The 54,999-nt window shown below is 64.4% G+C and carries 55 protein-coding genes (2 of these 55 only partly in view); 38 read left to right on the forward strand and 17 right to left on the reverse strand.

The genetic code is table 11. The features are described from left to right. Both VOM14_RS01545 and VOM14_RS01550 read left to right on the forward strand, forming a co-directional pair. Positions 1-1,700 carry the 3' portion of a 2-oxoglutarate dehydrogenase E1 component gene (locus VOM14_RS01545; RefSeq protein WP_327626896.1) on the forward strand. 889 nt of this gene lie to the left of the window's left edge, so 1,700 of the gene's 2,589 nt are visible here — the last part of the coding sequence; its start codon lies off the left edge, out of view; it ends in the stop codon at positions 1,698-1,700. A 186-nt stretch (positions 1,701-1,886) separates the two neighbouring features. Then, the gene (locus VOM14_RS01550; RefSeq protein WP_327626897.1) at positions 1,887-2,276 is read left to right on the forward strand and encodes a response regulator; all 390 of its coding nucleotides are present in this window, start codon (positions 1,887-1,889) and stop codon (positions 2,274-2,276) included. A gap of 15 nt (positions 2,277-2,291) precedes the next feature. Here the strand turns inward: VOM14_RS01550 and VOM14_RS01555 are convergent, their stop codons facing one another. Then, complete coding sequence (locus tag VOM14_RS01555; protein WP_327626898.1) at positions 2,292-2,771, reverse strand: universal stress protein; 480 nt, start codon at positions 2,769-2,771, stop codon at positions 2,292-2,294. 27 nt (positions 2,772-2,798) lie between these two features. After that, entirely contained in the window at positions 2,799-2,990 is a 192-nt protein-coding gene (locus tag VOM14_RS01560) for a hypothetical protein (RefSeq protein WP_327626899.1), read from the reverse strand. 17 nt (positions 2,991-3,007) lie between these two features. Here VOM14_RS01560 and VOM14_RS01565 point away from each other — a divergent pair, with 17 nt between their 5' ends. Next, on the forward strand, positions 3,008-3,697 hold the full coding sequence (locus VOM14_RS01565) for a FadR/GntR family transcriptional regulator (protein WP_327626900.1): 690 nt from the start codon (positions 3,008-3,010) through the stop codon (positions 3,695-3,697). Between the two features lie 58 nt (positions 3,698-3,755). Here VOM14_RS01565 and VOM14_RS01570 read toward each other — a convergent pair whose 3' ends face one another. Continuing rightward, positions 3,756-4,349, reverse strand: coding sequence for an acyl-homoserine-lactone synthase (locus VOM14_RS01570; protein WP_327626901.1), 594 nt, complete (start codon positions 4,347-4,349; stop codon positions 3,756-3,758). Between the two features lie 153 nt (positions 4,350-4,502). On the opposite strand from VOM14_RS01570, the gene VOM14_RS01575 reads away from it, so the two are divergent. After that, a complete protein-coding gene (locus VOM14_RS01575) occupies positions 4,503-4,820 on the forward strand; it encodes an XRE family transcriptional regulator (RefSeq protein WP_327626902.1) in 318 nt (105 codons plus the stop codon). Here the strand turns inward: VOM14_RS01575 and VOM14_RS01580 are convergent. Continuing rightward, a complete protein-coding gene (locus tag VOM14_RS01580; RefSeq protein ID WP_327627401.1) occupies positions 4,804-5,508 on the reverse strand; it encodes a helix-turn-helix transcriptional regulator in 705 nt (234 codons plus the stop codon). The genes VOM14_RS01575 and VOM14_RS01580 overlap by 17 nt on opposite strands. A 413-nt stretch (positions 5,509-5,921) precedes the next feature. Between VOM14_RS01580 and VOM14_RS01585 the strand changes: the two genes are divergently transcribed. The 6 genes from VOM14_RS01585 (at position 5,922) to VOM14_RS01610 (ending at position 12,277) form a co-directional block, all read left to right on the forward strand. Then, entirely contained in the window at positions 5,922-6,884 is a 963-nt protein-coding gene (locus VOM14_RS01585; protein ID WP_327626903.1) for a dihydrodipicolinate synthase family protein, read from the forward strand. Positions 6,885-6,909: 25 nt separating this feature from the next. Further along, on the forward strand, positions 6,910-7,848 hold the full coding sequence (locus tag VOM14_RS01590; RefSeq protein WP_327626904.1) for an SMP-30/gluconolactonase/LRE family protein: 939 nt from the start codon (positions 6,910-6,912) through the stop codon (positions 7,846-7,848). Positions 7,849-8,127: 279 nt separating this feature from the next. After that, positions 8,128-9,297 (forward strand): ABC transporter substrate-binding protein, encoded by a 1,170-nt coding sequence (locus VOM14_RS01595; RefSeq protein ID WP_327626905.1) that lies wholly within the window; start codon positions 8,128-8,130, stop codon positions 9,295-9,297. Positions 9,298-9,378: 81 nt separating this feature from the next. Continuing rightward, positions 9,379-10,458 carry an ABC transporter ATP-binding protein gene (locus VOM14_RS01600; protein WP_327626906.1) on the forward strand — a complete coding sequence of 360 codons (1,080 nt, stop codon included), beginning with the start codon at positions 9,379-9,381 and terminating at the stop codon, positions 10,456-10,458. Next, entirely contained in the window at positions 10,455-11,351 is an 897-nt protein-coding gene (locus tag VOM14_RS01605) for an ABC transporter permease (RefSeq protein WP_327626907.1), read from the forward strand. The genes VOM14_RS01600 and VOM14_RS01605 overlap by 4 nt, the downstream gene beginning before the upstream one ends. Further along, entirely contained in the window at positions 11,351-12,277 is a 927-nt protein-coding gene (locus VOM14_RS01610) for an ABC transporter permease (RefSeq protein ID WP_327626908.1), read from the forward strand. The genes VOM14_RS01605 and VOM14_RS01610 overlap by 1 nt, the downstream gene beginning before the upstream one ends. 31 nt (positions 12,278-12,308) lie before the next feature. Here VOM14_RS01610 and VOM14_RS01615 read toward each other — a convergent pair whose 3' ends face one another. Further along, entirely contained in the window at positions 12,309-12,914 is a 606-nt protein-coding gene (locus VOM14_RS01615) for a short chain dehydrogenase (RefSeq protein WP_327626909.1), read from the reverse strand. Positions 12,915-13,126: 212 nt separating this feature from the next. Then, positions 13,127-13,579 (reverse strand): DUF3005 domain-containing protein, encoded by a 453-nt coding sequence (locus VOM14_RS01620; RefSeq protein ID WP_327626910.1) that lies wholly within the window; start codon positions 13,577-13,579, stop codon positions 13,127-13,129. A 259-nt stretch (positions 13,580-13,838) separates the two neighbouring features. On the opposite strand from VOM14_RS01620, the gene VOM14_RS01625 reads away from it, so the two are divergent. From VOM14_RS01625 to VOM14_RS01635, 3 genes are all read left to right on the forward strand, one after another. Then, positions 13,839-14,072 carry a hypothetical protein gene (locus VOM14_RS01625; protein ID WP_327626911.1) on the forward strand — a complete coding sequence of 78 codons (234 nt, stop codon included), beginning with the start codon at positions 13,839-13,841 and terminating at the stop codon, positions 14,070-14,072. A 105-nt stretch (positions 14,073-14,177) separates the two neighbouring features. Further along, positions 14,178-15,104: a serine O-acetyltransferase EpsC gene (epsC, locus tag VOM14_RS01630; protein WP_327626912.1), complete on the forward strand. Its 927-nt coding sequence runs from the start codon at positions 14,178-14,180 to the stop codon at positions 15,102-15,104. Continuing rightward, positions 15,104-15,925, forward strand: a complete 822-nt coding sequence (locus VOM14_RS01635; protein WP_327626913.1) for an AraC family transcriptional regulator — start codon at positions 15,104-15,106, stop codon at positions 15,923-15,925. Before epsC ends, VOM14_RS01635 begins: the two co-directional genes overlap by 1 nt. A gap of 33 nt (positions 15,926-15,958) precedes the next feature. On the opposite strand, the gene VOM14_RS01640 is transcribed toward VOM14_RS01635, so the two are convergent. Continuing rightward, positions 15,959-16,465: a metal-dependent hydrolase gene (locus VOM14_RS01640; protein ID WP_327626914.1), complete on the reverse strand. Its 507-nt coding sequence runs from the start codon at positions 16,463-16,465 to the stop codon at positions 15,959-15,961. A gap of 161 nt (positions 16,466-16,626) precedes the next feature. After that, on the reverse strand, positions 16,627-16,983 hold the full coding sequence (locus VOM14_RS01645) for a sugar ABC transporter ATPase (protein WP_327626915.1): 357 nt from the start codon (positions 16,981-16,983) through the stop codon (positions 16,627-16,629). Positions 16,984-17,547: 564 nt separating this feature from the next. On the opposite strand from VOM14_RS01645, the gene VOM14_RS01650 reads away from it, so the two are divergent. Beyond that, positions 17,548-18,108, forward strand: a complete 561-nt coding sequence (locus tag VOM14_RS01650) for a hypothetical protein (protein WP_327626916.1) — start codon at positions 17,548-17,550, stop codon at positions 18,106-18,108. 77 nt (positions 18,109-18,185) lie between these two features. Here VOM14_RS01650 and VOM14_RS01655 read toward each other — a convergent pair whose 3' ends face one another. Further along, positions 18,186-18,644 carry a hypothetical protein gene (locus tag VOM14_RS01655; protein ID WP_327626917.1) on the reverse strand — a complete coding sequence of 153 codons (459 nt, stop codon included), beginning with the start codon at positions 18,642-18,644 and terminating at the stop codon, positions 18,186-18,188. 455 nt (positions 18,645-19,099) lie between these two features. On the opposite strand from VOM14_RS01655, the gene VOM14_RS01660 reads away from it, so the two are divergent. Beyond that, positions 19,100-20,503: an MFS transporter gene (locus tag VOM14_RS01660; protein WP_327626918.1), complete on the forward strand. Its 1,404-nt coding sequence runs from the start codon at positions 19,100-19,102 to the stop codon at positions 20,501-20,503. A 168-nt stretch (positions 20,504-20,671) separates the two neighbouring features. Here VOM14_RS01660 and VOM14_RS01665 read toward each other — a convergent pair whose 3' ends face one another. After that, on the reverse strand, positions 20,672-21,715 hold the full coding sequence (locus VOM14_RS01665) for a S1C family serine protease (protein ID WP_327626919.1): 1,044 nt from the start codon (positions 21,713-21,715) through the stop codon (positions 20,672-20,674). A gap of 137 nt (positions 21,716-21,852) precedes the next feature. Here VOM14_RS01665 and VOM14_RS01670 point away from each other — a divergent pair, with 137 nt between their 5' ends. Together VOM14_RS01670 and ppk2 are read left to right on the forward strand one after the other, a co-directional pair. Continuing rightward, positions 21,853-22,251: a VOC family protein gene (locus tag VOM14_RS01670; RefSeq protein ID WP_327626920.1), complete on the forward strand. Its 399-nt coding sequence runs from the start codon at positions 21,853-21,855 to the stop codon at positions 22,249-22,251. Between the two features lie 143 nt (positions 22,252-22,394). Continuing rightward, positions 22,395-23,321: a polyphosphate kinase 2 gene (gene ppk2 / locus VOM14_RS01675; protein ID WP_327626921.1), complete on the forward strand. Its 927-nt coding sequence runs from the start codon at positions 22,395-22,397 to the stop codon at positions 23,319-23,321. Between the two features lie 95 nt (positions 23,322-23,416). On the opposite strand, the gene VOM14_RS01680 is transcribed toward ppk2, so the two are convergent. Beyond that, positions 23,417-25,003, reverse strand: coding sequence for an inorganic phosphate transporter (locus tag VOM14_RS01680; protein WP_327626922.1), 1,587 nt, complete (start codon positions 25,001-25,003; stop codon positions 23,417-23,419). A 216-nt stretch (positions 25,004-25,219) separates the two neighbouring features. Here VOM14_RS01680 and VOM14_RS01685 point away from each other — a divergent pair, with 216 nt between their 5' ends. Together VOM14_RS01685 and VOM14_RS01690 are read left to right on the forward strand one after the other, a co-directional pair. Beyond that, positions 25,220-26,122 (forward strand): CHAD domain-containing protein, encoded by a 903-nt coding sequence (locus VOM14_RS01685; RefSeq protein ID WP_327626923.1) that lies wholly within the window; start codon positions 25,220-25,222, stop codon positions 26,120-26,122. 197 nt (positions 26,123-26,319) lie between these two features. Further along, a complete protein-coding gene (locus tag VOM14_RS01690) occupies positions 26,320-27,816 on the forward strand; it encodes a GGDEF domain-containing protein (RefSeq protein WP_327626924.1) in 1,497 nt (498 codons plus the stop codon). Between the two features lie 53 nt (positions 27,817-27,869). On the opposite strand, the gene VOM14_RS01695 is transcribed toward VOM14_RS01690, so the two are convergent. Continuing rightward, complete coding sequence (locus VOM14_RS01695; RefSeq protein ID WP_327626925.1) at positions 27,870-28,925, reverse strand: VTT domain-containing protein; 1,056 nt, start codon at positions 28,923-28,925, stop codon at positions 27,870-27,872. Between the two features lie 251 nt (positions 28,926-29,176). Here VOM14_RS01695 and VOM14_RS01700 point away from each other — a divergent pair, with 251 nt between their 5' ends. Then, positions 29,177-30,082 (forward strand): DMT family transporter, encoded by a 906-nt coding sequence (locus tag VOM14_RS01700; protein WP_327626926.1) that lies wholly within the window; start codon positions 29,177-29,179, stop codon positions 30,080-30,082. A gap of 28 nt (positions 30,083-30,110) precedes the next feature. Here VOM14_RS01700 and folE read toward each other — a convergent pair whose 3' ends face one another. Further along, a complete protein-coding gene (folE, locus tag VOM14_RS01705; protein WP_327626927.1) occupies positions 30,111-30,749 on the reverse strand; it encodes a GTP cyclohydrolase I FolE in 639 nt (212 codons plus the stop codon). A gap of 125 nt (positions 30,750-30,874) precedes the next feature. After that, entirely contained in the window at positions 30,875-31,804 is a 930-nt protein-coding gene (locus VOM14_RS01710) for a LysR family transcriptional regulator (RefSeq protein WP_327626928.1), read from the reverse strand. 423 nt (positions 31,805-32,227) lie between these two features. Between VOM14_RS01710 and VOM14_RS01715 the strand changes: the two genes are divergently transcribed. The 5 genes from VOM14_RS01715 to pcaC all read left to right on the forward strand — a co-directional run bounded on the left by VOM14_RS01715 (position 32,228) and on the right by pcaC (position 36,298). Further along, on the forward strand, positions 32,228-32,935 hold the full coding sequence (locus VOM14_RS01715; protein ID WP_327626929.1) for a 3-oxoacid CoA-transferase subunit A: 708 nt from the start codon (positions 32,228-32,230) through the stop codon (positions 32,933-32,935). A 14-nt stretch (positions 32,936-32,949) separates the two neighbouring features. Then, positions 32,950-33,609: a 3-oxoacid CoA-transferase subunit B gene (locus VOM14_RS01720; RefSeq protein ID WP_327626930.1), complete on the forward strand. Its 660-nt coding sequence runs from the start codon at positions 32,950-32,952 to the stop codon at positions 33,607-33,609. A 123-nt stretch (positions 33,610-33,732) separates the two neighbouring features. Then, the gene (locus VOM14_RS01725; RefSeq protein ID WP_327627402.1) at positions 33,733-35,112 is read left to right on the forward strand and encodes a 3-carboxy-cis,cis-muconate cycloisomerase; all 1,380 of its coding nucleotides are present in this window, start codon (positions 33,733-33,735) and stop codon (positions 35,110-35,112) included. A gap of 5 nt (positions 35,113-35,117) precedes the next feature. Continuing rightward, positions 35,118-35,909, forward strand: coding sequence for a 3-oxoadipate enol-lactonase (pcaD, locus tag VOM14_RS01730; protein WP_327626931.1), 792 nt, complete (start codon positions 35,118-35,120; stop codon positions 35,907-35,909). After that, the gene (gene pcaC, locus VOM14_RS01735; RefSeq protein WP_327626932.1) at positions 35,906-36,298 is read left to right on the forward strand and encodes a 4-carboxymuconolactone decarboxylase; all 393 of its coding nucleotides are present in this window, start codon (positions 35,906-35,908) and stop codon (positions 36,296-36,298) included. The genes pcaD and pcaC overlap by 4 nt, the downstream gene beginning before the upstream one ends. A gap of 95 nt (positions 36,299-36,393) precedes the next feature. Here pcaC and VOM14_RS01740 read toward each other — a convergent pair whose 3' ends face one another. Then, positions 36,394-37,149 (reverse strand): TetR family transcriptional regulator, encoded by a 756-nt coding sequence (locus VOM14_RS01740; RefSeq protein WP_327626933.1) that lies wholly within the window; start codon positions 37,147-37,149, stop codon positions 36,394-36,396. Positions 37,150-37,512: 363 nt separating this feature from the next. Here VOM14_RS01740 and VOM14_RS01745 point away from each other — a divergent pair, with 363 nt between their 5' ends. From VOM14_RS01745 to VOM14_RS01795, 11 genes are all read left to right on the forward strand, one after another. Continuing rightward, on the forward strand, positions 37,513-39,096 hold the full coding sequence (locus VOM14_RS01745) for a 6-hydroxynicotinate reductase (RefSeq protein WP_327626934.1): 1,584 nt from the start codon (positions 37,513-37,515) through the stop codon (positions 39,094-39,096). A 28-nt stretch (positions 39,097-39,124) separates the two neighbouring features. Continuing rightward, positions 39,125-40,075: a UPF0280 family protein gene (locus VOM14_RS01750; RefSeq protein WP_327626935.1), complete on the forward strand. Its 951-nt coding sequence runs from the start codon at positions 39,125-39,127 to the stop codon at positions 40,073-40,075. Beyond that, positions 40,051-40,641, forward strand: a complete 591-nt coding sequence (locus VOM14_RS01755; RefSeq protein WP_327626936.1) for an amino acid synthesis family protein — start codon at positions 40,051-40,053, stop codon at positions 40,639-40,641. The genes VOM14_RS01750 and VOM14_RS01755 overlap by 25 nt, the downstream gene beginning before the upstream one ends. A 46-nt stretch (positions 40,642-40,687) precedes the next feature. Next, positions 40,688-41,272: an amino acid synthesis family protein gene (locus VOM14_RS01760; RefSeq protein ID WP_327626937.1), complete on the forward strand. Its 585-nt coding sequence runs from the start codon at positions 40,688-40,690 to the stop codon at positions 41,270-41,272. A gap of 162 nt (positions 41,273-41,434) precedes the next feature. Then, a complete protein-coding gene (locus VOM14_RS01765) occupies positions 41,435-43,375 on the forward strand; it encodes an ABC transporter permease (protein ID WP_327626938.1) in 1,941 nt (646 codons plus the stop codon). Continuing rightward, positions 43,372-44,181 (forward strand): ABC transporter ATP-binding protein, encoded by an 810-nt coding sequence (locus tag VOM14_RS01770; RefSeq protein ID WP_327626939.1) that lies wholly within the window; start codon positions 43,372-43,374, stop codon positions 44,179-44,181. The genes VOM14_RS01765 and VOM14_RS01770 overlap by 4 nt, the downstream gene beginning before the upstream one ends. After that, complete coding sequence (locus VOM14_RS01775) at positions 44,178-44,891, forward strand: ABC transporter ATP-binding protein (protein WP_327626940.1); 714 nt, start codon at positions 44,178-44,180, stop codon at positions 44,889-44,891. The genes VOM14_RS01770 and VOM14_RS01775 overlap by 4 nt, the downstream gene beginning before the upstream one ends. A 22-nt stretch (positions 44,892-44,913) precedes the next feature. Further along, positions 44,914-46,113: an amidohydrolase family protein gene (locus VOM14_RS01780; protein ID WP_327626941.1), complete on the forward strand. Its 1,200-nt coding sequence runs from the start codon at positions 44,914-44,916 to the stop codon at positions 46,111-46,113. Between the two features lie 31 nt (positions 46,114-46,144). After that, positions 46,145-46,675 (forward strand): (2Fe-2S)-binding protein, encoded by a 531-nt coding sequence (locus VOM14_RS01785; protein ID WP_327626942.1) that lies wholly within the window; start codon positions 46,145-46,147, stop codon positions 46,673-46,675. Beyond that, positions 46,672-50,310 (forward strand): molybdopterin cofactor-binding domain-containing protein, encoded by a 3,639-nt coding sequence (locus tag VOM14_RS01790; protein ID WP_327626943.1) that lies wholly within the window; start codon positions 46,672-46,674, stop codon positions 50,308-50,310. Before VOM14_RS01785 ends, VOM14_RS01790 begins: the two co-directional genes overlap by 4 nt. Before the next feature lie 77 nt (positions 50,311-50,387). Next, positions 50,388-51,596: an ABC transporter substrate-binding protein gene (locus VOM14_RS01795; RefSeq protein ID WP_327626944.1), complete on the forward strand. Its 1,209-nt coding sequence runs from the start codon at positions 50,388-50,390 to the stop codon at positions 51,594-51,596. Positions 51,597-51,662: 66 nt separating this feature from the next. On the opposite strand, the gene VOM14_RS01800 is transcribed toward VOM14_RS01795, so the two are convergent. Then, complete coding sequence (locus VOM14_RS01800) at positions 51,663-51,914, reverse strand: hypothetical protein (RefSeq protein WP_327626945.1); 252 nt, start codon at positions 51,912-51,914, stop codon at positions 51,663-51,665. Positions 51,915-52,063: 149 nt separating this feature from the next. On the opposite strand from VOM14_RS01800, the gene VOM14_RS01805 reads away from it, so the two are divergent. Continuing rightward, complete coding sequence (locus VOM14_RS01805; protein ID WP_327626946.1) at positions 52,064-52,633, forward strand: DUF6496 domain-containing protein; 570 nt, start codon at positions 52,064-52,066, stop codon at positions 52,631-52,633. A gap of 136 nt (positions 52,634-52,769) precedes the next feature. On the opposite strand, the gene VOM14_RS01810 is transcribed toward VOM14_RS01805, so the two are convergent. Continuing rightward, positions 52,770-54,098 (reverse strand): aspartate aminotransferase family protein, encoded by a 1,329-nt coding sequence (locus VOM14_RS01810; protein WP_327626947.1) that lies wholly within the window; start codon positions 54,096-54,098, stop codon positions 52,770-52,772. A 229-nt stretch (positions 54,099-54,327) separates the two neighbouring features. Here VOM14_RS01810 and VOM14_RS01815 point away from each other — a divergent pair, with 229 nt between their 5' ends. Beyond that, positions 54,328-54,999: the beginning of an aminotransferase-like domain-containing protein gene (locus VOM14_RS01815; protein ID WP_327626948.1), read on the forward strand. It continues 750 nt past the right edge of the window; only the first 672 of its 1,422 coding nucleotides appear in the window; it begins with the start codon at positions 54,328-54,330; its stop codon lies beyond the right edge, outside the window.

Raw genomic sequence — 54,999 nt, forward strand, 5'->3', positions numbered from 1 at the left:
CCTTCGCAGGCCAGGGCATCGTGATGGAAACGCTGAACCTGACGCGCAAGGACGGCTACGCACTGGGCGGCACGGTGCACGTGATCGTGAACAACCAGATTGGCTTCACGACGCCGAACCGTATGGATACCGAAGCAAATTCGTATTGCACCGACATCGCACGCATGATCGATGCGCCCGTGATTCGCGTGAATGCCGATCGTCCCGACGAAGTCGTTCGCGCCGCCCGGCTCGCGTTGCAATACCGCATGGAGCATGAGGCTGATGTCGTGATCGATCTGATCGGCTATCGGCGTCTCGGTCATTCGGAGCACGACATTCCCACGCTCACGCAGCCGTTTCAGCAAGCGGCGATCGCCCCGCATCCGACCGTCACGGAGCTGTATCACGCGGCCATCAATGAAGAAACGCCGCTCGCCGAATTGCGCGCGGAGGCATTGAAGAAACTTCAATCGCATTCGACGCAAACGTTGTCTTCACCGCGTGAGACTGCGGCGAAACATGCGGCGAAACACACGCGCCCGCTATCGCTTGCGCGCATGCAGTCGTTGGGCGCGGCGCTGACTCGCACGCCACCCACGCTGAAGCTGCACGATTTCGTGCGCAACGTCACGGCGAAGTGGGCGAAGAGCGTTGCGAACGAAGCCGCACTCGTCGACTGGTGCTTCGCCGAAAATCTCGCCTACGCAAGTCTGCTCGATGACGGGCATAACGTGCGGCTCTCCGGCATGGACGTGGGGCGCGGCACGTTCATGCACCGGCACGCGGTGTGGCACTCGCAAGGCGAGACATCGGGCGCGGTCGAGCCTTATGTGCCGCTGCAAAACCTCGGCGTGCATCAAGGCGAATTCGACATCGTCAACTCGCCGCTGACGGAAGAAGCCGTGCTGGGCTTCGAATACGGCTACAGCGTGCAGTCGAACTCGCGCCTGACGCTCTGGGAAGCGCAGTTCGGCGACTTCGTGAACGGCGCGCAGGTCATCGTCGATCAATACGTGGCGGCGGGCGAGTACAAGTGGGGTCAGCGGTCCGGTTTGGCGATGCTGCTGCCGCACGGTCACGAAGGTGTCGGCCCGGAGCATTCGAGCGGGTATCTGAGCCGCTTCCTGCAACTGTGCGCGGGCGAAAACATGAAGGTCGCGATGCCGTCGACGTCGTCGCAGTGGTTTCACATGCTGCGCGAGCAGGCCTTGAATCCGGATGCGAAGCCGCTCGTCGTCATGTCGCCGAAGGGGCAGTTGTACGGCAACGCACGCTCGCATTCGGCGCTCGGCGAACTGATCGGCGGCGCGTTTGCGCCGGTGTTGCAAGACAGCAGCGTGTGGTCGCCTGAAGATGTCACGCGCGTCGTGCTATGCAGCGGCAAGTTCTTCTACGACTTGCAGGCGGCGCGCGAGGCTTCCGGCGACACGCACATCGCGCTCATCCGCATCGAACAGTTGTATCCGTTCCCGACGAGCGAGTTGGCGATTGCGCTTGCCGCGTATCCGAATCTCGCGGACGTGGTGTGGGCGCAGGAAGAGGAAAAGAAACACGGCGCGTGGCATTTCGTGCGCGACGAAATCGGCGCGGCGGTGCCGGCGAACTGCCGCATTGCCGATGTATGCCGGCGCGAGAGTCCGTCGGGCGCGCATTCGTCGCTACGGATACATCGCGAAGAACAGCAACGCCTGGTCGCGGCTGCCTTGGCTCGCGCCTGACGTTGCGGCGTCAAGCAGTTCTGCGCCACGTTGCCGTCGAGTTGCTATTGTTAACTCAAGCGGGCGAAGTTCGCCGTTCATCGCTTCGCCTGTTACTCGCCGCGCATCTGTCTATCGGTGAATGCGAGCCGTCGTGTGGGCATGCGCGTTGCGAAGCGGGTTGTTAAAGCGCCAGGACAATTGCATATGGCAACCGTACTGCTTGTAGATGACGATGCAGAAGCGCTCGACGCGTGGAGCGCCGTGTGCGCGGCCGAAGGCTACGAAGTCAAAACGGCGCTGGACGGCAAGTCGGCGCTCGCCAAATTCATGGATTCGCCGGTCGATGTCGTGGTCGCCGACTGGCGTATGCCGACCATGTCGGGCAGCGAGCTGTGTCACCGCTTGCGCACGCTGCCCGGTCTCGCCGACGTCGCTTTCATACTCGTGTCGGGAGAGCCGAGTCCGCCCGCCTTCGTCAGCTTCGACGGATTTTTGCGCAAGCCCGTGGATGGCGCGGTGTTGCTGGCCACGATGCGTCGCCTGCTCGAAGACCATGTCACGCATCGGGCGTTGCAACGCGGCGGGCCGGGCTAGCGCGGATCGCGCGCGTCAGGTCTCGGCTTCCTCGTCGGCGGACGATTGCCCCGCCGCCGACGGGATCAGCAGCACAGGCAGGCGCGCCTGACGCACGCAGCGCTCGGCCACGCTGCCGAGAATCAGGCGTTGAAATCCGCGCCGGCCATGCGTGCCCATGACGAGCAGATCCGCATTGAAATCGGCGGCGGCCTTCAGGACCGCGGTCGATACATCGTCGAGCCCCGCCGCCTCGCTCACGACAACCTCTCCCTTCACGCCTTGCGCAGCCATGTCGCGCGCGAATGCCAGGCCGAGTTCCTTGCCCTGTTCGAGCAGCCCGTTGCGCAGCACCGAAGGGTCGTAGCCCGGCGCTTCGAAATACATCGGCATGCTTTCGACGACATAGAGCGGCTGCAAAACCGCGCCGTGCAATCTGGCCAGCGCAAGCGCCGCCTCGAAGGCGCGACGCGACGTCCGGCTGCCGTCCACCGCTACGAGAATGCGTGTGTACATAATCGACTCCATGTCAGGTTGTGAGATTCAATCATCGTTCGGAAATTCACGCTCCGACAGGATGTTAATCAAGGTCTTCACAAATTTTGACACTAGGCCGGTTTGCACCAGAAGGGCGCTGCCGGCCGCGCGCCGTTTGTCTTTTGCGTTGCCGGAGAAGCCAAAAGCGCGGGTCGCTGCGGTTCGGGTTTGCCTTACAATCGGAATCACCTCTGACAAGCTGCATCCGGCCGCCGATGAACGAGCGCAAAACAACGGGCTTGCCCGACAAGATTTACGGCGACATCCTGAATCGCATCCTGGAAGGCGAGTACAAGGAAGGTGAGCGGCTGCCTACCGAGCATGCGCTCGCCGACCGCTTTTCCACGTCGCGGCCCACGGTGCGCGAGGCATTGGCGCGGCTGCGCGCCGACGGCATCATCATGACGCGCCATGGCTCCGGCACGACGGTCGCGCGGCGGCCCGATCCGGACGTGCGGCGTTTCGCGCCGCTCGAAACGTTGTCCGACATTCGCCGCTGCTATGAATTTCGCATCGTCACCGAAGCGGGCGCGGCCGAGCATGCGGCGCTCAAAGCAGACGCAGACGACATCGCCGCGATCGAACACGCATGGGATCAACTGGAGCGCATCATCGAAACGCGCGGCATTGGCGCGTACGACGACTTCCTGTTTCATCTCGCCGTGGCGCGCGCGTCGAAGAACCCGTTTTTCATTACGGTGATGTCGTTTATCGAGGAACAGATACTGTTCAGCATGAATCTGTCGCGCAATCTCTCGCTCGTCAAAACCGTGGCGCGGCAGCGGCTCGTGCAGGCCGAACACAAAGCGGTGCTCGACGCGATTCGCCGCAAGGACCCGCAGGCGGCGGGACAGGCCATGCGAGCGCATCTGGAAAATGCGCTCGAACGGATGTTTGGTTCCTGAGGCCGCGCTTGAGCCGCCGTGACCGGAATGGCCGACATCGCGCTCCACGGCCACGAAGCTAGGCAGCCGCCGCAATCGGCCCGAACAAGGCGGTGCGCGTCTTCGGACTCACCGCGATATCCAGCGCCACCGCGCGTTCCACGCCGATCTGCAGCGGCGAGCCGAGCCGGCTGATGTCAATGCCGGTCTTGCGCAGCAGCCGCTCGATCGGCGTCGTGGTCACCGTCACGTAGCGCGTGATGCCCATCCGGTCCGCGAACGTCACGAGTTCGTGGATCGCCTGCATCGTCAGATCGGCAAAGCCGAACGATTTCTCTTCGCCGCTCGTGTCGATGGCGAAACGGCTCAGTTCCCAGATATGTCGCCCGACCGGCGCGGCCGCCCCGTGCAGCAGTTGCGGGAACGTGTCCTTCAGCATGTTCGGCCCTTCGGTCGGCATCAGACGCCAGCAGCCGCGCACGCGCTGGTCGCCGCCCTGGATCAGCATGTAATGCGGTCCGAGCGCATCGTAGCCGTCGATCTCCATGCCCGCTATGGTCGGAATATCCCATCCCAGCCGGCCGTGAAACACGCGGGCCCGCAGGCGGTACATCTCGTTGATGTCCTCGTTGTCGAATTCTTGACGCATTCCAATCCGGATCGCTGTTTGCATGACGTTCTCCTGAACGTGTTGGGGAAGCCAGTTACGCAGGAAAACTTATGCATTCTGAATCGTTCCGCCACCTATCTACCTGGATAGGTGTGCATGCGGATCGGATATCGCAGAATTTGAGACAGGAAAGCACTCAACCGACGGGACACGAAAATGGAACTTCTCAACAATCATTGGCAAGCGCAACCCGGCCTTCAGGCGCGTCCGGCGGAGCAGTCTCCGGCCGTGGACCGCGTTCTGATCATCGCCTATCGCAAGAAGAAGAAAGAGAGCCAGCGGCGCTTCTGGGCTCGCTTTGGCGTCACGCAGTCGCGCGGCAGCCGGTTCGAATCCGGCGCGGAAATCCCGGCGCCGGTCTCCATTCTGCTGGGCCTGTATTTCACCAAAACCGTGTCCGACGCCGACCTCGGCCGCGCCGAGCGCGTGCTGTACAGCCGCGACGCGACCGCGTTGCTCAACCCGGGTCAATAAGCCCAAGCTGGGTCGCAATCACGGCTGCCGCGCGCCGCGAATTCACGCCGAGTTTCGTCCTGATGTTCTTCATGTGGAAGTTCACCACGGCTTCCGAACAGTTCAGGATATGGGAGATTTCCCACGTGGATTTGCCGCGCGCGGTCCATTGAAGGCATTCGCGTTCGCGTGGCGTCAGCTTCGGCAATAAGCTCTGCGCGTGCGTATTCAAATGACGCTGACTGGTGTCGATCACCAGATCGCGCAATAACACCAGGTTGGGCAAAACCACGTCGATATGACGCCAGAAGGTGTCGGTCGGATTGGCGTCGTTCACGAAGCACATCATGCCGGCTTCCTGATTCGGTCCGTGAATCGGCAATGTCACGCCCGCGCGCAAGCCATGCGCGCGGGCTTCCTCGTACATGGACTGCTGCGGCGCGGTCGTGAAAATTTCCGGCGACCAGACGAGCGGCGAGGAGCGGGTCGCGCAATGCGCGACGGTCGGATCGATGTGCACGAGACCCTGCTCGTCGTAGGTGCGGCGCCACGCGGGCGCATACGTGCTGCGGACGTACGCGTCTTCCAGACGCATGGTGGGGCGCGGAAGCATGGCGACCAGCAGCCGGTCGAAGCCCCAGCTTTGGGCGAGCCCGGCGATGGTGTCGAACCATTGCGCTTCGTCGGCGGCGTCGTGTAGCGGGGCCATCTGCTCGATAAAATGTAGCGACAAGTTCCACTCTCTCAAACTCGCAAATATTCCGCGTGGTTATTTGCGTGGGGTTTAATTCATGACCGCCTTAATCCGCACAATTTATCACCAAAAATTATTTTTCAAAGCCGAAGCGCCCAGTTTATGCAGGCCAATGAAATTTCATTGGCTATCGGCAAAAATAAAATGCATGCCGCCCTTTAACTGTTTGCGCGATTAATTAGCGCGGTAATCCCCCCTCGAACGCGTTTTACTGCGTGCATTGTCATACAAGAAGCGTCGTATCGCGTCGGCGCTTTTCCGGTGTGATGACGACACTTTCGCGCGCCATCTGTGGCTCAAAGTTGTTTGACAACTTTTCGGCCTCGATGCTACTGTGGGCACCCATTCTTCTTTCCGGTGCCCGCGCGATGAACGAATCCCCCTTCAAGGACAGCGAACTCGCTGCTTCGGTCATGGCGGTGCCGCCGCTCGCGCGTCGCGCCGACTACTCACTCGACGCCGCCCAGAACGCCGCGCTCATTCGCCACATCGAAGCGGGCGGCGTGCGCACGCTGCTCTACGGCGGCAACGCCAACCTGTATCACACGGCCGTTAGCGAATATCGCGACCTGCTGGACATGCTGGCCGACACCGCGAGCGCCGACACGCGCGTGATTCCCGCCATCGGACCGGACTACGGAAAAATGCTCGACCAGGCGCGCATCCTCGCGCAAACCCGCTACCGCACGGCGATGGTGTTGCCGCTGGCCGGCTTCACCACGTCCGAGGGTGTCGAAGCGGGGCTCACGCGCATGGTCGACGTGGCCGGTGTTCCGCTCACGCTGTACATCAAGAGCGAAGACTATGTGGACGTGGGCACGCTCGCGCGTCTTGTCGAGCAAGGCACGCTGCTCGCGGTGAAATATGCGATCGTCCGCGAAAATCCCGCCGACGATCCGTATTTGCGCCGCCTGCTGCAACACGTGCCGGCGGCCAAGATCGTGTCCGGCATGGGCGAGCGCCCCGCGCTCACGCACGTCCGCGAGTTCGGCCTCGCGGCCTGGACAACGGGCTCGGGCTGCATCGCGCCTCGAATGGTCACGGCGTTGCTCAATGCCGCGAAATCCTCGGACAGCGGAGCCGCGCGGCGCCTGTACGACGCCTTCATGCCGCTCGAAACACTGCGCGACGACATCTCGCTGATTCGCGTGCTGCACGACGCCGTCACGTTCTCGGGGATCGCCGACATGGGGCCGATTCTGCCGCTGCTCAGTTCGACGCCGCCCGAGCATCATGCGAAGATCGCCGATGCGGCGCGCGCGCTGCTGGCGCTCGAAAGCGAATATGAGCGCGCAGGCGGATCGGACAAGCCATCCACGTCAGCCACCTAAGCCACGCAATCAACACAGAGACAGCATGACCGACAACAGCCGACGCTATCCCGATCCTTCCGTGCGCGTGTTCGATCCGCGCTTCAAGCCGTTGATTCTGGCGTCGGCGTCGGTCGAGTGTCTGTATCAAGGCGCGCGCTGGTCCGAGGGGCCGGTCTGGTTCGGCGACGGCCGCTATCTGCTGTGGAGCGACATCCCCAATGACCGCATCTTGCGCTGGGACGAAGCGAGCGGCGCGGTGAGCACCTTCCGCCAGTCGTCGAACAACGCGAACGGACATACGCGCGACGGGCAAGGGCGCCTCGTCAGTTGCGAGCACCTCACGCGCCGCGTCACGCGCACCGAATACGACGGCGCGATTACCGTGCTGGCCGACCGTTATCGCGGCAAGCGCTTCAATTCGCCGAACGACGTGGTCGTCAAATCGGACGGCTCGATCTGGTTCAGCGACCCGACGTTCGGCATCGACAGTTTCTATGAAGGCGAGCGGCAGGACTCGGAACTGCCGGCGTGCGTGTACCGCGTCGACGGCCAGACGGGCGAAGTGAGCGTGGTCGCCGACGACGTCCTGGGGCCGAACGGCCTCGCCTTTTCGCCGGACGAGTCGGTGCTGTATATCGTCGAATCGCGTGCCGAGCCGCGCAAGATTCGCGCTTTCGACGTTGCCGCCGACGGCGCATCGCTCTCGAACAACCGCGTGCTGATCGACGCGGGGCCGGGCACGCCGGACGGTTTTCGCATCGACATCCACGGCAACCTGTGGTGCGGTTGGGGCATGGGCACCGACGAACTCGACGGCGTGCGGGTCTTCACGCCGCAAGGCGAGCCGATCGGTCACATTGCATTGCCGGAGCGCTGCGCGAATGTGTGTTTCGGCGGACGTCATCGCAATCGCCTCTTCATGGCGGCGAGCCATGGCCTTTATTCGCTGTACGTGAATACGCAGGGCGCGCGCGGCGGCTGATCCTGGACTTCGGCGGCGGATGCAGCCAGCACAGTTGCCTGACAAACCTTCACAAAGCGGTCATACACAACTCGCGGCTCGGGGTTTGCCCTCGTATACAAGTGCGCCAAATGCTTGAGCACAAAGGTCTTCGGGCCAAAATCCCCACATACTGGATGAAAGCGCGGGCGAGAGTATTTGCTTGACATCGGCTGTTCGGCTTCGCTATGTTGCGATGGTAGAAAGAGACGCCCAGGGCATTTGTCCGGCGGACTTCATACCAAGAAGCGAGGAGACACAATGACCGTTTCACGCAGGTTGTCGCTCAGGCTGGTGTCGGTATGTTTCGCGGCGAGCGCCGCATTCGGGTCCGCCGCATACGCGGCTGGTCCGGTCACACTCAATATCGTCGACGTCGCCGGCGATCTCCAACTCACGCAAAAAGGCTTCGAGGCGTTCAAGGCGAAGTATCCGAATCTCGTCGCCAATATCACTTTCACGAACGCGCCCGCGCCGCAATTGCCCGGCAAGATCAAGGCGATGCAGGCGGCGGGCCGCTCGGACATCGACCTCGTGCTGACCGGCACCGACGCGCTCGCGGCCGGCATCGAACAGAACCTGTGGACGAAGCTGCTGCCGGACAACGCGGCGCAGTTCCCCGGCGTGCTCGACAAGTACGCGCCGGGCCCGCGCAAGATGCAGGACCTCGCGCAAGGCTTCGGTCTCGAAGTCGCGTATATGCCGGCCGGTCCGCTTATCGAATACAACCCCGCGAAAGTCAGCGATCCGCCGAAGACGCCCGAGCAGCTGCTGCAATGGTGCAAGGCGCATCCGGACAAGCTGATCTACGCGCGGCCCGCGAACTCGGGACCGGGCCGAACGTTTCTGATGGGCTTGCCCTATGTGCTCGGCGACAAGAATCCGCAAGACCCGATCAACGGTTGGGACAAGACGTGGGCCTTCCTGAAGCAGTTGAACGAGTGCATTCCGTACTATCCGGGCGGCACGTCGGCGGTGATGAAGGAACTCGGCGAGGGCACGCGCGACATGACCGTCACGGTGACGGGCTGGGACATCAATCCGCGCGCGCTCGGCATCGTGCCGGCGGACTTTCGCGTGCAGGCCTTCGACAACATGACGTGGGTGAACGACGCGCACTACATGGTGATTCCGAAGGGCGTGCCGAAGGAAAAGCTCGACGTGCTGTACAAGCTGATGAACTTCATGCTCGAACCCGCGCAGCAGGCCATGACTTACGACGACGGTTACTTCTATCCCGGCCCGGCGATCAAGGGCGTGACGGAAGCCGAGGCGCCCGCGCATAGTCAGGAGGTTCTGAAGAAATACGGACGGCCCGAATACGCGAAGCTGCTCGCTGATCGCCCGCACGTGCTGCCGCTCAATGCAACGGCCATGGTCGCCGCGTTCAGGAAATGGGACACGGAAGTGGGCGCGCAGAAGACCAAGTAGCCTTCCGGATAGCCGCGTGCCCATTCATGCCAGCGCGATTCGCGCGTGACGCGTCTGCGTCGCGCGCATCAGGGAACCGCCATGAAGCATCACTTTGAACAGTTGCGGCTCGATTCGGTGAGCCGCAGTTTCACGAATGCCGAAGGCCAGTCGATCGCGGCGCTGCAAGGGCTCGATCTGAACATCCGGCGCGGCGAATTCATCGCGTTGCTCGGGCCGTCGGGTTGTGGCAAATCGACCGCGCTGAATTGCATCGCCGGATTGCAACCGTTGAGTGGCGGCGGCATCTGGCTCGACGACAAACGCATCGACGTGTTGCCGCCGGAAAAGCGCGGCTTCGGCATGGTGTTTCAGAACTACGCGCTGTTTCCGCATATGAGCGTGCTCGACAACGTCGGCTTCGGACTCAGGATGCGCGGCGTCGGCAAAAGCGAAATCACGCGGCGCGCGCGCGAGGCGTTGCAACTCGTGCAACTGGTCGGTCATGAGCGCAAGCTGCCAGGACAACTGTCGGGCGGCCAGCAGCAGCGCGTGGCGATTGCGCGCGCCATTGTGATCGAGCCGCCGCTCATTCTCATGGACGAGCCGCTGTCGAACCTCGACACCAAACTGCGCATCGAGATGCGCGCTGAAATCCGCCGCATTCATAGCCAGCTCGAACGCGCGACGCTGTACGTGACGCACGATCAGGACGAAGCGCTTTCGATGGCCGATCGCATCGTCGTGATGAGAGAGGGCGTCGTGCAGCAGGTTGCGACGCCGAAAGAAGTCTATACGCGGCCGCGGAATCTGCATGTCGCGCGCTTCATGGGCTATCGCAACGTCGCGGAGTTCACGCTCGAAGGCATGCAAGGCGAAGGCGTGCTCGTCAGCGCCGACGGCGTGCGTCTGAGCGGCACGCCCATGGCCGCCTTCAACGGCAAACGCGTGAGCGTCGCGCTGCGCCCGGAAGACATGGAGCGCGCCGCGCCAGGCGCGGAAAACGCGTTCGACGCGCTCGTCACGGTGGTCGAATATGGCGGCAACAGTTCGCTCTTGCGCGTGAAGACGGCGTTCGGCGATCTGTGGGCGCGCATCGCCGGCGAATTCGAAGAGGGCCAGCGCATCAGCTTGCGCGTGCCGCCATCGCGCACGCTCGTTTATGACGGAGAGGCGGCATGAGCACGCCGCTGCCGTCCGCACCGCTGCCGCCCACCGCGCCTGCCGCGCCGCGCGACGGCAAGGCCTGGCTCGTCACGCCGGCGCTGCTCTTCATTGTCGCGTTGTTCATCTATCCGTTCGCGTACGGTCTCGCGTTGTCGTTCCATCCGATGAACGGCGGCAGCATGTGGGCCAACTATCTGACGTTCTTCACCGACACGTCGATGTGGCCGACGATCCTCGTCACGCTGAAGCTCGCGGTGCCCGCCACGCTGATCAACGTGGGCGTGTCGGTGCCGGTTGCCTTCGCGTTGCGCCGGCATTCGCGTTATCAAAAGTTCGTGACCACGCTGCTCGTGATTCCCGTCACGCTCGGCACCGTGCTGATCGCCGACGGCATGCTCACCTACTTCGGACCGAACGGCTGGTTTCCGCAGGCGCTGCACGGCTTGCATCTCTATGCGGACGAAGTGCGGCTCACGCATAATTTCTGGGGCGTGCTGATCTCGCTGATCGTGTCCGGCTTTCCGTTCGCTTTTCTGCTGACGCTGTCGTACGTGAGTGGCATCGACCCCACGCTCGCGAGCGCCGCCGCGACGCTCGGCGCGAGTCCGTGGCAGCAGTTTCTGCGCATCTATCTCCCGCTGCTCGTGCCGGGTTTGACGATGGCCGCGTGTCTCTCGTTCGTGCAGGCGTTTTCGGTGTTTCCATCGGCGGTGCTGCTCGGCGCGCCCGCAGGTCCGACTCGCGTGATGTCGATTGCCGCCGCCGAGGCCGCATTCGAAAGTTACGATTATTCGCTTGCCTCGGCGATCGCGATGGTAATGGGCTTCGTGCAACTGCTGGTGGTCGCGGCCATGCTCGGCGCGCGCCGTTTCTTCTATAGCGGCCCAGCCACGGGAGGCAAAGGCTGATGACGAGCGAGCATCGCGGCGCGACGCCTTCGTGGTCCGCGTCCGCATCGAATCCGCAGGACGACGAGCGTCAGCCCGGCAAGCGCGCGAAGCAGCGCGCGAGCGTGCCGGGCCGCGTATGGCGCGTGCTCGTGTGGGGCGCGATGGTGTTTTTCCTCGCCAATGTCGTGTTGCTGATCGCGACCGTGGCGGTGAATTCCATCGCGACGCGCTGGTTCGGCACCTTGCTGCCGCAGGGCTTCACGCTGCACTGGTATGCGCAGGCGTGGAGCGACTTTCAGCTGGCGAGCGTGTTGTGGGTCACGGTCGAAGTGGTCGGCGCGGTCGTGCTGCTGTCGGTGCTGCTCGGCGTGCCCGCGGCGTATGCGCTCGCGCGCGTGCAGTTTCGCGGCAAGCGCATCGCCATGCTGATTTTCCTGTTGCCGCTGATGGTGCCGCCTGTCACGTACGGCATTCCGATGGCGACCGTCATGTACAAGGTCGGTCTCGCCGGCACGTTGAGCGGCGTGATACTCGCGAACCTCGTGCCCGCATTGCCGTTCGTGATACTCGTGATGACGCCGTTCATCGAACAGATCGATCCGAATCTCGAATCGGCGGCGCGCATTTTCGGCGCCAACACATTCCGCTATTTCCGCTATGTGCTGCTGCCGCTGCTCGTGCCCGGCATGCTGGCGGCCGCGCTTCTCGTGCTGGTGCGCACCATCGGCATGTTCGAACTGACGTTTTTCACGGCTGGACCCGCGACGCAGACGCTCGTCGTCGCGCTCTACTACGCCGTGTTTTCAACCGGCGTGCGAGCGCCGCAATCGATCGACGCGATGGCGATGATCTACATGGCCATCACGCTGATCTGGGTGTTGATCGCGCTGCAATTCGTGAGTCCGACGCAGATCGTGTCGCGCGTGAAAGAGCAGAAGCACTGAGCCGCGCGACGCGTTGTCCGCGAACGAAGGATCAATAGCCGACGCGATACACGCGGCCCGTCTGCGCGCCTTCCACGCTGCGCAAATAGGCTTGCGCGGCGCGTTGCGCCGTGACCGGCTCGAAGCCGCGGAAGTAGGGCGCATAAGCGTCCATCGATTCGCTGAGCACAGTCGGACTCACGAGGTTGATGCGCATGCCGCGAGGCAACTCGATCGCGGCGCCGCGCACGAAACCTTCGAGCGCGAGATTGACGGTCGTTGCGTTCGCGCCTTCGCGAATCGGTTCGTCGCCGATGATGCCGCTCGTCAGCGTGAACGAGCCGCCGTCGTTCATGTAGTTCTGACCGGCGAACACCACGTTGATCTGTCCCATCAGCTTGTCGCGCAACCCGACCCAGAACTGTTCGATGCTCGTTTGCGGCAGCGGACCGAAATGCACTTTGCCGATCGTGGTGACGACGCCGTCCACTTTGCCGATGTCGCGAAAGAGCCGCTCGACGCTCGCCGGATCGGTGCTGTCCACCTGATACTGGCCGCGCGTCGCGCCCACTTCGATGACTTCATGGCGGGCCTTCAGTTCCGCGCTCACTGCCTGGCCAAGCGTGCCCGTGGCGCCGATCACGACGATCTTTTTCATCTGCTGCTCCGTTGAGTTTGATGTGCCGCCGATTGTGCGCCGCGTCGGGCACGGGCAACAAGCGTCGGCGGCGAGCGGGTCTTGCAACCGACAGTTTCCAATCGGCGCGAACCGATAAAAAACGCGCATCGTTAAATAAACGGTGCGCGCCTTGAATCCCACGACCACCCGGCTCTGACGCCATCATTCAAACGCCTGTGCAAATCGGGCGATTATTTCACTCGATGTATTTCGATCACGCGCGTGGGCCGCAAATGATTAAGAGCGTAATGAACGCGGCCGCGCATATGACGATTTTCGCCAGCGCGCGAATAATCAAACAGATGATCGGTTGAATGCATCGCCTGTGGTTCGATCATGCCTTTATCGATCACCGCATAGCCCGGTTCGAGCGCAAGCAGCAGATGATTGCCGCCGACGCGGCTGTCGAAACCCGCCATGCCGTCGAGCGCTTCCGGCACGCTGTTGGTGAGCGTTGCATTGCTGGTGGTGATTTCGTCGGGCGAGATCGGGCTATGACCCGCAATGCGCGCGGCCTCCAGGTTCTTGCCGTCGGTGTCGACCGTGCTGTCGTGCGTGCGGTCGTTGTGCAGTTCGGCGGTGCGCGGGCCGCTCGTGCTCATCACCTTGCCCGCGTTTGCCGCCTTGTCGATTTCGCTGTTCATATGCATTCTCCTTTCAAGAGGTCACGTAAGACACAGCAAGGTCCGTTCCTTTCCGAAGGCGATTGCGTCCGCGCATCTTTCGTTTTTTTTAATGAACGCGGATTTTCTACAGAGTATGATCATACTCCCACGAGCGAAGCGTGGTTCAAGCGTGGTTAAGCGTAGTTAAGCCAGTTGGCTTAGCGCTCTTTCTCGCCAGACGGTGCGATACGCGCGCTGACTCAAAACATTCTACGGGGGCCGTCAGGGCGGGTGACATATGCACTTCGATGCTGCATTCACACATCGCGGCTATTTGCTGAATTGCGCACCGGCGCGCGCCGGCGACGGCAGTTGGCAACCGTACGTGGTCATTTCGCGGTCGAGCGACGGCGAACTGGTCGCCAACCGTTTTTTTCCCAACGACCTGTGCTTTCCCGACGAGGCCGCCGCCATCGCGCATGCCCGCGACTGGGCTGTGCGCTGGATCGACGCGAGCAGCGTGACTGTCTGAGCGCGCCATGCGCGTTCGCGCCACGCTGCGCGAGCGGCGGCAAAACGCGGTAATCTCTCGGGACAATCACTCGAAACCGTGCTCCCCGCGCGGCGCTGTCCTTCTATGCCAAACGTGCCTTCCCAGAACTGGGGCCTTGAACAGATCGTCGCGGAGCTGCGTGCGTCGCGTGAAGAACTGCATCGCACGCGCCATCCGCTCGGCATTCGCGAATTGCCTTCGCGCGAAGCGGTGGTCGAGATCGTGGCGGGCCTGCGCGCCGCGCTCTTTCCCACGCACTATGGCGCGCCCGACCTGACTGACGAGACCGTCGACTATTACGTCGGCCACACGCTCGAAAGCACGTTGCGCGTGCTCGCGGAGCAGATTCGCCGCGCACTGCGCTTCCTGCCCGAACACGCGCAAACGCCGGAGGCGGAACTGCGCGAACGCGCATTCGACGTCGCGCGCGAATTCGGCAGGCAATTGCCCGGCATTCGCGCGCTGCTCGTGAGCGACATCCAGGCGGCGTTCACCGGCGACCCCGCCGCGCAGCACATCACCGAAATTCTGCTCTGTTATCCGGGCATCGGGGCCATGACGCATCACCGGCTCGCGCATGCGCTGCATCGTCTCGGCGTGCCGTTGCTCGCACGTTTCATCAACGAGATCGCGCACTCGGCAACGGGCATCGACATTCATCCGGGCGCGTCCATCGGACCGAGTTTTTTCATCGACCACGGCACGGGCGTGGTGATCGGCGAGACCGCGATCATCGGCGAACATGTGCGCGTGTATCAGGCCGTGACGCTCGGCGCAAAGAGCTTTGCCGCGGATATCGACGGCACGCTGATCAAGGGCAATGCGCGGCATCCTATTGTCGAAGACGACGTCGTGATCTACGCCGGCGCGACAATCCTCGGACGAGTGACCATTGGGCGCGGCTCGGTGATCGGCGGCAACGTGTGGCTCACGCATAGCGTGCCGCCCGGCAGCAGCGTGTCGCAAGGAAAGGTGCGCGAAGGCGAGCGGAGCGACGAAGGCCGGCGCTGATGCGCGCGCGCGTCCACATGCGTCGTTGCGCGCTTGCCGGCATCGAAGCCACCGTGGCCGCAACCGCGCACACGTTCGCGCGTCATTCGCATGACCGCTTCGGCGTGGGCGTGATGATCAGCGGCGGGCAAAAATCGGCGAGCGGACGCGGCCCTGTCGAGGCGCGCGCGAACGACGCCATCACGGTCAATCCCGGCGAAGTGCACGACGGCCGTCCGCTCGACGAACGTGGCCGCGCATGGCGCATGCTGTATTTCGAGCCGTCGCTGTTCGCGAGCGCGGCGTGCGAATTGAGCGGCGCGGCGGCGCGCGAGATAGAACTCACGCGGCCCGTGCTGCATGACCCGTTGCTCAAGCTTCTCTTCGAACGATTATTCGCGGCGGCGGTAGAAGCGCCTTGCGTGCCAGACGAACTGGTGCGCGAGCACGCGTTGCTCGAATTCCTCGCGCATCTGCTCTCCGTTCACGCCACCAGCCGCGCGAACGTCGTGTCCTCGCGTTCTACATCGGGTCAGATTGCCCGTGCGAAAGCGCGCATCGACGACGATCCCTGCGCGCCGGTCACACTCGCCGATCTGGCAAGCGAAGCCGGCATGAGCCGCTTTCAGTTGCTGCGAGGTTTTGCACATGAAACGGGTCTACCGCCGCACGCGTACCGGATGCAGCGGCGCGTCGTGCTCGCGAGGCAGTGCATTGCGCGCGGCACATCGCTTGCCGACGCGGCGCTCGCCGCGGGCTTCGCGGATCAGAGTCATATGACGAGGGCGTTCGTGCGCCTGCTTGGCGTCACGCCCGCGAACTACGCTGCCGCTGTACGTTGACGCGACCCGTCTGATGTATCGCATCGATGCGCGTCACAAGCGCACATGCTGCAATATTCCCAGGCGATGAAGCTCGGGCAGCCCGAGCCGCTGACCGACATACCAGGCGGCGGCCCACGAAGCGGCGACCACGATCAGATCGCAGTGGCCGCTATTCCACAGCCTCAGCGAATGCCGCGCGGCGATCCACGGCACGCCGAGAGGATTCGGCCAGTCGGCGAGCAGATGCATCAGTCCGCCGCACGCGAAGCCGAACGCCGGCGCGGCGTAGATGGAGTGCCCGAGCTGGTGATACGACACCGCGAGCAACGCGATCCAGCCGATACCCCAATGCGTCAATGTGCGGTGCGTGATCCAGAGGCGCCGCGCGCGCGACCACCACGCGACTTCGAGCCAGTCCGGCGCCGTGCTTCCCGCGACACCGGCCATGAAGCTCATGAGCACGCCGGCATACGACGCGCCGATGCTATGCGCGACCACCGCCGCCGCGATGACGCCGGCCGCGAAACCGGTTGCGTGATGTGCTTTGCTGGATGCCATCGATAATCACGGCGCGGCGCGCCGCATGAAGAACAAAGGGCGGCTATGTTCGCAGATGAGCGCGCAAAAAAATAGCCGGGACGTCGATAAAAATCGTGTCCCGGCATGGCATGCGAAGCGTCAGCGAAGGCCCGCGCGAAAAGATAGAAGAACCGACAGAATCAGGTCGCGCAGCGCGCAATGTTAAAGCGCATTTCCGGTTCCGGCGGATCGTCGGGCGCATTCGCGGGATGCATGACCTTGATGATGGACCCCGCGTTCGTCGGCGTGAGTGTGACGAAGTAGGAGTTGTTCGAATCCGAGCCCACGGCGATTTCCGTCGCACTGCCCACGCGCGACATGCGCACGCGTGACAAGCGGCTTTCGAGGCAATTGGCGATATACGCGGGCGCGCGCTGTGACGACACGTAAATCATGGGTTGCGACGGATCGCGGGCGGACGGCCCGCCGGACGAACCGCAAGCGGCGAGAGTGGCAATGACAGCAACAAGAGGAGCCAGCAGGAATGTCTGTTTCATGGTGAGGTCGTCGGCGTCCCCGGTCATGGGCGGGAACTTGGGGCGCGGGCGAAACACACGCGATCCGTTGTAAGCATCAACGCAAGATCGTGCTTCGCGACGAAGCCGCCCTCCCGTTGCGCTGCCGTTGCGTTGCAGTTGCAACGCAGTTTCGTCGAAGTTTCGTCGCAGTTGCAGCGGGAAGAACGGACGCCCGAGTATACCTACCCTGCACGCGCGGCGTCACGCTTCGCGGTGAACACGCGGGCGCGTGACCTCGAGCGCGACAAAAACCCGCATCGCTCGATTCCTTGCGTTCCGCGCAATTCAATTGTTCCGTTATGGGCCTCTGTCTGGCGTCCTTCGCGTCCTACAATTGTTTCGCCCTCTAACGAGGGTGCCTTTTTCATTTTTTACGCGGCCTCACGGCCGCGTTTTTTTTCACGACTGAAACGAAGCCTTCCCGCGCCCAACATGCCCGTGACGACTTGTCCATTCGTCAGAGGCCCACGTTCGCAGCGGACGACGCAGGTAGAATCGCAGGCTCGATATGTTTTTTGTCCTGCGAAAGTGAGTGAACCTGTAATGACCGACCCGACCCTTCCATCGTCCGACACGGCTTCTGATCCCTCGACGGAAGGCTCGCCCGCAACGCACGACCAGCAAGACGGCGGCGAGTCGGAAACGCTGCACGAAGATCGTCTGTGGCGCGACGACGGCTGGACCGCGCGCGTGATCAAGAACGAAGACGACGAAGGCTGGGCCGTCGCCATGATCAAGGACGGCGAAGCGGAGCCCGCGCTGGTCGGCCCGTGGACGATGGGCCGCAATAAGAAAGACCCCAAGCCGCTCGACACGGCGGCGTTCAATACTCTGGTGAAAACCGCGTCTGAAGTGTTGCGCCGTCACGAACAGCAGTTGCGCGCGCAGCTTCACAAGGCGGTGCGCGTGCCGGGCGCGGACGGCCAGGACGAAATCGACATCACGCTCGACATCGTGCCCGATGAAGACGAACCCTACGCGCTGCTGACCGCGCTCGACGCATTCGGCGAACAGATCGCGCAAGTGCAGGTCGCGCCGCATTTCAAGCTCAGCAAGGCAAGCGCTTCGGCGTGGGTCGAGAATGAATTCCGGCGTCCTAGCTGAACATCACGCGTACGGCTCGCCGTTGCCGCGAAGTTCGGCTATATCCAGGGCCTGTCGGACGGCGATGAAGCGCCGCCTCAACTGCGCTTGCAGAAAATCGCCGTGATGAACGGGGCCACGCGGTGCACGATGGCCGTTCCGCCGCCTGTCGTCACTGCGTCCCGCACCTTCGATTCGCTGCCGAACACCACCACGCCATAGGCCGAGCGCGCGACCGGCTCGCCGTCTCCCACACGGAACATGGGATCGTCTTTCTCGTAGCCGACCACCGCGAAGACGTGGAATCCGTACGCGCTCAAGTCCGCGCCTTGCGCGGGAGAAAAGGCGTTGATCGAATTGCTTTCAACGCGCGTGGGCTTCGGATCGATCAGTTGCTGCCCGGCGAGATCGGCGATGAACTGATGGCCGCTTTCGTTGCAGGTCAGCGGCGCGTCCAGAGCGGCGGCGTGACTCGCGAGCGGCAGCGCGCCGGCCGCAAGAGCGAAGGCGGCGGCGCTAAAGACACGCAATGCAGTAGATGGAAAAAAACGTTTCATGACGTGGGCGGCGACATATTCGATGTACGCGAAGCAGTGTCCGTGCAACGGGCGGCGCGGCGAAAGAGAGGCCGGCAAACCGCGAAGACGTTGCGCATCCAGGCGATGCGGCGGACACGCGCCAGCGGATTCGCACTGTATCGCGATTCTGCAAATTCTGCTTAATGAATGAGCAGCCGGCACCCAATCTGTGTGCTGCAGGCGGACCGTAAAGAAACTGACGGGCAGAAAGCAAGCTTTCATGATCCTGTCTATATTTCCGGGTTATGAATGCGCGACCCGGCCCCCAATCAATGCGCTGCCGCCCCGGACCTGGAACGCGTGGCTCGCTCGCCCGCTTGTCACGCCAATCGCCGGCTCCTTGTCGTTTGAGGCCTCGCGTACAACATCTGTTGCCGCGGGAATGCCATAATCGACGCTTTATACCGACGGCCTTGCCACCCGTCGCCACGTCAATGCCTCTTGCTTTAGGCGCTTTCATTGTTCCGCTCATCGTCGCGTGCGCGATGTTCATGGAAAACGTGGACGGCACGGTCATCGTGACGTCGCTGCCGGTCCTCGCGCGCGATCTCGGCCAGGACCCCATCACGCTCAAGCTCGCCGTGACCGCCTATGTGATCGGCCTCGGCGTGTTCATTCCGATTTGCGGCTGGGTCGCCGACCGCTTCGGTTCGCGTACGGTGTTTCGCACGGCCATCGGCATTTTCATGGCCGGCTCGCTGATGTGCGCGGCGTCCACGTCGCTCGGCATGTTCGTGCTCGCGCGCTTCGTGCAAGGCATCGGCGGCGCGATGATGGTGCCGGTGGGGCGCATCATCATTTTCCGCTCGGTGCCGAAATCGGACTTCATACGCGCGGTCAATTACCTGACCGTGCCCGCGCTGCTCGGGCCCGTGGTCGGGCCGCCGCTCGGCGGTTTTATCACCACGTATCTGCACTGGCGGCTGATCTTCTTCGTCAACATTCCGATCGGCCTGCTCGGCATCTGGCTCGCCAATAAACACATCGCCAACACGCGCGAAGCGCATCCGGGCCGGCTCGACTGGATCGGCTTCGTGTTGTCCGCGAGCGGCGCGTCGCTCTTCATGCTCGGGCTGTCGCTGGTGGGCGGCGAGCTGGTGTCGAACGCGGTGTCGGCCGGCATGTGCGTCGTGGGCGTCGTCCTGCTCGTGATTTACGTGCTGTACGCGAATCGCGTGGCATTGCCGGTGCTCGATCTGCGCCTGCTGCGCATTCCGAGCTTTCACGCGAGCGTGATAGGCGGCTCGCTGTTTCGCATTGGTCTGGGCGCGGTGCCGTTTCTCCTGCCGCTCGCGTTGCAGGAAGGGCTTGGCATGACCGCGTTCGTGTCGGGCTCGATCACCTGCGCGTCCGCCTTCGGATCGATCTTCATGAAGGCGGCGTCTTCGCGGATACTCGGGCGCTTCGGATTTCGCACGGTGCTGATGTTCAACGCGGGTTGCGCGGGCGTGGCCATTGCCATCTACGGCCTGTTCTTTCCCGGCACGCCGCACTGGTTGATCTGGTGCGTCGTGCTGTTTGGCGGCTTCTTTCCGTCGCTTCAGTTCACGTCGCTGAACACGCTGGCGTATGCGGACATTCCGAGCCGCGACGTGGGCCGCGCGACCAGCGTCGCGAGCGTGATCCAGCAGATTTCGCTCGGGCTCGGCGTGACCATCGCGGGCATCGTGCTGCAGATTTCGCACGACGTGCAGGGTCATTCGCGCATTGTGTTCTCCGACTTCTGGCCAGCGTTTGTCGTGGTCGGTCTGTTCTCGTTCCTGTCGATTCCGGTCACCGCGCGTCTGCCGGATAACGCCGGCGACGAAATCGCACGCGGGCGCCGCGGCACCGCGTGAGCGTGCGATGTAGCGGCGCGCGGCGCGGCGGCGTTACACCGCTTCCTTCAGCACTTCGCCGCGCCACTCGGGGTCGGGCGCCGAGGTCACTTTGTCGAACAGCATCGCCCGAGCCCGATTTTTTTTATGTGGGCGGATCGAAACGCGAAACACGCGCTCACGTGCGCATCAACTGACCTGCTCGAGCGGCGTCAACGTCAGTTCGAGCCGATGCGCGCCGCGCAGCACGGTCACGCCGACGGGTTTCTCGATCCGCGAGGCATCGAGCGCGCGTTGCAATGCATCGACGTCCTGCACGGGCTGGGCGTCGATCGCGACGATCGTGTCGTCCACGCGCAGCCCGCCCGCGGCCGCCGGACTGCCTTTGACGATTTCCATCACGTGCACGCCGCCTGGCGCGCTCAGGCCGAAATAGCGCTGCACCCGGCGCGAGATCGGCGTCGTGGTGCCGGCCACGCCGATGTACGCGCGCCGCACGCGCCCATGCGCGAAGATCTGCATGATGACCCACTTGGCCGTGTCGATCGCGGTGGCGAAGCAGATTGCTTGTGCGCCGGGAATGATCGCGGTATTCACGCCGATGACCTGACCCGCCGAATTGATCAGCGGACCGCCCGAGTTGCCCGGATTGAGCGCGGCGTCGGTCTGGATCACGTCGTAGATCATGCGGCCGGAATTCGAGCGCAGCGACCGGCCGAGGGCCGACACGACGCCCGCCGTCACCGTTTGCGCGAGGCCGAGCGGATTGCCGACGGCGATGGCGATCTGCCCCACGCGCAACTTCGACGATTCGCCGAGTTCGACGTGCGGCAGCGGCTCCGGCGAGCCGATTCGCAGCACGGCCAGATCGCTGCCGGGATCGTCGCCGACCAGATCGGCGTCGAACCTGGCGCCGTCGGCGAGCGTCACCCGAATGTGGGTCGCGCCGTGCACGACGTGGCTGTTGGTGAGCAGATAGCCGTCCGGCGTGAAGATGAAGCCCGAGCCGGTGCCGCCGCGCGCGCCGTGCTCGTGTCCCTGGCCGGCGCCCGGCAGCCGCCGTTCGACGGAAATGAAGACGACGGCCTGCTGCACGCGTTCGAGCGCGCCGATGACCGTGCGCGAATAAGCGTCGAGCAAGGCGTCGTCGGATAAGGGATTGAGTGAATCTGGGCCGGGGGCGGGCGACGCGGCGCGCGACAGGTCATCGGTGAAGCGTGGACGGCTTCCCATGGCGATGCTCCGGATAAGCGGGAATCCACATGCAGGGCGCAAAGCACGTTTTCAAGTGTGGGCCGCGCGGCGCGCCGGCGTGTGAGACACTTTTCGCTGACCGCGAGCCGCGCAAAGCCGCCATGGAGAAAACCGTCATGAACCCAACCGCTTCTTCATCGTCCGAAATCGCGCCGGCTGAGCCGCGAATCGAGTCGCTCAGCGCGATCACGCTGGCCATCGCCGACATGCCGAAAGCGGTACGGTTCTACGAAGCGCTCGGTTTCCCGCTCAAATTCGGCGGTGCGCAGGCGGCGTTCACCTCGTTTGCGTTCGGCGGCACGTATCTGAACCTGATTGCCGACCCGCGCGCGCCCGTCAACTGGTGGGGCCGCGTGATCGTCTATGTGTCGGACGTCGACGCGATGTATCGCAAGGCGCTGGCAGCGGGATTGACGCCTTCGCTCACGCCGTCCGATGCGCCGTGGGGCGAGCGCTACTTTCACATCACGGACCCCGACGGCCACGAGCTGAGCTTCGCCAGACCGTTGCGCTAGCAGAGCGGGTATCGGCGAAAAACTCGCTATCATGAACGGGCTATGCAGTAACACGCGTGACACCCGCTGCGCCGATAATCGGGCGCGTTCGCGTCGCGCTTCCCGCCGCGCGTCTCAACATGTCCGTCGCAAGGAGAGCCGCAATGAAAGAGCAGGATTCGAGACCTGAAGCCGAGTTGCTGATGGAGCGCCAGCGCCGGTTCGAGGAAGACCTCATCGACGCGTACGACGAGGAACTCGAAATGGAGGTCGACGACCGCATTCTCGACGGCGCGGACGGCTTGACGCTCGAACACCGCGAAGCGCGCAAGATGTATTTCCGCGAGCTGTTCCGCCTGCAAGGCGAGTTGGTCAAGCTGCAAGACTGGATCGTGCAGACGGGGCATCGTCTCGTGGTGATTTTCGAGGGGCGCGACGCCGCGGGCAAGGGCGGCGCGATCAAGCGCATCACGCAGCGGCTCAATCCGCGTGTCTGCCGCGTGGCGGCGCTGCCCGCGCCGAATAACCGCGAGCGCACGCAATGGTATTTCCAGCGCTACGTGTCGCATCTGCCGGCCGGCGGCGAAATGGTGCTGTTCGATCGAAGCTGGTACAACCGCGCGGGCGTCGAGCGCGTCATGAATTTTTGCACGGATGCGGAATACGAAGAGTTCTTCCGCTCCGTGCCCGAGTTCGAAAAGATGCTCGCGCGCAGCGGCGTGCAGATCCTGAAGTACTGGTTTTCGATCACCGACGAAGAGCAGGAAATCCGCTTCCAGAACCGCATTCACGACCCGCTGAAGCAGTGGAAGCTGAGCCCGATGGACCTGGAAAGCCGTCGCCGTTGGGAGGCTTATACGCAGGCGAAGGAAGTGATGCTACAACGCTCGCATATTCCCGAGGCGCCGTGGTGGGTCGTGCAGGCCGTCGACAAGAAACGCGCGCGCCTGAACTGCATTCAGCATCTGCTGAGCCAGGTGCCGTATCACGAGATCGAGCATCCGCGTGTCGAACTGCCGGCGCGTGTCTATCACGACGAATACAGCCGTCAGCCCGTGCCGTCTTCGATGATCGTGCCCGAGGTGTACTAAGCGGGGCGCGCCGATGCGGTTGCAACGGCAATGGCATAAAAAAACGCGGTGCGTGCCGCGTTTTTTTATGCCGCTAGCGCGTGAAGTGAAGCGTCCTAGAACACCGCCCGGAACACCCAGTACAAGCCCGCCGCCAGCGCGATGGAAGCCGGCAGCGTCAGCACCCATGCGAGCACGAGGCTGCGCACGGTGCCCCATTGCAGACCCGAACCGTTGGCCGCCATCGTGCCCGCCACGCCGGAAGACAGCACGTGCGTCGTCGAAACAGGCAGGCCGTACATGTCGGCGGCGCCGATCGTCAGCATGGCCACCACTTCGGCCGACGCGCCCTGCCCATAGGTCAGATGCTGCTTGCCGATTTTCTCGCCGACGGTCACGACAATCCGCTTCCATCCCACCATCGTGCCCATGCCGAGCGCAATCGCCACCGCGACTTTGACCCACGTCGGAATGAACTTTGTCGCGTGATCCGTTTGCGTCTTGAAGTTGTTGATGGCCTTGGCGTCCGCCGGCGCGAAGGCCGGCTGCTTCGTCTTGTCCATCAGCCGGATCGCTTCGGAGGCCACATACATGTTGTTGCGCACGTTATCGACAATGCTTTGCGGGACCGCCGCCATCGAGCCCGATGCGCCAACCTGATTGGCGATCATGTCCGTCAGTTGCTTCAGGGCGGGCACGGTCGCGGGTGTCAATTGATGCGTGCGCACATAGGCTTCGACGTCCGCGCGCGGATCGGCGGACGGCGGCGCGCCGTTCGTGTATCTGGCCAGCGTCGCGGAGGTTTGCTGCGCCACGGCCAGGAATGTTTGCGTCTCGGCGGGCGTGACGGCCTTGTTCAGTGCATACGCGGTCGGCACGGTGCCGATCAGGATCAGCATGATGAGGCCCATGCCCTTCTGGCCGTCGTTCGAACCGTGCGCGAACGAGACGCCCGTGCACGTCAGGATCAACAGGCTGCGAATCCAGAACGGCGGCGGCTCCTTGCCTTTCGGCTCGGCATACAGCGCGGGAATGCGCACCACGGCTTTGAGGATCAGCAGCAGCAGGCCGGCGGCGAGAAAACCCACCACAGGCGAAAACAGCAGCGACTTGCCGACGCCGAGCGCCTGATTCCAGTCCACGCCGCTCGTGCCGTTCACGCCATGCATTAACTGATTCATCAGGCCGACGCCGATGATCGAGCCGATCAGCGTATGCGAACTCGACGACGGCAAGCCGAAATACCAGGTGCCGAGATTCCAGATGATGGCCGCGATCAGCAGCGCGAACACCATCGCAAAACCGGCGCTGGTGCCCACTTGCAGAATCAGCTCCACCGGCAGCAGTTGCAGGATGCCGAATGCGACCGCCCCGCTCGATAACAGCACGCCGAGGAAATTCCATCCGCCGGACCACACCACCGCGAGATTCGGCGCGAGCGAATGCGTGTAAATGACGGTGGCCACGGCGTTCGCGGTGTCGTGAAAGCCGTTGACGAACTCGAATCCGAGCGCGATCAGGAGGGCAACGCCGAGCAGCAGATACGGCAGAATCGACGCTTCGCGCACCGATTGCAGATCACCCGCCAACTGCGTGCCGCAATAGCCGACGCCGGCCACGATAACTGCGAAAAAAATCACGAGACCGAGATTGCGCCCCTTGCCGCCTACTGCTCCGGGTTGCGGATACGAAAGTTCAGGCATGACGTGTGCCCCTCAAGGAGTATCGCGGAACTTCTGATCCTGCAAGGCGCGTGTGTCGATGGGATGACAGAAGCATGTCCGCGAGGTATAAAGTATCCCGGGCGTGCGTTGGCGGATAACGCCTCGGTTTTTCCGCCAGAATGCCGCCGCGTAAGATCGGCCAGGAATCCTTTTTGCTCTGCCTGAAAGCGCAACTCCTTTTTTGAGGGACAGTCGATGAAGCGCGACAGCCGGAAGGAAAGCCATAAACCGGAGGGAGGCTCGCCGGCCGCCGGTTCGGCCACGCAGGAACATCAGCACGAACACAACCCCAGGCAGAGCGCGCAAGCGGCGTTTGCGTCCTACGCCGCGCCGCTCGTGAGCGACGCGATCGGTTACGCCCATGCCGTGCACGACGATGCATCGCCGGAAGCGTTGCACAAGCTGCGGGTTTCGCTGCGCCGCATGCGTTCATTGTGGTGGGCGTTCGCGCCGTTACTGGAGAAGGGCGAAAACACGCGGCAACGCGCGCTCTATAAATATCTGGCGACGGCTGCCGGCAAGACGCGCGACTGGGACATCCTGATCGAGCTGCTCACGCAGAAAGCCGCGGCGCGCGACATGGAGCCCAAGCTCAAGGAAGCGCGCGGCGAAGCGCTGGCAACGAGCCGCGAAACGCTGTCGAACGCCGACGTCAAGCACCTGCTGCGCGAGGCGTTGACGAGCGCATCGACCGAGATAAACACGGCGCACGAACGCATGCCGCTCTCCGGATTCGCGAGCAAACGCGTGAAGGCCTCGGAGCATTCGCTCATGAAGCGCGCCAAACGCGCGCGCAAGGCGAAGCATTCCAATTACGCGGCTTTTCACGACGTCAGGAAAGCTGGAAAAAAGCTGCGCTATCTGCTCGAATTTTTCCAGCCGGTGTTGAGCGGCAGCCACAAGCGCACGCTCAAGCGGTTGAAGCAGGTGCAAAAACGTTTCGGTGCGCTAAACGATGTGGTCGCGAGCGAAACATTGCTGCGCGACAATTCGGCGTTGCTCGAAGGCTCGGGCGACACCGAAGCCGCGCTGCGCTGGCTGCACAAGGAACGCAATCGCCGGATGCGCTCGGCGAGCGGGTTGCTGCACAAACTGTAGCGCACGAAATTAACCGGTAATGCGCTGCGGATAAAGCGGAAAGGCGCGCGGAACAATAACATCTGATCGTGAGCCGCACATGAGTCGTGCGGCTCCTTTGCAACGGAGGCTACGCGCACGTGATACATGGAGCGCATTGGCAACGGCGGCGCTGGCGCAGGATCCTCCGGCAAGAAGTGGCCGGCGTCGCGCGTTATATGGGCAATCATCCGGTGCTAGCCGGCCTCGCGGGCACGCTGGTCGCCGTGGCGATGGCCGGCCTGACGCTGCTCACCCTTCTGAACGGCCGCACGGACGCGCTCGATCACGCGCGCGAGACGTCGCAGAACCTGGTGGCGATCATGTCCAGCGATCTCGAGAGAAACGTCGAGATCTACGACCTCTCGTTGCAGGCCATGGTGGACGGCGTCGAGCATCATTTGAACGCGGGCTTGCCGCTGGACGTGCAGCGGGCGGTGCTGTTCGATCGCGCGACCACGGCGGCGTACCTCGGCGGCGCGTATATCGTCGATGCGAATGGCGCGGTGGTCCTGTCGCAACAGGACGAGTTCAACCCGGACGTTCGCTTTACCGACCGCGACTATTTCCTCGTGCATCAGCGCCACGCGGCAGCGGGACTCTATATGTCGCATCCGTTCCGCTCGCGCTTGCGCGACGGCAAGTTCTCGATCGGCCTCACGCGGCGCATCACCAACGCCGACGGCAGCTTTGGCGGCGTCGCGCTGCTCGCGATACGCATCGATTATTTCCAGCGTCTGCTCGACCGGATCACTGTCGGCAAAGCGAGTTCGGTGTTCATCGCGATGGCCGACGGCACCGTGATCGCGCGCAAACCGCATTCGGCGCGCGATATCGGCATGAACATTTCGAGGTCGCCGATCTTCGTCGAAATGGCCGCGCACAGCGACGGTTCATATGTGGCGAAGTCTCCGGTGGACGGCGTCGAGCGCATGTACACCTACGCCCACGTGCCGGGCACGCCGCTGATCGCGGCGGTCGCGCCCTCCATCGACGATGCGCTCGAACCGTGGCGCGCGCGCGCCGTGCTCAACGGCGTGTTGACGCTCACGTTCGGCGCGGTGTTTATCGTGGTGTCGTGGCTGCTCGCGTTCGCGCTGCGCGACAGGCAGCGCGCGCAAGCCGCGCTGATGCGTCTCGCCGCCACCGACGCGCTCACCGGCCTCAGCAACCGCCGCGTGCTCGACCGCCGGCTCGACGAAGAATGGGGGCGCGCGCGGCGCTCGGGCAAGCCGCTGTCGGCGCTCTTCATCGACATCGATCATTTCAAGCACTTTAACGACACCTACGGCCACGCGAGCGGCGACGAAGCGCTGAGCGCGGTGGCCGAATGCATTTCGACGATGGTGCGCCGCGCGGTCGATGTGGTCGCGCGCTACGGCGGCGAGGAGTTCGCGGTGCTTCTGCCGGAAACGAACGCCGAAGGCGCGTTCGCGGTCGCCGAAAAAATCCGCCGGGCGGTGCAGGTACAGGACATCCTGCATGGCGGCGACGGCGGTGTCGCCGTGACCGTCAGCGTGGGTTGCGCGACTTGCGTTCCCGCGCAAGGCGCGAACGCGCTCGATCTGCTGGCCGACGCCGACCGGCAGCTTTATGCGGCGAAGGCGGCGGGCCGCAATCGCGTTGCCCCGGCGCAAACCGCTGACCGTTCGATGGCGCAGAATTCGACCTCGTAGGCGGGTTCAAATGCAATGCAATGCGAGGCCGAATCAGTGCAACCGGCCGGCGTTCACGCGTTTGATCCGCGCCGTGGTGCAAAGCCACGCAGTGTGACCGCGCTGTTCGGGCCGCCGGTCGAGCCGCTGCATAACGGCGCGAACCCGCCCGCGCCCGGCTCGTCCGCGAGCAGCACGTCGACCGGAAAGCCGCGCCGCTGCCACGCGTCCAGACCGCCGCGCAGCGCCCGAATGCGCGTATACCCATAGTTGCGCATGCGCACGCTGATCTCGACAGCCGTCGCGCTGTCCGGACACACGCAGTAGATCACCGTGTCGTAGACCCGCAGCGCGAAGTCGATCTGTTCCGGCGAATGCGGATCGAGTGCGAGCGCGCCGGGAATGCGCGGCGCCGAGCCGGGCGCCGCGCTCCGCGGGCGTGCGTCGAGCACCTGGGGCGGCGCCTTTCCCCACATTGCGCCGCCCGACACTTGCGATGGCGATGCCGCATCGTCTTCCCGCGCCCGTCGTCGGCGCGCGCGCCGCTGCTGCGCGAGCCGATACGCGAGATACAACAGCGCGGCGCCCACGAGGATGTCGATCACGGTGCCACCGCGCGCTCTGACGAACGCGAGCAGCATATGCAACTGCCGTTGCGCGGCCGCGCCGCCGAGCAGCCAGAAAGTGGCCCATGCCATGGCGCCCGTGAGATCCCAGATCGCATAGATGCGGGCGTCGACGGCGGTGGTGCCCATCAGCGGCGGCGTGATCAGCCCGAGGCCAGGGACGAACTTCGAGATCGACACGAGCGCCACGCCGAAGCGTTCGAACATCAAGCGCGCCTGTTCGAGCCTTGCATCGACGGCGGGCAGAATCTGGCCCAGCACGCCGAGCAGCTTGCGGCCGTAAAGGCGGCCCGCGCCGAACCAGACGCCGTCGCCGATCAACGCGCCGAGCACCGCCGCGCACAGCACCGGCCAGAACGACAAGGTGCCGGCCGCGATCGCCGAGCCCGCGAACAACAGCACGGGCACGGCGGGAATCGGCACGCCGAGGCGCGTCAACAGCACGTTGACGAAGACCACCGCGCCGCCCCAGACCGAAATCGCCGACGACGGAAACTCTACCAATTGAGCGGCTCCTGTTTGTTGCGAGGGTGGCGGCGCATACGGCGTTGCTCCGCGCGTCCGCTGACGCAAAGCGCGTTCCAGTCCCGCCCGGGCGTTCTGCCTTCAGTTCTGTCCGCCATGCCCTTTTCAACCAGCATACTCGATGGTTCGCGTGGAGAGCGCCGCCGCGCCACGCGCTGCAATTTCGTTCAAGACCGCCGCGCGCCGCATGCCTAATCTGAGTGTCGGTTCAATTCCAACGGAGACGCACGATGAAGTCGCGGTATGTCGGATATCTGTGTTGCGCGCTGGCCATGGTTGGCGTCGGCAGCACGGTGGCAGTGAGCAAGTCGATTGCGGCCGGCCTGCCGCCGTTCAGCGCGACCGCGCTGCGTTTCGCGGTGGCTTTTCCGCCGTTCGTGATGGTCATGCGCTGGCGCGGCGTGCGCTGGCCGCGCCTCGACCGGCGCGATTGCGCGCTCGTGATCGCCCAGGCGGCGGCGGGCAGCGTCGGTTATACGGTATTGCTTATCAGCGGGATGAGGCTCGCTTCGGCGGCCGAGGCGGGTGTGATCGCCGGCACCTTGCCCGCGGTGTCGGCGCTGGTCGCGATGCTGGCGTTGGGCGAGCGGCCGTCGCCGGCCTTGATTGGCGCGATCGTCCTGGCCACGGCGGGCGTGTTGGCCTGCACCGTGCGTCCCGGCGATCTTGCCGCGCCGCATGGCGGCGGTTCGCTGGCGGGCAACGCGCTGGTGTTCGCCGCGATTGTCTGCGAGGCGCTTTTCATTCTGCCCAACCGCAAGCTGCGCACGCCGGTCGCGCCGCTGCCGTTGTCGGCGGCAATGTGCGGCATCGGCTTTGCGGTGTCGATCGTGCCGGCCTGTTTCGAAACACCCTGGGCGATGCCGCTCGACCCCGGCGCGCTCGCGGGCGTGCTCTATTACGCCCTCGTGCCGACGGTGCTGGGATTCGTGCTGTGGTACGAAGGCGCCGCGCGCATCAGCGGCGCGCAAGCGGGATTGACGACCGCGCTCGTGCCGGTCAGCGCCCTGGCGTTGGCCGCGCTGCTGCTGCGCGAGCCGGTCGGCGCGGCGCAACTTGCGGGCGCCGTCTGCGTGCTCGTGGCTGTGATGCTCGCCACGTTGGGACAGGCGCTCGGCGCGCGCAACCCGGCATGACGTGCATGACGGATTGCGCGTCCGGGGTTCAGGTGTTGGACACGGCCACCGCGCCGGGATTGCCGACGATCGACAGAAACTCGCGGCGCGTGGACGGGTCCGTGCGGAAGGTGCCCAGCATGCGCGACGTGACCATCGTCACGCCGGCTTTGTGCACGCCGCGCGTCGACATGCATTGATGCGCGGCTTCGAGGATCACGCCGACGCCCGCGGGTTGCAGCACGTCGTTCAATGTGTCGGCGATCTGCACGGTCATCTTTTCCTGGATCTGAAGACGCTTCGCGAAGGCGTCGACGAGACGCGCGAGCTTCGAGATGCCGACCACGCGATGCTCCGGCAGATACGCCACGTGCGCGCGCCCGATGATCGGCACCATGTGATGTTCGCAATAGCTTTCGAAGCGGATGTCCTTCAGGACGATCATCTCGTCGTAGCCGTCCACTTCCGAGAACGTGCGCGCGAGGATTTCGCGCGGATCGACCTGATAGCCCGCATAGAACTCCTCATAGGAGCGCACCACGCGCGCGGGCGTGTCGATCAGGCCTTCGCGCGCAGGATCGTCGCCGGCCCAGCGCAACAGCACGCGAACGGCGGCTTCCGCTTCTTCGCGGCTCGGGCGGCCGGTCGTGGCCGCCGGTGTGGTGTTTTCATTTTTGCTATTCGGCATCCGTTGCTCCTCCGGGATCGCGCGTCGACCCAGGATGGAGCGCGCGGGTTCATGAGTCCGGTCATTGTTCCATGTTTACGCCCGGTCGTGCCGATGCCCCTTCCGGCGTCGCGGGGCTGACAACTTCATTTCGGCCATTCGTCCATCGCGTCGTTGAACAGTTCGGCGACCACGCCGCGCAACCAGCTCGCGCGCGGATCGTTATGAAACTTGCGATGCCAATGCTGGCGCAAGTCGAAGCGCGGCAAGGGCAACGGCGGCTCGACGAGCGTGATCGACGCATGCTCGGACACATACGCGAAGCCGATGGCATGCGGCACGGTGGCGATCAGATCGGTGCGCGCGAGGATGAACGGCAGGCTCATGAAGTGCGGCGTCTCCAGCACCGCCCGCCGCCTGATGCGCTTCTTCTCCAGATACTGTTCGAGGACTTCCTGGCTGCGTCCTTCGGCGCGCACCACCGCGTGGCCCGAGGCGACGTACTGGGCGAGCGTGAGCGGCGTCTTCGAAAGCGGATGACTCGCGCGCATCAGGCAGATGAAGCGGTGCGTGAAAAGCCGCTGCTGAAAGAAGTTATTGCCTGACAGATCGGGAAAATAGCCGACTGCGAGATCGACGTCGCCCGATTCGAGCCCGCGTTCCACGTGCGAAGGCGACAGCGATACGGAGCGCAGATTCGCATGCGGCGCGCGTTCGGCGAAGAGTTGCAGCAGACGCGGCAGAAAGACGATTTCGCCGACATCGGACAGCGCGATCGAGAAGGTATGCGTGCTCGTGTCCGGGTCGAACTCCTGCACGTCGAGCATGCCTTTTTCTATGCGCAGAAGGGCGTCGCGCGCGGCGGGCAGGATGGCGAGCGCGCGCGGCGTGGGCTCCATGCCTTTGGATGTGCGCACGAAAAGCGGATCGTCGAAATATTCGCGCAGCTTGCCAAGCGCGGTGCTCACGCGCGGCTGGCTCACGCCGAGCTGCTCGGCCGCGCGGCTCACGTTGCGGGTGTCCTCCATCGCGACGAGATAGGGGATCAGGTTCAGGTCCAGGTTGGTGTCCGACATGTTTGAGTTGAGCGGCGGCGCGTTGCGGAGCTATTCGATATGTGGATAAAGGGTAGCCGAAGAATCGTCACGCGGGATAGTGGGGTTTTCTTGCCCGCGCCACTCAAGGCGCTTGCGGACGGCTAACAGGCGCGCAACGCCACCAGCCGGAACCTATGATTAAGGGAAAGTCCGTGCCTTGACAATGCAGCCGAAGCGCAACCATAATCGCCGGATCGTTCGCTAATCGAATCAGTGTTCACGGTGCGAACAAATCGTGAGCCATCAGCGAGCAAACCGGCGGACAAGATCAGCGGGCAAAACCGGCAGCCAGAGCAGCAGGCAAACCGGCGGCGCAGCCGACTCAACCGTCGCCCGCATCGGCCCGGAGACCGCCCGCGCGGCGAGGCCCGGCGCGCGTAGCGCCTCACAAGGAAATTCGACATGATCAACAAGATTTTCGAGTCACTTCAATCGGCTGTGGCCGATGTCCACGACGGCGCGACCGTCATGATCGGCGGCTTCGGCACGGCGGGCATGCCGTCCGAGCTGATCGACGCGCTGATCGACCAGGGCGCGCGCGAGCTGACCATCGTCAACAACAATGCCGGTAACGGCGACATCGGCCTCGCCGCGCTGCTCAACGCGAAGCGCGTGCGCAAGATCATCTGCTCGTTCCCGCGCCAAACGGATTCGTACGTGTTCGACGCGCTGTACCGCTCGGGCGAGATCGAACTCGAACTCGTGCCGCAAGGCAATCTCGCGGAGCGCATTCGCGCGGCGGGCGCGGGCATCGGCGGATTTTTCACGCCGACCGCCTACGGCACGAAGCTCGCCGAGGGCAAGGAAACGCGCTTGATCGACGGCCGTCATTACGTGCTCGAATCGCCGCTGCATGCGGATTTCGCGCTGATCAAGGCGTATAAGGGCGACCGCTGGGGCAATCTCGTCTATCGCAAGACGGCGCGCAATTTCGGGCCGATCATGGCAAGCGCGGCCAAAACCGCGATCGTTCAGGTGACGCAAGTGGTGCCGCTCGGCGCGCTCGACCCGGAACACATCGTGACGCCGGGCATTTTCGTGCAGCGCGTGATCGAAGTGCCGCAAGCGGCCCATGCGCCGCTGCCCAATCCCCACGACGCTGCCGCCTGAACCGGAGACCCGACATGAAGAAACTGACCCGCGATGAAATGGCGAAGCGCGTTGCGCTCGATATTCCCGAAGGCGCGTATGTGAACCTGGGCATCGGCGTGCCGACGCTGGTGGCGAACCACCTCGCCGCCGACAAGGAAATCTTTCTGCACAGCGAAAACGGCCTGCTCGGCATGGGCCCGGCGCCCGCCAAAGGCGAGGAAGACGACGAGCTGATCAATGCCGGCAAGCAGCACGTCACGCTGCTGACCGGCGGCGCGTTTTTCCATCACGCCGATTCGTTTGCGATGATGCGCGGCGGCCATCTCGACTTCTGCGTGCTAGGCGCGTTCCAGGTGTCCGCGAAGGGCGACCTCGCGAACTGGCACACCGGCGCGCCGGATGCGATTCCGGCCGTGGGCGGTGCGATGGATCTCGCCATCGGCGCGAAGCAGGTCTACGTGATGATGGAGCATCTGACCAAGCAGGGCGAGAGCAAGATCGCCGCCGAATGCTCGTACCCGGTGACGGGCGTGGCTTGCGTCGACCGCATCTACACGGATCTCGCCATGATCGATGTGACTGATCAGGGCCTCGTGGTGCGCGAAATTTTCTCGGATATCGATTTCGACGCGCTGCTCAAGCTCACCGGCGTGCCGCTGATCGACGGCACGCAGGCGGCGCGCGCGGCGTGATCGCGGCGCCTGCGTCCTGATGCGGGTCGAGTGGCCCGCGCGGCGGCCCGCATGCCGCGGCGCGACCCGCATTGCCGCGCGCAGTGCTACATTCATTGCATTCACTCGATCACCGACGTCATCATGCTCGACTCCAGCGGCCGCCTGACCGGCCTTCTTTGCGGCACGCAGCCGATGAACGACATCTGGGCGCCGCGCGCCACGCTGCAACGGATGCTCGACGTAGAAGCGGCGCTCGCGCGCGCTTCGGCGGCGCATGACGTGATTCCTCAAACGGCCGTGGCGGCGATCGAAGCAGCCTGTCACGCCGATCAACTCGACGCCGACGCGCTCGCGCGCGACGCCGCGCTCGGCGGCAATCTCGCGATTCCTCTCGTCAAGCAACTTACCGCGCGTGTCAAGGCCGCCGACGCCGAAGCGTCGAAATACGTGCATTGGGGCGCGACGAGCCAGGACATCATCGACACGGCAACGGTGCTGCAACTGCGCGACACGTTCGAGTGGCTCGACGGCGCGTTGCAATCCACCTGCGATGCAATCGCGAAACTCGCGGCCACGCATCGCGCCACGCCGATGATCGGCCGGACGTGGTTGCAGCAGGCGCTGCCCATCACGCTCGGCCTCAAATTCGCGCAATGGCTCGACGCGTTGCTGCGTCATCGCGAGCGGCTCGATCAACTGCGGGCGCGCGTGCTCGTGCTGCAATTCGGCGGCGCGACCGGCACGCTCGCGAGTCTGCGCGATGCCGCGCCCGAGGTGACGCAGGCGCTCGCGCAGGAACTCGGGCTCGCGGTGCCGACGCTGCCGTGGCACACGCAGCGCGACCGGATCGCCGAAACGGCGTCGCTGTTGGGCATGCTGATCGGCACGCTCGGCAAGATCGCGCGCGACATCTCGCTGCAGATGCAAACCGAAATCGACGAACTCGCCGAGCCGGCGGCGGCGGGCAAAGGCGGATCGTCGACGATGCCGCACAAGCGCAATCCAGTCGGCTGCGCCGCCGTGCTGACGGCCGCGACGCGCGCGCCGGGACTGGTCGCCACCGTTTTCGCGGGCATGGTGCAGGAGCACGAGCGCGCGCTCGGCGGCTGGCAAGCCGAGTGGGACGCGCTGCCCGACCTCGCGCGGCTCGCGGGCGGCGCGCTCGCGAACATCGAACAGATCGCAAGCGGACTCAACGTCAACGTGCCCCGTCTCGCCGCGAATCTCGAGATCACGCGCGGTCTGATTCTCGGCGAAGCGGTGATGCTCGCGCTTGGCGACCGCATTGGCCGGCTCGATGCGCATCATCTCGTGGAGCGCGCGTCGAAAACCGCCATTCGCGAGGGCCAGACGCTTTTCGACGTGCTGTCCGCGGACTCCGCCGTGACCGACCATCTTTCGATCGAGCGTCTGAAGCAACTGCTCGATCCCGCTCAATACGTCGGCGAGGCGCACGCTTATGTGGACGCCGCGCTGGCGCTTCATTCCGCGCGTTCGCAGCGCGCCCTTTCGAAGGAGTAACCGGCATGCCTTACGCCGCAGTCAACGGCACGGAGCTTCATTATCGGATCGACGGCGACCGTCACGGCCACGCGCCGTGGATCATCCTGTCGAATTCGCTCGGCAGCGATCTGTCCATGTGGACGCCGCAAGTCGCCGCGCTGTCGAAACAGTTTCGCGTGCTGCGCTACGACACGCGCGGTCACGGCCATTCGGAAGCGCCGAAAGGACCGTACACGATCGAGCAACTGACCGGCGACGTGCTCGGTCTCATGGACACCCTGAAGATCGCGCGCGCGAATTTTTGCGGCGTGTCGATGGGCGGACTCACCGGCGTCGCGCTGGCCGCGCGTCACGGAAACCGCTTCGAGCGCGTCGTGCTCGCGAATACGGCGGCGCGGATCGGTTCGCCGGAAGTGTGGGTGCCGCGCGCCGCGCGAGCCCGCACTGAAGGCATGCTGGCACTCGCCGACGCGGTGTTGCCGCGCTGGTTCACAGCCGATTACTTCGAGCGCGAGCCAGTTGTGCTGGCCATGATCCGCGACGTGTTCGTGCATACCGACAAGGAAGGCTACGCGTCGAATTGCGACGCCATCGACGCGACCGATCTGCGCCCCGAAGCGCCGGGCATCAAGCTGCCGGCGCTGGTGATCAGCGGCACGCACGACGTCGCCGCGACGCCCGCGCAAGGCCGCGAGCTGGCGCAGGCCATTCCCGGCGCACGCTATGTCGAGCTGGACGCCTCGCATATTTCCAACATCGAAAAGGCCGATGCTTTCACGAAGGCGGTCATCGACTTTATGACGGAGTCCAAATGAACGACGAAGACCGCTACGAAGCCGGACTCGGCGTGCGCCGCGCCGTGCTCGGCAATGCGCACGTGGACCGCTCGCTCGCGAATCGCACGGAGCTGACCGAGGAGTTCCAGAATTTCATCTCGCGTTATGCATGGGGCGAAATCTGGACGCGCGATGGCTTGCCGCGACACACGCGCAGCCTGTTGACCATCGCGATGATGGTCGCGCTCAATCGCAGCGAAGAGCTTGCGCTGCATTTGCGCGCCGCGAAGAACAACGGCGTGACGCGCGACGAGATCAAGGAAGTGCTGATGCAAACCGCTATTTATTGCGGCGTGCCGGCGGCGAACTCGGCGTTTCACCTCGCCGACAAACTGTTCCGCGAAGAAGACGCGGCGGCCAAGCCTTAACTTTTTTGCCGCATTGGTCCCGCGTTTCGATATGGTTCGGTGTGTTTCGATGTGGCTTGACGATAGAACGCGCGCCTGAAAAGGCGCGCGTTTTTTTATATTGCGCGGCGGCGGGGCGCGCTGGTGCTCAATGCGTTTGCCTGAACATGTGCTTCGGAATGAATGTCGGCATGAGCATTCGCGCCGGCCGGCAAATGCAGCCGCACCGCCCGCAACACGGTGTCCTTGATCACCTCGCGCCAATGCGCGAGCGCCGCCTTGTCCATGAGCGGCTCGCCGAGAAACGCGCCGAGTGTGTACTGGTTCGCGTTATAGAAATAGCCGAGTGACGCGATCATCAGATACACATCGCGGGCTTTGACGTCGGCGCGAAAGACGTTTTGCGCCTTGCCTGCATCCAGCAGTTTCTGCACGACTGAAATCGCATAGCCGGAAATCTCCTTCAGCTTCGACGATTTCTTCGCATGCTTGCCTTGATGCAGATTCTCGCTCGACAGCAGCGTGACGAACTCGGGATGATCGAGGTAATACTGCCAGACGAATTCGACCATCTGTTCCAGACCGTGCACGGGATCGTCCAGATCGAGATCGAGTCTGCTTTCTGCTTCGTTGAACTGGATGTAGATGGTTTCCAGCACTTCGACGAACAACTGCTCCTTGCTGCCGAAGTAGTAGTAGATCATGCGGTCGTGCGAGCGCGCGGCCTTCGAGATGCTTTCCACGCGCCCGCTTGCATAACCCTGCTTCGCGAAGACCTTGATTGCCGCCTTCAGAATCTTGGCGCGCGTGTCTTGCGCCTGTTTCGCACGGATGCCGGTGGCGCCCGGTTTGCGAGCGGCAGTGGGACTCATGGCGGTCTTGGATACCTTTGTTGGAGTCGTCAGGCGGCTTGCGCCGCGACCTCATCATACAGCGCGCCTGGTGTGTTGCGAAACGCGCTGCGCCTTCACCGGCTTCGGCGTACATTGAAGCGCGGCGCGAACCTGGATCAGTGCAAGAATGCGGCGCTGCACCATGCGCGAGCGGACGGGAAACACATTGCGCAGTCTATTTTGATCGAGTAGATTGCCAACAAGTTTGGTGTAGCAAATGCTACACGAACGGTGAGTGACCGCAACATGAAAATGTGCTGGTCACACGAAAGTCCCTTGAAACAGGGGCTATTCGTTAGCCGGGCAGGACCGATTGTAATGTCGTCGCATGGGAACCCCACCATGACAGAACATACGAAGGTCGATTTCGGTGCGGAACGCGTCGACGGTGACACCGCCTCGACGCCGGGTCCGACCGTGCTCGAAAAATCCACGCCGCGCAGCGAGCGCATGGCGTCGAACAAGATCGAATGCAATGCCTGTCCGGTGTTGTGCCAGATATCGGAAGGGCGCACCGGCGCGTGCGACCGGTACGCGAATGCGGACGGACGTCTGATTCGCGTGGACCCCGTGGTGTTGCTGTCGCGCTCGAACAGCGCGGAGGCCACGGTGGAATTCGGCGCGTCGTCGGAAGCTCAGGATCATGCCGCCGAACAGGCGCTTTTCGTGACCGGCGTGGGCGCGTCGTCCACTTATCCCGACTACAAGCCCGCGCCTTTTATCGTTGCCTCGAAGCTCGACGACGTCGACATGATCACGGTCGTCACCGAAGGCATCTTCAGCTATTGCAGCTTCAAGGTAAAAATCGACACCGACCGTTTTCTCGGGCCCGAGCAATCCAACGTGCGTTGCCATGGCGAAATTGTCGGCCACGTCACCACGGCGGAATACGGCTCGCAGATGTTGAGCCTCGGCGGCGTGCATCATCTCACCGGCGGCAGCAAGAAAGAAGGCCGCGTGACGTGCGACATGATGCTCGCGCTGGGCAACAAGCAAGCCGTGGAGTTGACCATCGACGGCGGCGCGAGTCTCGTGATTCGCGCGGGCGCGGCGCCAGTTGTCGACGGAGTGCAAGAGCAGCGCATGCGTGTGGGCTGCGGCTCGGCGACCATCGGCATCTTCGCCAAACAATGGTTCGGTCATGCCGACGAAGTCGTGGTGGTCGACGATCACATCACCGGCGTGCTCACCGAACATCAGGCGGGGCGCTGCCTCGGCATGACGCGCTCGGGCATCAGGATTCGCGGACGCAAGTCCACGCCCGGCCGCTATTTTCAGGTGGCGAATCCGGGCATCGGCTGGGGCGGCACGGACATTCAGGACCCGCTCGCGATTATCGAGGGCTTCGATGCCGCGGTCGCGAAACCCGGCATGCGTCTTCTGATGGTCTCGACCACCGGCGAACATGCGCAATGGTACGAACTCGATCATGATCTCGTGCCGCGCATCGCGGCCATGCCCGACGCCGTGCGCGCAACCGTGGAGCGCATCGGCGAAAACTGCGAGCCGTCGCTGGCCACCGTGCTGTTTCTCGGCGGCGCGGGCGGCAGCCTGCGCGCGGGCGCGACGGAAAACCCCGTGCTGCTCACGCGAGCGATCAAGCAGAAGCTCGTCAATGTGACATGCGGTGGCGCGCCGGCATATGTATGGCCAGGCGGCGGCATTACGGTGATGGTGGATGTCACGCGCATGCCGGATCGCTCGTTCGGCACCGTGCCGACGCCCGCGATTGTCGCGCCGATCGAATTCACCATGACGTATGACGCATATCGCGATCTCGGCGGCCATCTCGATGCGGTGCGTTCATTGGAGAGCGTGTTGGCGAACGGTCCCGAGCACACCGAGGGCGCGCCGCTCGCGCGTCGCACGGTGGCCCGCAATCCGGACAATCCGTGGCCGCCCGCCGTGCCGCCGATGCTCGGCTGAGCGCGCCACTCATGCACGAAGCACCGCGATGAATCCGAGCCGCATCCGCCTCGACGCGACCCGCCAGCATTGGCAACATGGGCCGATCGATCTGATCCTCAGCGCCGACGGCGAGCCTCACGCGCTGCACGCGGCCTATGAAGCGTGCTGGTCGCGTTTCGTCGATGTCCTGCCCGAACTGGTCGGCGAATTGAAGCAGCTTCGACAAGCCGTTCGCGCCGAAGCCACGCTCGACGAATGTCCGCTGCAAGGCCGGATCGCGCGCCGCATGTGGACCGCGTGCCAACCCCATTCCGCGTGCTTCATCACGCCGATGGCAGCGGTGGCGGGCAGCGTCGCCGACGAACTCATCGGTGCGTTCGCACGCGAAGGCATCGCGCGCGCATATATCAACAATGGCGGCGACATTGCGCTGCATCTGACCGAAGGCTGCCGATATCGCATCGGCGTGCTGGCCGATCTCGCGCACTATCGGCCAGTGCCTGCTTCAGGCGACCCAACGCCCGGACTCGCGCTCGACGCCAATCTCACGCTCGACGCGAGCCTGCCCGTTCGCGGCATCGCGACGAGCGGCTGGCGCGGCCGCAGTTTCAGTCTCGGCATTGCCGACAGCGTGACCGTGCTCGCGCGCAACGCAGCCAGCGCGGATGCCGCCGCGACCATGATCGCCAATGCCGTGAATCTCGATCATGCGGGCATCGCGCGTTGTCCGGCTTCGTCGTTGAAGGACGATACGGATCTGGGCGACCGGCTCGTGACCGTCGATGTCCCTTCGCTGCCGGCGCCGCTGATCGATTTCGCGCTTGCACGCGGCGTAGAAGCCGCGCGGCCTTTGCTCGAAAGAGGCCTGATTGAAAGCGCCGCATTATTTTTGCAAGGACGCGTGCGCACAGCGGGACTGCACGACACTGGCGCATTGCTCACGCACCGCGCTCACACAACAACGGAGGCTCCGTGTTCGAAATACGCCGCGTGCTGACGCACGTCGAAGACATCTTTCACGAATTCGGTCCCACGCCCGACAAGCCGTTACGACGCGGCGCGATTGCCGCCGTGATGAACAATCCGTTTGCCGGCCGCTATGAAGCGAACATCCAGCACGCGATGGAAGCGCTCAAGCCAATCGGCTTCGACATGGCGCAACGTCTGCTCGCGGCGATGGCGGTTCCGCACGCTTCGATAGAAAGCTACGGCAAGGGCGCGATTGTCGGCTCGCGCGGCGAACTCGAACACGGCGCGCTGTGGCATGTGCCGGGCGGCTATGCGATGCGCGAGCTGCTGGAGAAAAACGGCGTGCCGACCAACGCGATCGTGCCGTCGACGAAAAAAGTGGGTGCCCCTTCCGCCGCGCTCGACGTGCCGCTCACGCATGTCAACGCAAGCTACGTGCGCAGTCATTTCGACGCCATCGAAGTGCGCGTGCCCGGCGCGCCCGCCGCCGACGAAGTGGTATTCATCCTCGTGATGAGCACGGGGCAGCGCGTGCACGCGCGCGTGGGCGGACTCGCGAAAGAAGCGATCGTAGGCAAGGACGGCTTGCGCTGAATGGCGCTGGATCGCGCGACAAAATCATCGAAACTCGGAGAGCGAAATGGCAATCAAGCTTCGCAAGCTGGTCGTGCAAGTGGATGAAACACGCATTGAAATGGGGCAGGACGTCACGCCGCCAGCACGTCGCGCGGTCGCGATCGCGGTGATCGACAATCCGTATGCGGGCCGCTATGAGGCCAAGCTCGATGCGCTCATCGAAGCCGGCGAGGAACTGGGCGCGCTGCTCGGCAACAAGTGCGTCGAAGCGCTCGGCATCGACCCGCACGACGCGCAAAGCTACGGCAAAGCGGCGATTGTCGGCGAGGCGGGCGAACTCGAACACGCCGCGGCGATTCTGCACCCGAAGCTCGGCGCGCCGTTGCGCGTGGCGGTGGAAAAGGGCGCGGCGCTCGTGCCGTCGGCGAAAAAAATGGGCACGCTCGGCACTGCGATCGACGTGCCGCTCGGCCACAAGGACGCCGCCTTCGTGCGCAGTCATTTCGACGCGATCGAGGCGCGCGTGTCGGACGCGCCGCGCGCAAATGAAATCGTCGTCGCGGTGGCGGTGACGGCGTCGGGGCGTCCGTTGCCGCGCATCGGCGGATTGCAGGTGAGTGAGATCAAAGGCGAAGACGGCTTGCGCTGAACCGCGCGCGCTTTATTTTGCCGGTCCCCCAAAGGACTTTCTTTGAGGTAGTGTCCTGCCGTTGATGCGTGCGCGCACGGTGCCGCACGCGCTGCAACGTCTGCTGTTCGAGCCTCGCGCACGTATCGGGCGCGGCTCGCCGGCAAGCTGCCGAGGGTCTCGATGCTTTCGAATTTGCTGGTACAACTGGTCAACGGACTCGCCGATGCGTCGACGCTCTTTCTCGTCGCCGCCGGCCTGTCGTTGATCTTTGGCGTGACGCGCATCGTCAATTTCGCGCACGGCTCGTTCTATATGTTCGGGATCTACATCGCGTACAGCATCGCTAGCCGCTTCGGGCACACGGCGGGCGGCTTCTGGCTCTCGGTGCTGGCTGCCGCGCTGGTGGTCGCGGTGCTCGGCGCGCTGGTCGAGGTCGTCGTGCTGCGGCGCATTTATCAGGCGCCCGAGCTGTTCCACCTGCTCGCCACGTTCGCGCTCGTGCTGATCTTTCGCGACGCCGCGTTGTGGCTGTGGGGACCGGAAGATCTGTTCGGACCGCGCGCGCCGCATCTCGCGGGCGCGGTGAATGTCCTCGGCCATCCACTGCCTACCTATGACATCGCGTTGATCGTGATCGGCCCCGTGGTCTTGCTGCTGCTCTGGTATGCACTGACGCGCACGCGCTGGGGCACGCTCGTGCGCGCCGCGACGCAGGACCGCGAGATGCTCGGCGCGCTCGGCATCAATCAGGCGTGGCTTTTTACCGGCGTGTTTTTCGTCGGCGCGTTTCTCGCCGGTCTCGGCGGCGCGCTGCAAGGGCCGCGCATGTCGGCGAATCTCTCTCTCGATCTGGAGACGATAGGCAACGCGTTCGTGGTCGTCGTGGTCGGCGGCATGGGCTCGATTCCGGGCGCGTTCGTCGCCGCCCTGATCATCGCGGAGATCAAGGCGCTGTGCATCGGCATCGGACACGTGACGATCTTCGGCGTCGGCCTCTCGCTGAGCCGCTTCACGCTGGTCGCGGAATTCGTCGTGATGGCGGTCGTCCTCGTGGTGCGGCCGTGGGGTCTGCTCGGACGCGCGAGCGCCGCGGTGCGCGGCATGGCCGCGCCGGAAACGCCGTTGCGCCAGGCGGGCAAACGGCTGAAGTGGCTCGCCGCCATTGCGCTGCTGGTTCTGCTGCTGGCGCCGCTCACGGCCAATGCATTCCCGTATATGCCGGTGCTGCTGGTGGAAATTCTGATCGCCGTGCTGTTCGCGACGAGCCTGCATTTCATCATGGGACCGGGCGGCATGCATTCGTTCGGGCACGCCGCCTATTTCGGGCTCGGCGCGTATGGCGCGGCGCTCTTCCTTAAAGTGCTGGAATTGCCGATGGAAGCCGCGTTGCTGCTCGGGCCGCTGCTCGCCGTGGGCGGCGCGCTCGTGTTCGGCTGGTTCTGCGTGCGTCTGTCGGGCGTGTATCTCGCGATGCTGACGCTCGCGTTCGCGCAGATCGTGTGGTCGGTGGTGTTTCAATGGGACGACGTGACGGGCGGGAGCAACGGCATTCTCGGCTTATGGCCGTCCAACTGGTTGTCGTCGCCGGTGGCGTTCTATTACCTCACGCTCGCGTGCGCGGTGATCGGTGTGTGGCTGTTGCGCCGCATGCTGTTCTCGCCGCTCGGTTATGCCATGCGCGCGTCGCGCGATTCGGTGTTGCGTGCCGAGGCCATCGGCATCGACGTGAAGCGCGTGCAGTGGGCGGCGTTCGTGATCGCGTCGCTGTTTTGCGGTCTTGCGGGATCGTTGTATGCGTTCTCCAAGGGCACGATCTCGCCGGAAGTGATCAGCGTGAGCCGTTCCGTCGACGGCCTCGTGATGGTGCTGCTCGGCGGCTTGCAAACGCTGACCGGCCCGATCGTCGGCGCGGCCGTGTTCACGTGGCTGCAGGACACCGTCGCGCGGCAGACCGATTACTGGCAGGCGCTTCTCGGCCTGGCGATCCTGTTGCTGGTGATCGCGTTTCCGCAGGGCATCGTGGGCTTTATCCGCGATCGTTTCGGCGACGACACCGCCGACAACGCGGAGAAAAGCAACCCGCCGGCTGCGCAACGCACCGTGATCAAGGAGGGGCTATGAGCTTGCTGCACGTATCCGGTCTCTCAAGATCGTTCGGAGGCCTGAAGGCTGTCGACGACGTTTCCTTCACGCTCGAAGCCGGCCAGCTTCTCGCGCTGCTCGGCCCGAACGGCGCGGGCAAGTCTACGTGTTTCAACATGGTCAACGGGCAGTTGGCGCCCTCGTCGGGCTCGATCCGCTTCGACGGACACGAACTCGTCGGCAGGCGTCCGCGCGACATCTGGCGGCTGGGCGTGGGCCGTACCTTCCAGATCGCCGCGACCTTCAATTCGATGACGGTGCTCGAAAACGTCCAGATGGCGCTCGTTTCGCGCGAACGCAAGACCTTCGGCCTGTGGAAGCCCGCGGGCTCGCGCTACGCCGACGAAGCCTTCGCCTTGCTCGAACAGGTCGGCATGGCGGCGGACGCGAAGCGCGCGTGCGGCGTGCTCGCGTATGGCGACGTGAAGCGCGTCGAACTCGCCATCGCGCTTGCCAACCGGCCGAAGCTGCTGCTGATGGACGAACCCACGGCCGGCATGGCGCCGAAGGAGCGCAACGAATTGATGGCGCTGACCAAGCGCCTCGTCACGGAGCAGAAGATCGGCGTGCTGTTCACCGAGCACAGCATGGACGTGGTGTTCGCGTACGCCGACCGCATGATCGTGCTCGCGCGCGGCAAGCTGATCGCCGAGGGCGACGGCGACGCGATCCGCAACGATCCGCGCGTGCAGGAAGTGTATTTCGGCACCGGCAAGACTTTTCAGCCGCACGCGGCACTGCACGACACGGCGGGCGGACACGCGGGCCAGGGAGCATTGCAATGAGCGAGCCGATGCTGAAAGTGGCGGGCCTCAACGCGTTTTATGGCCGCGCGCATATTCTCTTCGACGTCGGCCTCGAAGTCGGACGCGGTGAAGTCGTCGCGTTGATGGGGCGCAACGGCGCGGGCAAATCGACCACGATGAAAGCCGTGATGGGTCTGTTGCCGCGCCGTCGTGGCGAAGTGTCGTTTCGCGGACAGAACATCACCGCGCTGGCGCCCTACAAGATCGCGCGCATGGGCATGGGTTTCGTTCCCGAAGACCGGCGCGTGTTTGCCGATCTCACGGTGATGGAGAACCTCGACACGGGCCGTCAGCCGCCGCGCGATGGCGCGCCGCAATGGACGCCGGAGAAGCTCTTTCGCCTTTTTCCAAATCTCGGCGAAATGCCGAAGCGGCCCGGTGGACAGATGAGCGGCGGCGAGCAACAGATGCTCACGGTCTCGCGCACCTTGATGGGCAATCCGTATCTCGTTCTGCTCGACGAACCGTCGGAAGGCGTGGCGCCCGTGATCGTCGAGCAGATGGCGAACATGATTCTCGAACTGAAGCGCGAAGGGCTCTCCATTCTGTTGTCCGAACAGAATCTGCACTTCGCCGAACTGGTCAGCGACCGTGCCTATGTGCTCGAAAAAGGGCAGATCCGCTTTAGCGGCACGATCGGCGAACTCGCCAGCAATGAAACCGTGAGGCGCGCTTATCTGAGCGTGTGATTCGAACCGAAAGGAGAAGCAGATGGCAGCAGAGACGTTGACAGGCTTGTCGGGCAAGGTCGCGGTAACGAACATCGGGCTGCTGTTATCCGGCGACATCGATCAGCCGATTCTCGACGCGGACACGCTCGTGATCGACGACGGCGTGATCGTCGCCGTCGGCAAGGAGAAAGATTGCAATCTGGAAGGCGCGCGGACCACGGTCGATTGCAAAGGCACGACGGTCGCGCCCGGCCTCATCGACTCGCATGTGCATCCCGTGTTCGGCGACTGGACGCCGCGTCAGAATCAGCTCGGCTGGATCGAATCGAATCTGAACGGCGGCGTGACCACGATGATCTCCGCCGGTGAAGTGCATTTACCTGGGCGTCCGAAAGATGTGATCGGCGTGAAGGCGCTTGCCATTACCGCGCAGCGTTCGTTCGAAGGGATGCGCGGCGCGGGCGTCGGCGGCGGCGTGAAAGTGCTGGCGGGCGCGCCGGTGATCGAAAAAGGCATGGTCGAAGAAGACTTCAAGGAGCTATCCGAAGCGGGCGTGAAGCTGCTTGGCGAAGTCGGCCTCGGCAGCGTGAAGGCCGGCGAGGAAGCCGCGCAAATGGTCGCGTGGGCGCGCAAATACGGCATTCAGAGCACGATTCATACAGGCGGTCCGTCGATTCCAGGCTCCGGGCTGATCGATCGCGACGTGGTGCTCGCCGCCGACGCCGACGTGATCGGGCACATCAACGGCGGCCATACATCGCTGTCTTACCGGCATGTTTGCGACTTGTGTGAGCAGTCGAGCCGCGCGCTGGAAATCGTGCATAACGGCAACGAACGCATCGCATTGCTGACGGCGCGCCATGCCATCGAACTCAAATGCCCGCACCGCATCATTCTCGGCACCGACAGTCCCGCCGGCTCCGGCGTGCAGCCGCTCGGCATCTTGCGCATGATCGCGCTCATTTCCAGTCTCGCCGACGTGCCCGCCGAAATCGCGTTCTGCTTCGCGACCGGCAATACCGCGCGGCAACGCAACTTGCGGCAAGGGCTGATCGAAGTGGGCCGTCCCGCCGATCTCGTGTTCATGGACCGCGCTCAGCACACGGCAGCCGATACGCTGCTCGAAAGCGTGCAGCTCGGCGATATTCCGGGCGTGGGCATGGTGATGATCGACGGCTTGATCCGTTGCCGGCGCAGCCGCAATACGCCGCCCGCCACCGAAGTGCCGGTCGTGCTGTGAGCACGCGCCAGTCAGCGTGGCCGGTGCGCGCATGAACGGGCCGGCGCCGCTCGCGCTCAAAGTCAACGGCGCGACGCATGTCGTCGATGCCGCCGCGGACACGCCCTTGCTTTATCTGCTGCGCAACGACCTCGCGCTGAACGGACCGAAGTTCGGCTGCGGTCTCGGCGAGTGCGGCGCATGCACGGTGTTGCTCGACGGCATGCCGACGCGCGCCTGCGTGACGACCGCGAAAGTGGCGTTGGGCCGCGAGATCACCACGCTCGAAGGGCTCGGCACGCGCGCGGCGCTGCATCCGGTGCAGCAGGCGTTTATCGAGGAACAGGCCGCGCAATGCGGCTATTGCCTGAGCGGCATGATCATGACGACGAAGGCCTTGCTCGACCGCGATCCGCATCCGAACGTGGAGACGATCCGGCGCGAGTTGTCGCGCAACCTGTGCCGTTGCGGCACGCATGTGGAGATTCTGCGCGCGGTGCAGCGCGCCGCCGAACTGCTCGCCCTCCACAAGGGCGCCGATGAGTGCAACCGCGACACAGGTCACGAAGGGGCGCGCGCATGACAGGACCGGACTTCAGCGTCGACCGACGCGCCGCGCCGCCGTCGCGCAGGCAACTGTATGACGCGCAAAGCGTGCTGCTCGTCACGCGCGCGCCGCAAGCGCCGGTTAAGCCGTCGGCGGGCCAGCCCGGCTCGCGGTCGTCGTTCGTGCCGGGCGAGGCCGACATGTTCCTCGCGGTGCGCGACGACGGCAGCGTGATCGCGTTCAACGGACATGTCGATCTCGGCACGGGCATCGGCACGGCGCTGGCGCAGATTGTCGCGGAAGAACTCGACGTGCCGCTGACGCGCGTGTCGGTCGTGCTGGGCCACACCAGCGACACGCCGAACCAGGGTCCGACGATCGCCAGCGCCACGATGCAGATCACGGCCGTGCCGTTGCGGCATGCAGCGGCGCAGGCGCGTCAGTGGCTCGTCGCGCAAGCGGCGTTGCGGCTCAACCTCGGCGCGGACACGCTCGACGTGCGCGACGGCATCGTGTTCCAACGCGACGGCGACGGCGACGGCGCCGGCGCCGGCGCTGAAGCGGCGAAGCGCGTCGCGTATGGCGATTTGATCGCGGGACAGCGCATCGAATTGCAACTCGCGACCAGCGCGCCGTTGAAGTCGCCGGACGCGTACAAGGTGGTCGGCAAGAGCGCGCCGCGCGTCGATATTCCCGCGAAGGCAACGGGCGAATTGAGCTTCGTGCACGATGTGCGCGTGCCTGGCATGCTGCACGGCCGCGTCGTGCGTCCGCCTCATGCGGGGCTCGCGCAAGGCGATTTTGTCGGCAACAGTCTGCTGCATATCGACGAAGCTTCGATTCGCGATTTGCCGGGCATCGTCAAAGTGGTGGCGATACGCGACTTCGTCGGCATCGTGGCGGAGCGCGAGGAAATCGCGCAGCAGGCCGCGAAGCGTCTCGACGTGCGATGGAAAACGTCGGAGCCTTTGCCGCCGCTCGAAACGAGCGAGGAAGTGGAAGCGGCGTTGCGCGCGAATCCGGCAAAGCGGCGCGACCTCGTGATCGAAGGCGACGTCGATGCGGCACTCGCTCAGGAGTCGGCGCGCGCGCTGAATCGCACCTACGTATGGCCGTTTCAGATGCATGCGTCGATCGGGCCTTCGTGCGCGGTCGCCGATTATCGCGAGGGCGCGCTGAAAGTGTGGTCCGGCACGCAGAATCCGCATTCGCTGCGCGCGGACCTCGCGTTGCTGATGTCGATGGACGAAGCGCACATCGAGATCGTGCGGATGGAAGCGGCGGGCTGCTACGGCCGCAATTGCGCGGACGATGTCGCCGCCGACGCCGCGTTGCTCGCGCGGGCGGCGGGCGCGCCGGTGCGCGTGCAACTGTCGCGCGAGGACGAGCATGCGTGGGAGCCGAAAGGCGCGGCGCAACTGATGGATGTGCGCGGCGCGCTCGACGCCGGCGGCGAACTCGCGGCGTACGACTTCGCGACGCGTTATCCGTCGAACGACGCGCCGACGTTGGCGCTGTTGTTGACCGGCGCTTTGTCCGCGCAGCCGCAGGTGTTCGAAATGGGCGACCGCACGGCCGTGCCGCCGTACGACTACGGCACGATGCGCATCGTGTGCGACGACACGCCGCCCATCGTGCGGGCGTCGTGGCTGCGCGGCGTATCCGCGTTGCCGAACACGTTCGCGCACGAGTCGTTCATCGACGAACTCGCGGTCGAGGCGGGCGCCGATCCGGTCGAGTTTCGTCTCAAGCATTTGCGCGATCCGCGCGCGGCGGAACTGGTGAGGGCCGTCGCCGAACGCGCCGGTTGGCAGCCGCGCGCGCCCGAATCGAAACCGCCTTCCGCCGATGGCGAGATAGCGCGCGGCCGCGGCATTGCGTACGCGCGCTATGTGCACAGCAAGTTTCCCGGCTTCGGCGCGGCGTGGTGCGCGTGGGTCGCCGACGTCGAAGTGAACCGCAAGAGCGGCGAACTCGCGGTGACGCGCGTGGTGGTCGGCCAGGACACCGGCACAATGATCAACCCGGACGGCGTGCGTCATCAGATTCACGGCAACGTGATTCAGGCCACGAGCCGCGCGTTGAAAGAGCGCGTGACGTTTGGCGAAAACGCCGTGACGAGCCAGGAGTGGGGCGCGTATCCGATTCTCACATTTCGCGAAGTGCCCGTGATCGACGTCGTGATGATGCCGCGTCACGGCGAGCCGCCGATGGGCGCGGGCGAATCCGCGTCGCTGCCCGGCGCGGCGGCGATTGCCAACGCGTTGTACGACGCGACCGGCGTGCGTTTTCGCAGGCCGCCGTTCACGCCGGAAACGATCCGCGCCGCGCTCGCCGATGCGCACGCCGAAGACGCCGCGTCGCGCCGGAAAAAGCGCTGGCGGCTCGGCTTTCTCGGTGCGTTTGCGGCGGGCGCGGCGGGCTGGCTGGGCGCGTTGTCGTTCGCGCCGCAGACCCTCGCGCCGATCGCGCCGCCGATTGCGGCCAGTTTCGCGCCGGAGCTGGTCGCGCGCGGCAAACTGCTCGCGTCGCTCGGCAATTGCGCGGTCTGCCACACGGCGCACAACGGCGTGCCGAACGCCGGCGGCAAGCCGCTCGCCACGCCGTTCGGCACTGTCTACAGCACGAACATCACGCCGGATGCGCAGACCGGCATCGGCTCATGGTCGCTGGAAGCATTCGTTCGCGCGATGCGCGAGGGAATCAGCCGCGATGGGCATCGGCTGTATCCGGCGTTCCCGTACACGTCGTTCAAGAATACCTCCGACGACGACCTCAAGGCGCTCTACGCGTACCTGATGTCGCAAACGCCGGTGCGCTTCCGGCCGCCGGAAACGAAGCTGCCGTTTCCGTTCAGCGTGCGTCCGGCGATGGCCGCATGGAACGGCCTCTTTCTCGGACGCAACACGTTCGCCGCCAGCGCGAGCCACAGCGCGCAATGGAATCGCGGCGCGTATCTCGTCAACGGTCTCGGCCATTGCAGCGCGTGTCACACGCCGCGCAACGCATTCGGCGCCGAGAAAAGCGGCTCGGCTTTCATGGGCGGCGGCAGCGCGGAAGGCTGGGAAGCGCCCGCGTTGTCGGCGCTCTCGAACGCGCCCGTGCCCTGGAGCGAGGACGAACTCTTCCGCTATCTGCGCTTCGGCCACGCGCCGTTGCATGGCGTCGCGGCGGGACCGATGGCGCCGGTCGTCGCCGATCTCGCGGCGCTGCCCGACAGCGATATTCGCGCGATGGCCACGTATCTCGCCTCGCTCAATCCGTTGGAGGCGAACGTGGATGCCGCCGCGATGGCGCGTCAATACGAGGCCGCGAGCGCGATTGCCGGCGCGCCGTCGAGCGTGGGCGCGCGGCTCTTCGACGGCGCTTGCGCCGCCTGTCATCACACAGGCAGCGGGCCGCAATTGTTCGGCGCGCATCCGTCGCTCGCGTTGAACACGAACCTGCACAGTGCGACGCCCGATAATCTGATTCGCGTGATTCTCGACGGCATCGGCTCGCCGGCGCGGCCCGAACTCGGTACGATGCCGGCTTACCGCGACAGTTTCAACGACGCCCAGGTCGCCGAACTCGTGTCGTATCTGCGGCAGCAGTTCGCGGGCGGCAAGCCGGCCTGGGAGGGCGTCGCGACGAGCGTCGCACGCATTCGCGCGATGCCGCGCGCCGAGTGAGCAACAGCCTGAACGCCGCTGCAACGACTGATAGAAAACCAACGCATTCCCGCAATCCCTTTGATACGGAGAAACGCATGACCACGCGCGCAGGATGGATCTCTCGCCTTACGCTATCGACGGTTCTGTCGCTCGCCGCTTTCGGCGCGAACGCCCAGCAGACCATCAAGATCGGGGAAATCAACAGCTACAAGGCGCAGCCGGCCTTTCTCGGGCCCTACAAGAACGGCTGGAATCTGGCGCTCGACCAGATCAATGCCGCGGGCGGCGTGCTCGGCAAGAAGCTCGAAGTGGTTTCGCGCGATGACAACGGCAATCCCGGCGACACGATTCGCGTGGCCCAGGAACTGATTGCGCGCGAGCAGGTGCAACTGCTGTTCGGCGGCTTCCTGTCGAACACCGGCCTTGCGCTCACCGACTTCGCGAAACAGAAAAAGATTTTCTTCCTCGCCGCCGAACCGTTGACCGACAAGATCGTCTGGGCCGACGGCAACAAATATACGTACCGTCTGCGGCCTTCCACGTATATGCAGGTCGCGATGCTCGTGCCCGACGCGGCCAAACTGAAGAAGAAGCGCTGGGCGCTCGTCTATCCGAACTATGAGTACGGGCAATCGGCGGTCGCGACGTTCAAGAAGCTCTTGAGCGCCGCGCAGCCCGACGTGCAGTTCGTCGCCGAACAGGCCACGCCGCTCGGCAACGTGGATGCGGGCGCGGTCACGCAGGCCATCGCCGACGCGAAGCCCGACGCGATTTTCAACGTGCTGTTCGGCGCCGATCTCGGCAAGTTCGTGCGCGAGGGCAACACGCGCGGCCTCTTCAAGGACCGCACTGTCGTGTCGCTGCTGACGGGCGAGCCGGATTATCTCGACCCGTTGGGCGCCGAGGCGCCGACCGGCTGGATCGTGACGGGCTACCCGTGGTATTCGATCGATACGCCCGCGAACAAGAAGTTCGTCGACGCCTATCAGGCCAGGTATCACGACTATCCGCGGCTCGGCTCGGTGGTCGGCTACTCGGCGCTGATGTCGATTGCGGCCGGCATCAAAAAGGCGGGTTCCACCGATACCGACAAGCTCGCGGCGGCGTTCAAGGGTCTGGGCGTGGACACGCCGTTTGGGCCGATCACGTATCGCGCGCAAGACAATCAGTCGACCATGGGCGCTTACGTCGGCGTGACCGGTGTGAAGGACGGCAAGGGCGTGATGACGTCGTATCGCTATATCGACGGCGCGAGCGTGCAGCCAACGGACGCCGAGGTGAAGAAGCTGCGGGCCGCCGAATAAGTTTGCGCGAGCCAGGGGCGCCGCCCGGTTGGCCAGGCATCCGGCCAGGCGGCGCGCAAAAAAGCGCTATTCCTCCGCGTCGTGCTCGGCCACGAAGCGTTTCAGATAAGCCAGCACGGCGGCTTCGCCCGCGCGATGGTCCGCGGTGCTTTTCGACCCGGCATTCTCCTCATCGCCGAACAGGGACGGCGGCGCGTCGTGCACGTCCACTTCCTGTCCTTCGCGAAAAATGCGGATCTCGTGGACCTCTTCGACGTATTCGGCAATCCAGTGCACGCCTTCGATATGCGTACCCGCGCGCACAGTTAGGGTCTTCATGGATGTCTCCCGTTCTGGCCGGACAAGCGCCGGCCCTTGCCCACACCATACGCCGTCCACGGGACGGGCGCGAGTCCCCGGCAGATCGTTGCGAGCCCCGGCACAGGCATTGCTGAACGATAGACGCCACAGCCAACAGGAGAACCAGCATGCCCGAAAAGAAAACGCTCAAGCGTGCCGAGGCCGACAAGCGCGCCGGCAAGTCGGCGAGCACGCAAGCAGGAGAGTTCGTCAAGGAACAGGTGGACAAGGTGCGCGCCGGCAAACATGGCGTGCGCTCGGCGAAGCAGGCGATTGCGATCGGCCTGTCAGAAGCGCGTCGCGCGGGCGTCGATTTGAAGCCGCCGAAGAAGGGCGCGACGAGCGAGGCCACGCGCAAGAAAGCCGAGAAAGATAGCGCGGCGGGGAAGAAGACGGCCGCGAAGAAAACGGCTGCGAAGAGCACTGCTGCGAAGAAAACCGCCGTGAAGAAAACCGCCAGCAAGGAATCCACGGCCAAACGCTCACGTGTCAGCACCAATGTGCTGAAGCGCGAAAGCACGGCGGGCGCATCGCCTTCGGCTATGTCGAAGCAGGCGAAATCGGCGGCGGCCAAACGCCCGGCGGCGAGCCGCTCAGCCGCAGCCAGGAAAGCCGCCACGACGAAGGGAGCGGCCGGCCGTTCAGCCGCAGCCAAAAAGGCCGCGCAGACGCGGGCTGCACGCGCGCATCATCGTTGAAGCATGGGGCGTTGGCGTGCGCAGCGACGCCTGAAGGCGCGGCGGCGTACGAGCAGCAAGGCACCAGCAAGGCACCAGCAAAGCATCAGCAAAGCGGCACGCGAACCGCGCGCCGCTTTTGCCTTGCCTCTGCGTGTTACTGCACGGTCGCCAGCACGTCGCCGACCGTCTTGAAGAGGTGCGCGATCTGCGCTTCGTCGATGATGAGCGGCGGCGAAAACGCCAGGATGTCACCGGTAAAGCGCACCAGCACGCCCGCCTCGAAGCATTTGACGAACGCCTCGTAAGCGCGCGCGCCCGGCGCGCCGTCGCGCGATTCGAGTTCGATGCCCGCGATCATGCCGAGGTTGCGAATGTCCTTCACGTGCTTCGCGCCGCGCAGCGAGTGGGCGGCGGCCTCGAAGGTCGGTGCGAGCGCGGCGGCGCGCTCGAACAAACCTTCGCGTCGATACAGATCGAGCGTGGCGACGGCGGCTGCGGCGGCGGCCGGATGCGCCGAGTACGTGTAGCCGTGAAACAGCTCGATGGCGCCTTGCGCGCCGGCGTTGACGATCGTGTCGTGCACCGTTCGGCTCGCCGCGACCGCGCCCATCGGGATTGCCGCGTTGTTGATCGCCTTGGCCATCGTGATGAGGTCGGGCGTGACGCCGAAATATTCGCTCGCCGTGGCCTTGCCGACGCGGCCAAAGCCGGTGATCACCTCGTCGAAAATCAGCAGGATGCCGTGCTTCGTGCAGATTTCGCGCAGCTTCTGCAAATAGCCTTGTGGCGGAATCAGCACGCCCGTCGAGCCGGCGACCGGTTCGACGATCACCGCCGCGATCGTCGATGCATCGTGAAGCGTGACGATGCGCTCCAGATCTTCGGCGAGATGCGCGCCCCAGGCCGGCTGACCCTTCGAGAACGCGTTGTGTTCGAGATTGTGCGTGTGCGGCAGATGATCGACCGAAGGCAGCAACGCGCCCGAAAAAGTCTTGCGATTCGGCGCGATGCCGCCAACCGAAATGCCGCCGAAGCCCACGCCGTGATAACCGCGCTCGCGGCCGATCAGACGCGTGCGCTGCGCCTCGCCGCGCGAGCGGTGGTACGCGAGCGCGATTTTCAGCGCGGTATCGACCGATTCCGAACCCGAGTTCGTGAAGAAAATGCGATCGAGCCCCGCCGGCATCAGTTCGGCGACCCTGGTGGCCGCTTCGAATGCGAGCGGGTGGCCCATCTGGAAAGTCGGCGCGAAGTCGAGCGTGGAGAGTTGCTGCGTGATCGCGGCGACGATCTCGTCGCGGCCATGTCCCGCGTTGACACACCATAGACCCGCACAGCCGTCGAGCACTTCGCGGCCGTCCGAGCTGCGGTAATACATGCCTTTCGCCGATTCCAGCAGGCGCGGCGCGGCCTTGAACTGGCGGTTCGCGGTGAAGGGCATCCAGAAAGACGACAGATCGTCGATGACGGGGCGCGAAGTCATGGTTTCTCCTCGAAGTGTTTTCCAGCGGACTTTCGTTGGGGGCAACCCCAAGGGTGCTTCCTCCGGGGCGTAGCCAAAACTGTAGCGTTCGCGGTTTAATGGCGGCATAAACAGTTGAGGCAGTGTCGCGCTAACTGTGTTGGTGGATTGGCGCTAACTGTGCCGGTGACGCGATGCGAACAGGCGTGTCGAACCGGCGTGTAAAACAGCGGCTTCTTCTTCCAGACTCATGATCGAATTGAATCTCGCGCGCGGCCGGCGCGCCGCGCCCACGCTGGTGGAGCAGGTCGTGCAAGGCTTCGCGCAGGCCATCGAGGCGCAGTCGCTGCGCGCGGGCGCGCTGCTGCCCTCGGTGCGGCAACTCGCGCAGAGCCACGAATTGAGCACCTTCACGGTCACGGAGGCGTACAACCGTCTGGTGTCGATGGGGCTCGTGGTCGCGCGGCGCGGTTCCGGTTATCGCGTGGCGACGCGCTCGACCTCGGCGCGCGCCGCCGTGACCGACTGGCAGCCGCCGAGTCTCACCGCAACATGGCTGCTGTCCGACGTTTTTGCCGATCATTCGGTGCCGATCAAGGCGGGCGGCGGCTGGCTGCCGAACGAGTGGATCAACGAGTCCGGTCTCCAGCATGCGCTGCGCGCGATGAGCCGCGTGCCCGCCGCGCGGCTCGGCGATTACGGTCATCCCTACGGCTTCGCGCCGCTGCGCGAGCGGATCGCCGAACAGCTCGACCGGCGCGGCCTGCCCGTCGACGTGTCCAACGTGCTGCTCACGCAAGGCGCGACGCAAGGGCTCGACCTGATCGTGCGCACGCTGCTGCGCGCGGGCGACGCGGTGATCGTCGAAGATCCGGGCTACTGCAATCTGTTGCAGATTCTCAAGCTCGCCGGGCTCGTCGTG

The sequence above is a fragment of the Paraburkholderia sp. MPAMCS5 genome (genome assembly GCF_036016995.1).
In the GTDB taxonomy this organism is placed as follows: domain Bacteria; phylum Pseudomonadota; class Gammaproteobacteria; order Burkholderiales; family Burkholderiaceae; genus Paraburkholderia.

What these genes read in the sequence shown, in the direction of transcription:
- VOM14_RS01780 (WP_327626941.1), top strand. Translation starts at nt 44,914, where the DNA reads ATGGCAGCAGAGACGTTGACAGGCTTGTCGGGCAAGGTCGCGGTAACG.
- VOM14_RS01610 (WP_327626908.1), top strand. Translation starts at nt 11,351, where the DNA reads ATGACGAGCGAGCATCGCGGCGCGACGCCTTCGTGGTCCGCGTCCGCA.
- VOM14_RS01635 (WP_327626913.1), top strand. Translation starts at nt 15,104, where the DNA reads ATGCGCGCGCGCGTCCACATGCGTCGTTGCGCGCTTGCCGGCATCGAA.
- VOM14_RS01765 (WP_327626938.1), top strand. Translation starts at nt 41,435, where the DNA reads ATGCTTTCGAATTTGCTGGTACAACTGGTCAACGGACTCGCCGATGCG.
- VOM14_RS01785 (WP_327626942.1), top strand. Translation starts at nt 46,145, where the DNA reads ATGAACGGGCCGGCGCCGCTCGCGCTCAAAGTCAACGGCGCGACGCAT.
- VOM14_RS01725 (WP_327627402.1), top strand. Translation starts at nt 33,733, where the DNA reads ATGCTCGACTCCAGCGGCCGCCTGACCGGCCTTCTTTGCGGCACGCAG.
- VOM14_RS01650 (WP_327626916.1), top strand. Translation starts at nt 17,548, where the DNA reads ATGACCGACCCGACCCTTCCATCGTCCGACACGGCTTCTGATCCCTCG.
- VOM14_RS01805 (WP_327626946.1), top strand. Translation starts at nt 52,064, where the DNA reads ATGCCCGAAAAGAAAACGCTCAAGCGTGCCGAGGCCGACAAGCGCGCC.
- VOM14_RS01660 (WP_327626918.1), top strand. Translation starts at nt 19,100, where the DNA reads ATGCCTCTTGCTTTAGGCGCTTTCATTGTTCCGCTCATCGTCGCGTGC.
- VOM14_RS01760 (WP_327626937.1), top strand. Translation starts at nt 40,688, where the DNA reads ATGGCAATCAAGCTTCGCAAGCTGGTCGTGCAAGTGGATGAAACACGC.
- VOM14_RS01740 (WP_327626933.1), bottom strand. Translation starts at nt 37,149, where the DNA reads ATGAGTCCCACTGCCGCTCGCAAACCGGGCGCCACCGGCATCCGTGCG.
- pcaD (WP_327626931.1), top strand. Translation starts at nt 35,118, where the DNA reads ATGCCTTACGCCGCAGTCAACGGCACGGAGCTTCATTATCGGATCGAC.
- epsC (WP_327626912.1), top strand. Translation starts at nt 14,178, where the DNA reads ATGCCAAACGTGCCTTCCCAGAACTGGGGCCTTGAACAGATCGTCGCG.
- pcaC (WP_327626932.1), top strand. Translation starts at nt 35,906, where the DNA reads ATGAACGACGAAGACCGCTACGAAGCCGGACTCGGCGTGCGCCGCGCC.
- VOM14_RS01720 (WP_327626930.1), top strand. Translation starts at nt 32,950, where the DNA reads ATGAAGAAACTGACCCGCGATGAAATGGCGAAGCGCGTTGCGCTCGAT.
- VOM14_RS01655 (WP_327626917.1), bottom strand. Translation starts at nt 18,644, where the DNA reads ATGAAACGTTTTTTTCCATCTACTGCATTGCGTGTCTTTAGCGCCGCC.
- VOM14_RS01700 (WP_327626926.1), top strand. Translation starts at nt 29,177, where the DNA reads ATGAAGTCGCGGTATGTCGGATATCTGTGTTGCGCGCTGGCCATGGTT.
- VOM14_RS01615 (WP_327626909.1), bottom strand. Translation starts at nt 12,914, where the DNA reads ATGAAAAAGATCGTCGTGATCGGCGCCACGGGCACGCTTGGCCAGGCA.
- VOM14_RS01800 (WP_327626945.1), bottom strand. Translation starts at nt 51,914, where the DNA reads ATGAAGACCCTAACTGTGCGCGCGGGTACGCATATCGAAGGCGTGCAC.
- VOM14_RS01645 (WP_327626915.1), bottom strand. Translation starts at nt 16,983, where the DNA reads ATGAAACAGACATTCCTGCTGGCTCCTCTTGTTGCTGTCATTGCCACT.
- VOM14_RS01665 (WP_327626919.1), bottom strand. Translation starts at nt 21,715, where the DNA reads ATGGGAAGCCGTCCACGCTTCACCGATGACCTGTCGCGCGCCGCGTCG.
- VOM14_RS01690 (WP_327626924.1), top strand. Translation starts at nt 26,320, where the DNA reads ATGGGCAATCATCCGGTGCTAGCCGGCCTCGCGGGCACGCTGGTCGCC.
- VOM14_RS01685 (WP_327626923.1), top strand. Translation starts at nt 25,220, where the DNA reads ATGAAGCGCGACAGCCGGAAGGAAAGCCATAAACCGGAGGGAGGCTCG.
- ppk2 (WP_327626921.1), top strand. Translation starts at nt 22,395, where the DNA reads ATGAAAGAGCAGGATTCGAGACCTGAAGCCGAGTTGCTGATGGAGCGC.
- VOM14_RS01790 (WP_327626943.1), top strand. Translation starts at nt 46,672, where the DNA reads ATGACAGGACCGGACTTCAGCGTCGACCGACGCGCCGCGCCGCCGTCG.
- VOM14_RS01775 (WP_327626940.1), top strand. Translation starts at nt 44,178, where the DNA reads ATGAGCGAGCCGATGCTGAAAGTGGCGGGCCTCAACGCGTTTTATGGC.
- VOM14_RS01575 (WP_327626902.1), top strand. Translation starts at nt 4,503, where the DNA reads ATGGAACTTCTCAACAATCATTGGCAAGCGCAACCCGGCCTTCAGGCG.
- VOM14_RS01640 (WP_327626914.1), bottom strand. Translation starts at nt 16,465, where the DNA reads ATGGCATCCAGCAAAGCACATCACGCAACCGGTTTCGCGGCCGGCGTC.
- VOM14_RS01570 (WP_327626901.1), bottom strand. Translation starts at nt 4,349, where the DNA reads ATGCAAACAGCGATCCGGATTGGAATGCGTCAAGAATTCGACAACGAG.
- VOM14_RS01745 (WP_327626934.1), top strand. Translation starts at nt 37,513, where the DNA reads ATGACAGAACATACGAAGGTCGATTTCGGTGCGGAACGCGTCGACGGT.
- VOM14_RS01795 (WP_327626944.1), top strand. Translation starts at nt 50,388, where the DNA reads ATGACCACGCGCGCAGGATGGATCTCTCGCCTTACGCTATCGACGGTT.
- VOM14_RS01580 (WP_327627401.1), bottom strand. Translation starts at nt 5,508, where the DNA reads ATGGCCCCGCTACACGACGCCGCCGACGAAGCGCAATGGTTCGACACC.
- VOM14_RS01600 (WP_327626906.1), top strand. Translation starts at nt 9,379, where the DNA reads ATGAAGCATCACTTTGAACAGTTGCGGCTCGATTCGGTGAGCCGCAGT.
- VOM14_RS01715 (WP_327626929.1), top strand. Translation starts at nt 32,228, where the DNA reads ATGATCAACAAGATTTTCGAGTCACTTCAATCGGCTGTGGCCGATGTC.
- VOM14_RS01585 (WP_327626903.1), top strand. Translation starts at nt 5,922, where the DNA reads ATGAACGAATCCCCCTTCAAGGACAGCGAACTCGCTGCTTCGGTCATG.
- VOM14_RS01595 (WP_327626905.1), top strand. Translation starts at nt 8,128, where the DNA reads ATGACCGTTTCACGCAGGTTGTCGCTCAGGCTGGTGTCGGTATGTTTC.
- VOM14_RS01670 (WP_327626920.1), top strand. Translation starts at nt 21,853, where the DNA reads ATGAACCCAACCGCTTCTTCATCGTCCGAAATCGCGCCGGCTGAGCCG.
- VOM14_RS01810 (WP_327626947.1), bottom strand. Translation starts at nt 54,098, where the DNA reads ATGACTTCGCGCCCCGTCATCGACGATCTGTCGTCTTTCTGGATGCCC.
- VOM14_RS01605 (WP_327626907.1), top strand. Translation starts at nt 10,455, where the DNA reads ATGAGCACGCCGCTGCCGTCCGCACCGCTGCCGCCCACCGCGCCTGCC.
- VOM14_RS01620 (WP_327626910.1), bottom strand. Translation starts at nt 13,579, where the DNA reads ATGAACAGCGAAATCGACAAGGCGGCAAACGCGGGCAAGGTGATGAGC.
- VOM14_RS01555 (WP_327626898.1), bottom strand. Translation starts at nt 2,771, where the DNA reads ATGTACACACGCATTCTCGTAGCGGTGGACGGCAGCCGGACGTCGCGT.
- VOM14_RS01710 (WP_327626928.1), bottom strand. Translation starts at nt 31,804, where the DNA reads ATGTCGGACACCAACCTGGACCTGAACCTGATCCCCTATCTCGTCGCG.
- folE (WP_327626927.1), bottom strand. Translation starts at nt 30,749, where the DNA reads ATGCCGAATAGCAAAAATGAAAACACCACACCGGCGGCCACGACCGGC.
- VOM14_RS01770 (WP_327626939.1), top strand. Translation starts at nt 43,372, where the DNA reads ATGAGCTTGCTGCACGTATCCGGTCTCTCAAGATCGTTCGGAGGCCTG.
- VOM14_RS01625 (WP_327626911.1), top strand. Translation starts at nt 13,839, where the DNA reads ATGCACTTCGATGCTGCATTCACACATCGCGGCTATTTGCTGAATTGC.
- VOM14_RS01565 (WP_327626900.1), top strand. Translation starts at nt 3,008, where the DNA reads ATGAACGAGCGCAAAACAACGGGCTTGCCCGACAAGATTTACGGCGAC.
- VOM14_RS01750 (WP_327626935.1), top strand. Translation starts at nt 39,125, where the DNA reads ATGAATCCGAGCCGCATCCGCCTCGACGCGACCCGCCAGCATTGGCAA.
- VOM14_RS01590 (WP_327626904.1), top strand. Translation starts at nt 6,910, where the DNA reads ATGACCGACAACAGCCGACGCTATCCCGATCCTTCCGTGCGCGTGTTC.
- VOM14_RS01680 (WP_327626922.1), bottom strand. Translation starts at nt 25,003, where the DNA reads ATGCCTGAACTTTCGTATCCGCAACCCGGAGCAGTAGGCGGCAAGGGG.
- VOM14_RS01550 (WP_327626897.1), top strand. Translation starts at nt 1,887, where the DNA reads ATGGCAACCGTACTGCTTGTAGATGACGATGCAGAAGCGCTCGACGCG.